Origin of the sequence: Mesorhizobium kowhaii (assembly GCF_003253745.1) — a bacterium.
GTDB lineage: Bacteria > Pseudomonadota > Alphaproteobacteria > Rhizobiales > Rhizobiaceae > Mesorhizobium > Mesorhizobium kowhaii.
In genome coordinates, this window is the sequence record NZ_MZXV01000037.1 from 1 (window position 1) to 57,671 (window position 57,671).

Here is a 57,671-nt window from a genome sequence, read left to right on the forward strand (position 1 = left end):
TCGGTGCGCTTTGCATGTACGCGGTGTTGCCGTTCTTCCTCTCGATGATACTGCTTCGCCGGCGCCTGCTGCGCTGAGATGACTTCCGAGAGCGATGGCGATCCATGATGCAGTACCACGAAAGTTCGCTGCGGAGGCGCATGATCATCCGTCCATGGCTGACCATTCGCCGCAAGCATCTGAAAGACGCGAGCTCCGTGTTGCAGCTGACGAATGGCATCGCCAGCAGGAAAGTCAGCCTGTCACAGGTGGTGATATCCGACTGGCATTCGCAGGGGCGAGTGACATTACAGCCCAATCAGGTCGAACGGTCTTGAGACAGGCCAATTTGACTTTCATGTCACGATAAATGGAGAACGAGATGCTAGGACCACGATCACTGATGATTGGATCGGGCGAGGATCGGTTCGTTGTTTCGCGACGGCGTACCGGTTTCGGTGATTGCTTGTGGTCTCTGGCAGCAGCTTGGTCCTATGCTAAGCGGACGGGGCGGACGCTGGCCATAGATTGGCGTGGCTCCTGTTATCTCGATCAACCCTTCACCAATGCCTTTCCTGTGTTCTTCGAGCCAATTCAAGACATCGCTGGCGTACCGGTTATTTGCGATGACCAGATCAACCAGCTCTCATTCCCTGGACCTTTCTTCCCGGCGTGGTGGAATAAGCCATCGATCGACTGCGTTTGCCGCCCAGATGAACAGATTTTCCGAGAACGCGACGAGCTGAGAGAACTTTTCGAGGCTCAAGATGATACAGAAGCGAACACGGTAGTGTGTGATGCTTGCTTGATGTGGCGTTGCGATGCGGACGCCGAACGACAGATTTTTCGGAGTATCAAACCGAGGCCTGAAATTGAAGCTCGAATTGAGGCTATCTATCAGGAGCACTTTGAGGGACACGGCATAATCGGGGTGCATGTCCGGCACGGCAACGGCGAAGATATTATGGAGCACGGTCCATACTGGGCTGATCCGGAACTCGCCTTTCAGCAGGTATGCACGGCTATTCGCGAGGCTAAAGCCCTACCACATCCAAGACCTGTGAAGGTGTTCTTGTGTACTGACAGCGAGCAGGTGCGTCACGACCTGTCGGGCGTGTTTCCTGATCTTTTCACTATCCCAAAACACTTCCAGGCGGATCGGGCCGGGCCGTTACACAGCGCGGCACTGGGCGTTGACGGCGGTTTTTCCGCTCTCGTCGAGATGTACCTCCTTGCGCGATGCGATACCGTGGTGCGTTTCCCCCCGACCAGCGCCTTCTCGCGCTATGCCCGCCTCTTCGTGCCGCGTATTATTGAGTTTGATTTGAATGAACCGGGTCGTTTGATCTTGATTGACAATCCCTGCGAACATCTCCCGACTTTGTGAGTCCTGGCGTTTGTCTGGAGCAGCCTGACACGTGATGATCAAACCCGTTGGCGAAGCCCGACCCAACAGCTTCGAATTCGAAACCTCGGCACTGATCAAACCGTCCGGCTTTCGCGAATATGATGCGCGGTGGTGGTTTGGCCATCCCGCCTCGGAGGTGCCGCCCGAGCTCAATCTGATCGGCGTTCAGGCGCTCGGCATGGGGCTCGGCACGCTGATCCGCCGCCTCGGCGCCGGATCCGATATCGTCACCGGGCACGACTTCCGTTCCTATTCGCTGTCCATCAAACTGGCGCTGGTCACCGGCCTGATGGCCGCCGGTGCAAAGGTGAGGGATATTGGGCTGGCGCTGTCGCCGATGGCCTATTTCGCCCAGTTCGCGCTGGACACGCCGTCCGTCGCCATGGTCACCGCCTCGCACAACGAGAATGGCTGGACCGGTGTCAAGATGGGTGCGGCGCGGCCGCTGACCTTCGGCCCGGAGGAGATGAGCGCCCTGAAGGCGATCGTGCTGGCTGGCGACTTCGATCTTGTCGGCGGCGGCTCCTACGATTTCGCCCGCGATTTCCGCGCGACCTATCTCGACGATCTGACCCGCGACAAGCGCATCACGCGAAAGCTGAAAGTGGTCGCCGCCTGCGGCAACGGCACCGCCGGCGCCTTTGCCCCGGAAGCCTTGCTGCGCATCGGCTGCGAGGTGATCCCGCTCGATGTCGAGCTCGACCACACCTTCCCGCGCTACAATCCCAATCCCGAGGACATGCGGATGCTGCACGCCATCAGAGACAAGGTGCTGGAGACCGGTGCCGATGTAGGGCTGGGCTTCGACGGCGACGGCGACCGTTGCGGTGTCGTCGACAATGAAGGCAACGAGATCTTCGCCGACAAGGTCGGTGTCATGCTCGCGCGCGATATTTCGCTGCTCCGCCCCGGCTCGAGCTTCGTCGTTGACGTCAAATCGACTGGCCTGTTCAACACCGACGCAGTGCTGCGCGCCAACGGCGCCGTCACCGACTACTGGAAGACCGGCCACTCCTACATCAAACGCCGCGTCGCCGAACTCGGTGCCGTCGCCGGCTTCGAAAAGTCCGGGCATTTCTTCTTCAACCCGCCGATCGGACGCGGTTACGACGACGGACTGGTCACGGCAATCGCCATCTGCCAGATGCTGGATCGCAGCCCCGGCAGTTCGATGGCCGACCTCTACCGGGCGCTGCCGCTGACCTTCGGCACGCCGACCATGTCGCCGCATTGCGCCGACGATGTGAAGTATGGCGTGGTCGAGCGGGTGGTTGCCGATTTTCAGGCGATGAAGCAGGGTGGCGCCAGCTTCGCCGGCCAGAAGATCGCTGATCTGATCACCGTCAATGGCGTGCGCGTCGTCGCTGAGGACGGCACCTGGGGACTGGTGCGGGCGTCGTCGAACAAGCCGGAGCTTGTCGTGGTCGTCGAAAGCCCGGTGTCGTCGGAGCGTCGCCGGCAGATGTTCGAGGCTGTCGACGCCGTGCTGCGCCGCAGTCCGGAGGTGGGCGCCTACAATCAGACGTTCTGAGCTGAGAAGAGACAAGAAACATGACCGAGCGGATCGTCAGTTTTGTCATGAGCGGCGGCGTCGGCTCACGGCTGTGGCCGCTGTCGCGCGAGGACAATCCCAAGCAGTTCCATGATCTGTCGGGCGACGGCTCGATGCTGGCCAAGACCTTGCGTCGGCTGACGGCGCGGCCGGAAGGCGAAACGCCGATTTTTCTGATTGCCTCGGAACGCCATGCCGAACGCGTCCGTGCCGATCTCGCCGGCCTCGATCTTGCCGGCGGCGGCCCGCTGTTCGAGCCGACCGGCCGCAACACCGCCGCCGCCGTCGCGCTGGCGACACTGCGCACGCTGTCCGAGTTCGGCGACAGCCTGGTGCTGGTGGTGCCGTCGGATCACGAGATATCGACCGCAAAACAATTTTGGCAGAGTGTCGAGGCAGGTTGCGCGGCGGCAAACGCCGGCCGGCTGGTGGTGTTCGGCATCAAGCCAACACAGCCCGAAACCGGCTATGGCTACATCGAAGTCGCAGCTGAAAGCGGCGGCACCTTCGACGTGTCGCGCTTCGTCGAAAAGCCGGACCTTGCGACTGCGCAGAACTATCTCCAGGCCGGAACTTTCTATTGGAACACCGGCATCTTCCTGTTTCGCGCCGGCGCCATGCGCGACGCCTTCGCGGCGTTCCAGCCCGATATCTGGCAGGCCACCGAAGCGGCCTACAAGGCGGCGACATCGGATCTGTCCGGTCTCTACATGCCGCTGGAGCTCTACGCCGCCATCCCGTCGAATTCGATCGACTACGCCATCATGGAGCGGGCAAAAGACATCGCCATGGTGCCGGCCGGCTTCCGCTGGAACGATCTCGGCTCCTGGCAGTCGCTGCTCGATGTCGGCCCTGCCGACGACCAGGGCAATGTCGTCATCGGCGATGTCGTCGCCATCGACTGCGAGAACTCCTACATCCGTGGCGAGGGCCGCCTGCTGTCGGCGATCGGCATGAAGGATGTCGCCATCGTCTCGACATCGGACGCCACCTTCGTCGCCCCGGTCAGCCACAGCCAGCACGTCAAGAAGATCGTCGAGCAGCTAGAGAAATCGGGCCGGCTGGAAACCCGGTTCACGCCGGCGCATGACCGTGTCATCGAAAGCGGCGCCTGGCGGCGACGCGTGCATCACTGGCTGTTTCAGGAGACTTTGCCGCTGTGGTCGACATCCGGCGTCGACGAGCGCCATGGCGGTTTTCACGAAGCGCTCGGCCTTGACGCTTCGCCGCTGATGAAACCCAAGCGCATGCGCACGATGGCAAGGCAGGTCTATGCCTTCGCCGTCGCCAAAGCGCGCGGCTGGGACGGTCCGGCCGACCGGCTGATCAGCCACGGTATCGACTTCATGGCCGGGAAGGGCCGTACCGACAAAGGCGGCTGGGTGCGCACGCTGAATGTCGATGGCAGCGTCGCCGATGCCACCGAGGATGCCTACGATCATTCCTGCGTGCTGCTGGCACTGGCGCATGCGCATATGTCGGGCAATCCCGACGCCTTGCGGCTCGGCGAAGAGACCTTCGCCTTTCTCGATGCGCATCTCGAGGACAGCCGTATGACCGGTTTCCTCGAAACGTCGAACGGAGAGGGCGAGCGGCGCTCCAACCCGCATATGCATCTGCTCGAAGCTTTCATGGCCTGGCATCAAGCGACCGGCGAGCGTGCCCATCTGCGCCGCGCGGCGCGCATCATCGACCTGTTCCGCAGCCATTTCTTCGACCCGGACAGCTGGACGCTGGGCGAGTATTTCGATGCCGAATGGAAACCGTCGAGTGGCGAGAAAGGCTCCTGGACCGAACCCGGCCATCACTTCGAATGGGCCTCGCTGCTGGTCGATTTCGCTGGGCGCAGCGGCCAGGCCGAACTGAGCGGATTCGCCCGGAAACTCTATGCCTCCGCCATCGCCAATGGCCTCAACCGCGCCACTGGCCTTGCTTATGGCGCCGTCTCGCGGCAGGGCCTGCCGCTCGACCTTGTCTCACGCAGCTGGCCGCAGGCCGAAGCGGTCAAGGCGGCGATTGCGCTCGATGGTTCGGGCGGGCCGAATCTCAAGCCGGAGATCGAGGCACGCGTTGGTCGCCTGTTCCGTTGGCACATCGACCCGGCGCCGCTCGGCCTGTGGATCGACCGCATCGATGAACGCGGTCGCCCCCTCGCGTCAGACGTGCCTGCCAGCATCTTCTACCATTTGGTCTGCGCGCTGACTCAGTATCTGGACGGGACGGTAGAGAGGGAGAGCTGAGGGGCCGAAGTTGCCAATCTCCCCCCGCAGGCATTCCCCTCCCCCGCAGGCATTCCCACGCTGACGGCCGCCTGGCTGAGGTAGGCTGAAGGCTGCGAGTCCTGGTACAAGCACTAAGAGTAGCCTTCTGACGAAGCAGACGCGCTATACCTCCAGCTCTGCGACGCTCGACGCGAAAAGGCCTCGGCGCTCGGCGCCTCGATCTCCTTTTCCACAGGGTCGACAACCGCATCGAGGCGATCCGCTTCGGCACAGCGAAGCCTCTGCACGAGCCGAAGTGCCTGGCCCCCTCCTCTCCGACAAGAGTTCCAACGTCGACCCCGGCTTCGGCATCGAACGCCTTGGAGCGACGATCGCCGAGCCTCTCGTATCCCGAGACGCTCTTCATTGCTCGCTGCGGAGCAGAAGGCGGATGTTTCCGCTCTCATCGATTCGATCGCCAATTGCATCGGCGCGGATGTCTTTACGGCAGGGCGCGGTCGTGTCCCATCAGGTAGATGCTATGGGGCGAGCGGCGAGGGTGTGGCATCCTTCGCTGTTTCAACCATCATCAGAAGGAGGCGTCCCATGTCGCAATCTTTTGACGCGAGCCGGTCCCTTGCCGCTCTCCAACAGGATAACACGATCACCGCCGTCATCGAAAGTGGCTCGTCGCCGCGCTTGTTCCGGGCCTCAAGCGCCAGCCCCTCAAGAAGATCGATGCCGACGCGCCAGCACTGTTGAAGCTCTTGCAGCGCTGGCGCGACGAAGCCGGCCGGGCCGGGCACACGGTCCAGCGGATCGCCGTCGCCTATGAGGCGGCCGGCGACGGCTTCTGGCTGGCGCGCTGGTTGCGGGCGCACGGCATCGAGGCCTATGCCATCCATCCCTCGAGCGTTCCGGTGTCGCGCGAGCACCGCCGCGCCAAGACCGATCGTCTCGACACCGAGCTTTTGATGCGCGCTTTTCTCGGCTGGCTGCGCGGCGAGAAACGTCATTGCTCCATGGCTGCGATCCCGACGCTTGAAGAGGAGGACGCGCGGCGGCCGAACCGCGAGCGGGGGACTCTGGTCGGCGAGCAGACGCGGCTTATCAACCGCGTCAAGGCGATCCTCGCCCGCTTCGGCGTCCGCAGCTTCCGGCTGAGCCTGCGCCAGGCCGCGGACAGGCTGGAGAGCATCCGAACGGCGGAGGGAACGCCGCTGCCGGACAACACCCGCGCCGAGCTCTACCGCTTCCTTGAGCGGCTCAACCTCGTGCGCGCGCAGATCCGCGCCATCGAACAGGAGCGCCTGCGCCGGCTGGCGGCGGCTCCGGCTGCGGCGAACGGCCCGCACGCGATGGTTCGCCTGCTCGCGCGGATCATCGGCATCGGCGTCGAGACGGCCGACATGCCGGTCCACGAGATGCTGTCGCGCAAGCTGCGCGACCGCCGCGCCGTGGCGCGCTATGCCGGCCTCACGGGGTCGCCGGACGAGAGTGGCAAGCGCCGCCGCGAGAAAGGGCTGGCGCGCGCCGGCAATGCCCGCGTGCGGCGTGGCACGATCCAACTGGCCTGGCGGTTCCTGCGCTTCCAGAAGGACAGCGACCTCGCCCGATGGTTCCAGGCACGCACGACCGACGGCCGCAGAACCACGCGCAAGACGATGATCGTGGCGCTGGCGCGCAAGCTGCTGATTGCGCTGTGGCGTTTCGTCACCGCGGGCGAGGTGCCGCAGGGCGCCATCGTGCGTGCGGCGTGATGGAGGCACGTGGGAAAAGGAAGAACAAGGCACACCCCAATTGGCAGGGCCCGCAGCAGGGTCTGCCGATGACGATCCGAGGTGGCGGCAACCCAAAGCTACACATGGCCCTTTGGACCGCCGACGTAGAATAGCCCCGCCGCCCCGGAGCTTCGCCACCGATGCGCACGCTGCATTATGGTCAGATCCACTGCGATCTACCGAATACAAGTCTGCCGCGCGACCTTCGCGCCTGGCTCGGCGAGCTCGCCTCGGAAATCTGTCGTCGGCATTTGGCCCCACCGGAAACGGCTCACCCGACCCGGCAAAGCCGGCCGCCCGTGCTCGTGACCGTCAAGGACCAGTCGCTTCGCGATGGCCTGCAGCCACCCTTGACCGTCACTGCGCGCGGCGGCCAGTTCGAAGCCAGGTCGGCACGAGGAGATGATCGCCAATCGGCCGAACGAGGAGATGAGGAAACGAACCAGGAGCAAGCTTGACAATCATCGCCCCATACAGGTGTAGCTCGGCGGTTACGAAGCTGCTCGCGAGCGCGCCGTTAGTAGCGCTGTAGATGCTATGGGCGGCGGCGAGTGTGTGGCACCCTCGGCGCTTTGAGCAGCTACCCAAGGACGCTTCTACCACTCGCTCGAAATGTGCTCTGGGCAGTTGGCCCACTTCACGCCCCGGCGCACACCGCGCCAGGTAAACGTGACGGGACGGTGATCGGCAGAAGCGGTCATCGTCTCGCTTCGCGATGGCTGCAGCCACCCTTGACCGTCACTGCGCGCGGCGTCGTGACGCCGAGTGCGCCGCGGTCTGCGATTATTTCCGCGTCCAGGACGGGGCAGGCGAGCGATTCTGGCCTATCGCGCGGGCTGAGATTTAGATCAAGCCGTTGAAGCATGTCCTTGGTTATCTATATCGTGGATGGGTTTCATCGAAACAAACGATTTCACCAATCTTGCGGAACCTTGCATAGGAACAATTCAACGATAGGCCCTAAGATAGTTATCGATATTCGCGTTCGCTCCGAGGAGTATTTTCTCGTGTACGCCAAGCATCCCTGACGCGCATGTCCATCCGGCCAGGTTCTTCCGCGCTCTGCGCAGGCTACATCGCATTGGCTCGACGCGACGAGCTTCCCCAAAGTGCATAGGCGCTAACCCGATTTCTCTGGCAGCCGGCGGCATGCAGGCTGACCAGCTCCGTCCATATACAAATTCTAGGCGTAAGCAGATGAGAATGAAGACATGAAAAAAGTCTATGTAGCGGGCCATCGCGGCCTTGTTGGATCCGCCACAGTGAGGGCCCTCGCTGCCTTAGAATCGTATGAAATAATAATGCGGACACACGATGAACTGGATCTCTCCGATCGGACCGCGACCCGCGAGTTCTTTATGTCGCAAAGACCGGATTACGTCATTATGTGCGCCGCAAAGGTTGGTGGCATTCTTGCCAACGCAAGCTTTCCGGTTGATTTCCTTCACAACAATCTCGCGATCCAAGTCAGCGTTTTTGATGCCGCCCACGCATCCGGCGTCGAGCGGATGATCTTTCTTGGCAGCTCGTGTATCTACCCACGGGATTGCCCGCAACCGATACGAGAGGACTACCTTCTGTCCGGCCCGCTTGAAGCGACAAATCGTCCCTACGCTTTGGCAAAGATTGCAGGCGTTGAATCATGCTGGTCTTTCAACCGACAGTACCGGACGCGCTATCTCGCGTTGATGCCGACCAACTTGTATGGTCCCGGAGATAATTATCACCCCGACAACTCTCACGTTCTGCCTGCTCTGATGCGACGTTTTCATCAGGCCAGAATGAACGGTGACTCCTCGGTCGTGGTCTGGGGATCCGGAAGGCCCCGGCGAGAGTTCATGTACTCTTTGGATATAGGGGATGCCATTGCATTCCTGCTCGGCCTGCCGGATTCAGATTTTGGCGACTTGACGGCTCCCGAGACCGCGCCTCTGATCAATGTTGGCGTTGGAGAGGACGTCACAATTCGCGACCTGGCGGAACTGATTAAGGCGACGGTCAGCTACGAGGGCGATTTGGTGTTCGACACCACAAAGCCAGACGGCACACCGCGCAAGCTGCTGGACGTATCGCGGTTGCATACTCTTGGCTGGAAAGCCAAAACGCCTCTTGGTGCCGGGCTGCAAGCGACGTACGAGGATTTTCTCCGGCATCATAAAGCTTGACGCTGATGCTCACAGCCTGGCTGCTGCATGTTCGATCTGTTCCAACTTTCTTGCGCCATTCAAATCTGGCATCGCCGCTGCGAGAGGTGCGTGAAGCACTCATATACCGGCTAACGGCCTGGTTCGCCCCAAATTAGGCCGCTAGCACACGCCAGGGACATCATCGTCGGCATATTGCGGACGGCGACCGCGCGCGACCTGCCACGACGTTGGAGCCGGCAGGACTCCGGGTTCACAGCGCCGACCGGCGCGGCCGGGAGCGCCCCATGTTCGCATGGCTCGCCTTATCCAAATTCAGTACGGAGGCGCCACCCGCCAAGTCCACCGCATGACGCAGATGATCTGAAACGCGCTCTGTTGTTTGCCTGTCGCAGCCCCGCGAAATCCCCGGGATGGGGTTCCGGTACACCGTGGTCAGGCCTGTCGCCGACCCGAGTCGAGCGCGCCTATGAGATCGACACATCGATATTGCGCCGAACGAACATCACGGTTGGCAGCTTGTGCAGGAGCCCCGGGCCACCTCACAGGAAGGCTGCGGCGTAAAAATGCGCAGCGCGACTCGGATTTTCCACGCCCCGCTGACGCGTCGAATCCTCAGATCCGAATTGCCCCGGGCGACCAGCGTCGCCCGCCGCCAGGGAGGCCCGCAACTGCTAAGCAGAGGGGCGAAGTGCACGTGGACGCATCCATTCCGTAAATGTGATCCATCAAAGCAAACGATTACTCTGATGACCCGATAACGAATATGAAGGCGCGCCAGCTGGCGTGGTGGGCTGCATCATAAGGAGTTTTTGCGATGGTAAAGATTATCGAGGGTGGCCCGCGTTCCGAAACGCTCCTCGGCACCGAGCTTGAGGATTGGATCGGGGGTTACCAGGGCAATGACTGGCTTGACGGTCGTAGCGGCAACGACGAACTCTCGGCTGGCGAGGGCAGTGACCAAGCAATCGGCGGCGAGGGCAACGACCGCATTTTCGGGGACGGTGGCATGGACCATCTCTCCGGCGACAACGGCCGCTACAAACCGCGCATCGTCGGTGAGGATAATGACAAGCTCAACGGCGGTCCCGGCGAGGATGTCCTCTACGTGGGGGACGGCGAGGACTCGCTGATCGGGGGCGCCGACAATGACACGTTCCTGTTCCAGTTCCACAATCCGATGCCTGGGGTCGACCCGAGTGTCGGGTCGAAGCCGGACATTACCACTATCATCGATTTCGACCGGACGGAGGATAAGTTCGCCTTCGATGCGGTGGGCCTCGACAACGACGGTTTTGGGGCGAACTTCATCAATAACGCCAGCGTACAGTCTGGCTCCCCGGTGAGCAGCTTCTACAGCGGTGCGGCCTCGGGTGCGAACGGCGAGCACGTCGTGGTGATCACTGACGAACCTTTCACCTCTGCCTCTGCCGCCGCGAGTGCGATCTCCGGCGAGGCCCCCGGCGACATCATCGTCTACCACTACAACGACGGCATGAACAGAATGGCGAATTTGGCCTATGTCACCTCCGAGAACCACGCGCAGGAGTTCGTTCACCTGAGCGGTATACACAGCTTGGCCGACCTGGCCGGCATGGGCCTGACCGCGTCGGACTTCAGCTTCGTTTGATCCGGAAAACCCGTACGGAACCCGCGCCCCGCCACCCCCGGCGGGCGCTTTCCTTTTCAGCTACTTGCGGCTGGCCATGGCGCCCGGGAGCAGGCGCAGCGTGTTCAGCTTTATGAAGCTCTGTGCGTCGCGTGGTCGTAGACCGAATCCTTCTCGAAGGTGACATGGTCGATGCGGCAAGGCTGCTCGCGATGATGACGTTGCGCCTAGAAAGCTTCAGCCGGACGGTGTTGTTGATCCGCTCCATCAAATGCCGGGACTGAACATATTCAAGTGCGAAGCGCTGATCCTGGATCAGCGAGCGGTGCGGTCGGTGTCGTAGGCCCTCCGCAAGCACTATGCGGTGCTGGATCGCCAGATCCTCCCGAACGCTTTTTTAACGGAGGCCTCCCTGAGTAACTATCGCTTGAAGGTTTCAGCTTCCAAAAAGCAATTCCCTTTGAAACCTTTCCCTCTGACTTCCACTATTTGGGGAATTTTATTGATCAGTGGCGTGGTCAACGTGCTTGGGCTGATCTCGCCGCTGTTCATGCTGCAGGTCTACGACCGCGTTCTGGCAAGTGGCAGCGTACCGACGCTGGTGGGGCTCGTCGTGCTTGCCGGGGGACTTTATGCGTTCCAATGCCTGCTCGACATTCTGCGTGCCCGCGTGCTGCTGCGGATCGGCGAGCGTTTCGATGGACAGTTTTCCGGACGCGTTCACGATGCTATCGTTCGCCTTCCGCTTTCAACGCGCATGCCGGGCGACGGCTTGCAGCCGCTTCGCGATCTCGACAACGTTCGCGGGTTCCTTGGTGGAAACGGTCCGACGGCGTTCTTCGATCTGCCATGGATGCTGTTTTATCTTAGCATTTGCTTCCTCTTTCATTTCTGGATCGGCATGACGGCCCTTGTCGGGGCGATCGTCCTCATATCTCTGACACTTCTTACCAACGGTCTCTCGCAACGGCCGATACGCGACACCGTTGCCCACAACATGGTCCGCAATGGTCTACTGGAAGCAGCACGCCGCAATGCCGAAGTCGTGCAAGCTCTCGGTCTCGGAAAGCGGATCGCTGCCCGGTGGCACAAGGCCAATGCCAAGTACTTGGCCGCCAATCGGAAAGCCGGGGACGTGGCAGGTGGGCTCGGTGGCATTTCAAAGTCGCTGCGCGTGATGCTGCAATCGGCCATTCTTGCCATCGGCGCTTACCTTGTCATTAGGCAGGAGGCTACGGCCGGGGTCATGATTGCCAGCTCGATCATGATGGGGCGTGCGCTGGCTCCGGTCGATCTGGCCATTTCAAGCTGGAAACCCTTCCTCATGGCGCGCCAGAGTTGGGCGCGGCTGGAGGACCTCCTGGCAAAGATTTCTGAAACCGCTCCTGTTATGCCAATGCCTGCACCTGAACGCGAACTGCGCGTCGAAGGCGTGACAATCGTACCGCCCGGCGAAAGGAAGCCGACCGTGACCGGCCTTGCGTTTGCCGTTCAGGCGGGAACCGCACTCGGGGTCATCGGTGCATCGGGTTCCGGCAAGTCGACACTCTCGCGCGCCATCGTCGGCGCATGGGCGCCGGCCGCCGGAAAGGTTCGCATCGACAGCGCAAGCCTAGATCAATGGGACCGGGAAGCACTAGGCCGTCATGTCGGCTATCTGCCGCAAGGCGTTGAACTGTTCGACGGCACCATTGCCGAAAACATCGCTCGTTTTGAAGATAATCCTGACCCTGAGGCTATTGTCGCCGCGGCGAAGGCAGCGGGCACGCACGAACTGATCCTCCGATTTGAGCACGGTTACGAAACTCCGATCGGTGAGGCCGGATCGGCACTTTCCGCCGGGCAGCGTCAGCGTATCGGTCTTGCCCGTGCTCTCTATCGCGACCCGTTCCTTGTTGTGCTTGATGAACCCAATGCCAATCTTGATGCGGAAGGCGAGGCCGCCGTCGTTGAGGCGATCGCCTCCGTCCGCGAGCGTAGGGGCGTTGCGGTTGTCGTCGCCCATCGGCCGAGCGCCATCCGCGCCGTGGATTACGTGTTGATGATGGAAGGTGGGCGGCAGAGAGCCTTCGGTCCGCGTGATGAAGTGCTTCCCAAGGTCCTGAAAGCTGCAGCGATGGCACCAGGCGCTGGCGTCAAGGCCACCGGGTCTACGCAGGATAACGTGCGAGAGTGCGCTGACATGGAGGATCCCGATGTCCGGCATCGATCAGAACAATGACGTTTCCAGTTCCATTCGCAGCCACCTGTTGGTGGGCCTTCTGGCGAGCGTGATCTTTGTGGGAGGAGCCGGAGCCTGGGCAGCCGTCACGAATCTCTCCGGTGCGGTTGTCGCGTCCGGACACTTTGTCGTCGATTCCTATGTGAAAAAGGTGCAGCACCCAACCGGCGGGGTTGTGGGAGAAATCCTGGCGGGCGAAGGCGATAAGGTAAAAGCCGGCGACATCGTCATGCGGCTCGATGCCACCCAGACGCGCGCCAATCTCGCCATCGTCACCAAGCGGCTCGATGAGCTGGCCGCCCGGCTGGCACGGCTCGAAGCTGAGCGTGACGATCTGGCGGAGATCGCCTTCCCGGACTGGCTGCTTGCCCGCAGAAATGTTCCGGACGTAGCTTCGGCAATACATAGTGAGACGCGGCTGTTCGAATTCCGCAGACAATCCCGCGAAGGAAGGCGGGCCCAGCTAGCGGAGCGCATTACCCAATATGAGCACGAGATGGAGGGACTCAAGGCGCAGGAGATTGCCTATGAGAAAGGCATCGAGATTCTCCAAAAGGAAATTGCTGCCCTGAGTGGGTTGCGCGAACAAGGAATTGTCTCGGACCAACGCTTGAACAGCCTGAAGACGCAGGTTGTCACTTTCGGCGGCGAACGCGGTGAGAAGATCGCCAACCAGGCACAGTCGGCAGGCCGCATCACCGAAACGCGCCTGCAGATCCTGCAGATCAATCAGGATCTCAAGACGGAAGTCGGCCAGGAGCTCAGGGAGGTTCAGGCGCAAGTAGGAGAATATGTCGAGCGCAAGGTGGCGGCTAAAGACGAACTGCGACGTATCGATATTGTCGCGCCGCAATCCGGCATCGTTCAACAACTCGCCGTTCATACGGTCGGCGGAGTGATCACGCCCGCCGATCCGATTATGCTAATTGTGCCAGAAGCTGACGATCTCGCGCTGGAATTGCGCATCACCCCGAAGGACATCGATCAAATCCAGCTTGGTCACAAGGCCGTGCTGCGGATGTCAGCCTTCAATCTGAGAACCACGCCCGAATTGAACGGATATGTCAGCCGGGTCGCAGCCGATCTGGCGACGGACGAAAAAACCGGCATGTCCTATTTCCTGGTGCGCATATCGGTCCCGCATGCGGAACTGACGAAGCTCAAGGACCTGACGCTTGTGCCTGGCATGCCGGCCGAAGCAATGGTCCAGACGGGTGAGCGTACGGCGCTTTCCTATCTTGTGAAGCCGCTATCCGACCAAATCAGTCGGGCATTCCGCGAGGAATAGAATATTAGACCTTTTTGCTGCTGACGTCTTATTTTGCGATAAGTGGAATGTAAGGCTAAGGCAGGGAATTCCGTAATGCTGTCCCTGCACTTCAGCGGCAAAGGGAGGTTCTCTCAATCCGTTTCTTCTCGTATAGTCTATAAACCTCCTCGTTCGCTCGCTCTGCGACTTCGGCGACAGGTATAGAGAGCGCTCTCGCAACGTTGAAATACCAGTGATGTTGTCCGTTGAATGATGACGCTTCAAATCAGACGGATCTCGACGCCCGTACGTAGAAACGCCCAGCAACTTTGCCGCAAGCGAATAGTCGCTGATCCCGAAGGCATCGCGCCGCGCGCCTGCAATTCCTGGAGCAATGCAGGAAGCGCCAACCGCATCAATGACACTGCAAGAGCCGGAAAGACGTGAGCACCCGTCGATCGCTTGAACGCCTCGGCGATTGATTTGTCGTTCTGCGTGTTGGCGGTTTACTGCGGATGCGCGATTTCCGGTTGGACATGGCCCAACGGCGAACTGAGAGATTGGCCGCGAGGTCTCGCGGTCGAGCATTGGCACTTGCTTCAGCGACGACGAAATTCCTTGTTGTGCCGAACCATATAGTGGCCGGAGGCCCATGAAGCCGGTTGTCGATGGTGCCCTTCCTATCAATCGCCCTTGGGCGCATTTGGCGAAGAACTCCCCGCGGAGCCCTCGGAATGTCACCTCCGCGGAACGGGTCGAAGTCAGCCTTGCGCTTGCTCACTACACTGGGCCCGGAAGAAATCGTGGGCCTTTGGTTCATCCTCGGAACCGCGATCGGGTCGGCGTAGGCGCAACCCGCCGAATCGTAGTCCTCTCTCGGTCAATACCAGATGCATCGCAGGCATATATCCAGCCGGTCTATGCGTTCCATCAACACAATCGATTTTACCGATTTTAGAGAATAGCGGATAAGGAAAACGTCTGTCGGGAGAACAGGTCAACTGAGAACGTGAGCCGCCACTCGCCGACCACGTCAAATCGTCCGACTTCTTTCGAAAGGCTTATGGGCCGGCGCGGTCGCCGCAGAACCATTCAACAGCAATCGAAGTTGGGGCGGTGGTGCCAACCCCGGAGTTCGCTTAATATACATCCCCAGGGGTGTCGCGCGTGCAACTAAGGCATTGAGGACGAAGTTCAATGGAAATACTGCGGTCTTTTAGACAAAACCTGCCAATCTCTATACAGCGGTCTGTGCAAGAACTGCTGGAGCGCACGCGGGAACCTATGTCTTCGTTAAAAGTGCATCAGCAGATCGTTGAACTCCTCCAAAAACCCAATCCTGTCATCTTGGACATCGGCTGCAATGACGGAACGGATACGCGACGTTTTCTTAGGCTTTGCCCAAAGGCTCAGCTTTACTGCTTTGAGCCAGACCCTCGAGCGGCTGCTCGCTTTAAGAAATATATGAATCTGTACCTAGACAAAGTGAGGCTATTTGAGATCGCGATCAGTAGCCGAAATGGCACGATTGATTTCCATCCAAGCAATGCAGATGGAAGTGCGAAGGAATGGGACCAATCTGGTTCGATACGCCGACCCAAGAATCATCTTATCGAACATGATTGGGTTCGGTTCGATCGCCCTATCTCAGTTGAAACTCGAAGGCTTGACGACTGGTGCAGCGAAGCGAATCTGAACAAGATCGATTTCATCTGGATGGATGTGCAGGGAGCCGAGTCAGATGTCATCTCTGGCGGCGGACAGACCTTGAGCAACACACGCTTTATCTACACGGAATACAGCGACCATGAGCTCTATGAAGGCCAGCTGTCCCTGCAAGCTATTCTTGATCTTTTGCCTTCGTTCGAATTGGTGACCTGCTATGCCCGCGGGGCGGAAGGTGATGTATTGCTTAGGAATACGAGCCTCTAGAACAGGCCCGTTCTGCTTCTGTCCTGCTGCAGCCTTCATCCTCTATTAGAGATCCACTAGCCGCTGGATTAGGCTGTGAGGATCGTACCGTGAGCGGTCGCAGCATGCTTGATTGGACGGAGGCCTGGCTGCCCTTGCATAGGGGAAATGTACGCCCCAGAATAATGCGATGCGCCGATGGATCCGAAGGCTTGTTCGGTCACGATGATTTCGGAGAAGGCTCCGGAGCCTTCGCCGCAGCGGAGGCGGACATCATTCCTAGGATGCCACCGCCGATGATCAGTACCAACGGGGGCGTCCACACATGTCCATGACGACTACGTCGCCCTGCGACAATGTCGGGACCAGCACCTGCTCGACATAGGCCAGGAACACGTTGCCGTTCATGGCGCCGTCGTAGACGAAGGGCGCAGTCAGCCGCAGCGCTCCGGTGAAGGTCGTGGTCTTCCAGTGGCCATGCGGCACGCCGGCCCGGCAGCGCTCGCCGCGCGGCGCTCTTCCACGCCGGCGGGTCATCTTTGTGGAGAGGCCGGGGTGAGTAGGCCGGAGGAATTTCACCTGCCGGCCTCTCGCAGAACGGTGCGTGAACCTCTCGATTCACACCGCTCCCATCAGGCGAACGTATTCGTTCCGAACACCTTCCAATGCACGAACAGTCCGGGATCCTGAGCTTCCGGTTGACGTAGTCAGCCAGAGTGGACAGGGCAGAACGGCTGAACCGGCCGTAATAGGCTATCCATCCCCGAAGGAGCGGATTGAGCTGTTGGGCGATTTCAGCCAGCGTCCCCGGCGTCTGCCGCGGTATGTTCAAGCTTTTGATCGTCGCTCGCATCGATTTCAGTGCCGTGGGGCTGGCCGCAGGCGTCTAGCCACAGAAGAACTCGTCTCGCTGTGTCTTCGCCACCCGTCGCGGCCGGAATTGATACCCGAGGAAGTCGAACACGACATTCGGGTATTTGCCCCTGCGCCTTTGGTCCTTGCAATAGACGATCCTGGTCTTTGTCGGATGTATTTGAAGCCCGCATGCTGCCAGTCGAGCACCAAGCTCCGCCTTGAAGGCTTCGGCTTGCTGATGCGCATCTGTTGCTTCACAGAATGCGCGACATGCAGGCCGGCTTGCCCGTAATGCGCCAATTCGTTTGCGACGCGATCGACAGAGAGTCCGAGCACTGGATATATTATGGGCTATTCCTACTCTTCGCGCCGTGCTTTGATTATTCCGGCTTTCCGTCTGCTGAGCGCTTTGCGATGGGCGAAGAGCTGTCCAAACACATCGTGGCACTCCCGCAAGGGGACGGCTCTAAGTTCATGTCTTATCCGAGGGTCGCTCAGTACTATCATGAGAGCGGCAACAAAGATCGCGCGATCGAGTTGGTCGAGCAGGCACTGAAAGCGCTGGAGGGTCCTGAGCCTATCTCGAACGACCTGAAACAGCACCTTCTACCAGAGTTGCTGCAGGCTCTGGCCAACTACAAGGGGTGAGAAGGTTTGTCACGACGCTATCTGTGTGGCTCCAAACAAGGGCTGATTCGACAGCTGGTATACCGTTTGGGCGGACAGCTTTTGATGCGAATGGCGCAAACCCGCGCCCGGCTTGCTAATTCGCCTCGGCCGCTCTTTTGGACCTCGGTCCGAAGGACGACGGTGCTACGATGCCCGCCTTTGGCTAGGCAGGCTATGAGCTGAGCTACGGGTTTGCCCGCGAACCGTTCGCCAGTCTGGCGCAGGTGCCTCTCAACACCTCCACCACACTGAGGTTTCATGCCGCTAGCGAATTCGATCTTGGCGGCATGGCCATCAAGCACGTGGGATGGCTTGGCTGGCGGCATGCCTGCGATCTGGTGCTGCAGCCCACGCTTGCCTTCGCCGGCGGTTCGATGGGGCAGCCCCTGTGGCACACTCGATATCAGGACTTCAATGCCCGAACACCGACGCCACCCTCAATAAACCCATAAATGAGGTGTCGCGCGCTCACGGTTTGGCGGCTTGACCCAGGCAATTCGAACGCCACCCGCGGAGTGTTCGAGGCGCATCCTATTCCCCGGCGCGACAGCATGCTCAATCCTTTTCCGCACCCGCTAGATATTGCAACACGCCGCGAGCGCTTTGGGTTCGCGTTGTCCAATGTCCGACAATGTCGGGAAGGCAGCGTAGCAGTGTCATATCGATCTCCTTGGGTTTGAACGGTTTGTCATTTGGCACGGTTCATGCGCCGTGATCCGCAAACACGTTAGGGACCAAGGAGAAGACGTTGAATGATCACCTCACCGAAAGCTACCGCCGCCGCGGGTCTCCCGGACGAATCCAAGGGTGACGCTCTAGCGAGGCCCGGCAACATGAATACGGCTGCTCATCCGGCTCGGCGCTGCCCCTGATCCACCTTCTCCCACGATCGGGGAGACAGGACGCAGCGGGTTCAAACTGAGGAGTAACTCACTTGCCCCGAACCTTGCCTCTCGTCCCGCCACCACAACCGGAGCCATCGATGAACGTTCTGTCTGACGAACTGCGCAGGATGCCTGCTGCGACCACCCTGGTAATCACCGCTCCGGCTCTGGCCGCCAGCGGCGACGGCAAGGCGACGAATTTCCTGCTCGACAACGGCATGGAAATGGTCGTCATCCCCGATCACCGTGCGCCGATCGTCACCCATATGGTATGCTACAAGGTCGGCAGCGCCGACGACCCGCTGGGCAAATCTGGCGTTGCCCATTTCGTCGAGCATCTGATGTTCAAGGCGGCCACGACCAACCATGCCGCCGGCGAGTTGGGCCGCGCCGTCTCGGCCACCGGCGGCTCGATCAACGCCTTCACCTTTTGCGACTACACCGCCTATGTCGAGACGGTCGCGCCGTCGGCGCTGGAGCAGATGATGCGCTTCGAGGCCGATCGCATGCTCAACCTCATCCTCAACGACGAGGATATCAAGACCGAGCGCGATGTGATCCTGGAGGAGCGAAGATCGGACATAGACACCGATCCGCAGGCCGTGCTGGAAGAGCAGGTCGCCGCGATGCTCTGGCAGAACCAGCCCTACCGTATTCCGATCATCGGCTGGATGCAGGAGATGGAGAAGCTGAACCTCACGGACGCCAAGGCCTTCTACGACAAACATTACACGCCAAACAACGCCGTGCTGGTGGTGGCCGGCGATGTCGAGCCGGAGGCGGTGAAGGCGCAGGCCGAGAAGACCTATGGAAAGCTCGCGCGCGGTCCCGCCCTACCGCGCATCCGCCCGCTCGAGCCGGAGCACAACACCACGCGCACGGTGACGCTGAGGGATCCCTGCGTTCCGGTGTCGGACTTTTCCACACATTAGGTGGTGCCGTCCTATCACACGGCCGAACCCGGCGAGGCCGAGGCGCTCAGTGTTCTGGCGAGGATCCTCGGCGGCGGCAACCGCAGCCGGCTTTACCAGCAACTGGTGGTGAAACAGGGCATTGCCGCCGGGGCCGGCGCTCATTTCTGGGGCACCATGCTGGATGCCACCAGGTTCACCATCTACGGCTCGCCGCGCGGCGATGCCAAGCTCGCCGATCTGGAGGCGGCGGCCGATGCTGAGATCGCCCGCGTCGTCAAGGACGGTGTGACCGACGACGAGCTGGACAAGGCCAAGAACCGCTGTGTCCGCTCGCTGATCTTCGCCCCCGACGAGCAGGACCAGGTGGCCGAGATGTATGGCTCCACGCTTGCCACTGGCGGTAGTGTGAGAGACGTCGAGGAATGGCCGGACCGCATCCGCAAGGTCACCGCCGACCAAGTAAAGGCGGTCGCCGCCCGCTATCTCGTGCCCGAGCATTCAACCACGGGCTATCTCTTGCCCAAGACGGAGACGTGATGTGATTACGAACCAACGCTGTGGCCTCTTTGCACAGGCGCGCTCCCCCCGCGGAGTGGTTTTCAGCGCGTTAGCCGGTTCAGGCGTGCCATCCCCCGGCCAAAAAAGCGCTGTTCACGAAATTTTTTAACCCGCCAATGCCTATTCGCGGGTTGAAGGTAAGGTGATCGATGGCTGATTCAAACATAAGCGTGTTTCCGCTGCATCGTCGGCGGAAATTGGTCGAATCTATCGCCCGAGACCTGGAATCCAAGAACGAGGAGGACGCGAATGCCTTCTGGCGAAGCACCGTCAAGACAATTCTCATCCAACTGTCCGAATCAGGAATTGCACCGGGGCTCGCCGAACAGGAAATTAGAACGCTTCTCCGTGCTGTCTTAGGCGATATAGCCGCCCGGTCTGCGAAACTCGGACGATAGCATCGGCGCACGAGGAAGAGTTGCCGCGTGGAGCCCCCGAGGCTTCGCTAAGGCCAGCAACACTGCATCCGCCAATGCCGATCTCGGGCCGCTGACTGCCACGGAGACTCCTTGTGGCCAAGGCCAACACTCGCGCCGTCGATCGGGCGGCAATCGCTCTGCAGATACGCACTACTAGTCGCAACTACCGATCCCAAAAAGGACCATTCACATGAAGAACCCCAATCCAGGAGATCGCCGTGAAATCGCCCGCAGCCACGCCGGCGCCCTGATCGACGAAGGTCTGCGCCAGCACATGCTGCGCGTTTACAACTACATGGGCCTGGGCCTCGTCGTCACCGGCCTTGTCGCCTACACCGTCGGGACGACACCAGCGCCTTTCATGCCGATCTTCTTGACGCCGCTCAAATGGGTGGTGACGCTGGCGCCATTGGCCTTTGGTTTCTTTTTCTCCTTCCGAATGCAATCAATATCGGCAAGTGGCGCACAGACCATGTTCTGGGCTTTTTGTGCTGTCATGGGCCTGTCGCTGGCGTCGGTTTTTCTCGTGTTCACCGGCACGAGCATCGCGCGCACCTTCTTCATCGCCGCCACTATGTTCGGCGCAACGAGCCTCTACGGTTATGAGACGAAGCGTGATCTTTCCCAGTTCGGTTCGTTCCTGATCATGGGCCTGATCGGCATGGTGATCGCTGGCGTCGTCAATCTCTTCCTGGGCTCGACCGCCGTCCAATTCGCCGTCTCGGTGATTGGCATTCTCGTCTTTGTCGGGCTGACCGCCTGGGAAACGCAGACGATCAAGCAACAGTATACGGAGAATTTCGACCAGGAATCGCTGCAGAAGCTCGCCGTCTTCGGGGCCTTATCGCTCTACCTGAATTTCATCGACATGTTCCAGCTGCTGCTGACCTTCACTGGCCAGCGGAAAGAATGACCGACCCGGAATGCGAGGAGTGTTTATCACATGGACAACAACGACCAGCAGCCGGTTTGATCAACGTACTGACGCACGCCCAGGGGCGGTTTCCGCATATCCCGGCTCATGGCGTGTTTGGCGGCTTCCATCTCTCCGGGATTTCCGAGTCTAGTCTCCCTGAGACGGTCGAGGCGCTGGCGAAGTTCGACAGAAACTGGCGCGCCCTAGCGTATTCGTTCGCCGCACCCGTAAACTGGTCTGCGGCAAGAGATCGTGGGCAGTGGCCGCAAGCCTGACGCCAATGAAATCGGCGTCGAGTTTGAAAACTCGCCATCCGACATGCGCCGGGGGCAATCGTAGAGTTTGAAGTCTGGTTGACCTTCTGGCGTAACGTGTCAGTTTCCGCCGCATCCATGTAGCTGGAAGCGATTTCAAACGTGTCGAACACAAGCGCCTTCGCCAGTCAGCACGAGGAGACGCAGCGCCTCGTGATATTGGGTGTCGTACGGATAAGCCGTCTCCGGAAGGCGCTGCCAGCGACGGACTTCCATCGTTGCTCATGTGCACCCAGCGCGTTGGCACCGGCTCACGGTTGACTGAAGCGAGCGGACGTTATGCCAGATGAACAAGCCTGTACAGCTTAGCTGACGGCGTGCGCCCACCGGGCAGAACGTCCAGCCGCCGCGCGTGACAACCGCCCGGTGGAGATCATTGTCGAGCTTCTGCTCGGGGATAGGTATTCTTGGTGTTGAAGGTGCGAATTCGCGTGTGCGCCATCTTGGTCTCCATCAGGTCGGGCTCGCAGCGGTCGTCAGCTTTGGTGGTCAGGCGTCAACGGGTTCGCGCCTCGCGGCAGCATGGTAGGCTAGTTGTTTTCGCTGCGTCGAAATGCGATCGGCCACGTGCTTGGCATCATGCCAGACGCCCCAGATGAAGCTGGACCCTCTTCGCGACTGCCAGGGCAGACCCAGGAAACAGATCCCCGGCTCGCTCGAGACGCCGCGCTGGTGCCTTGGCCGGCCTTTCTCGTCGAAAGCATCGACCTTCAGCCAGCTGTAGTCGACTGCAAAGCCTGTCGCCCAGATGATTGCCGATAGCCCGGCCTCGGCCAGTCGAGCTCAAGAATCGGATTCCTCATGCATTCCGGATACGGGTCGATCCTGCGGGCCGCGGGCTCTTCCGGAAGATCGAGCCCGTTGCAAGCGACATAGGCATCGGCTTATCCAGCAGCGACATCAGGCTGGCGTCGGAGGATCCCGCGCCGACCACCAGCACCGCGCCTTTCGGCAGTTGCTCAGGGTTGCGGTACGCGCTGGAATGGATTTGCAGCATGCCCGCATCCCGAGGGACGACGGGCGGAACCATCGACCAGAAGAGCTCAAAAATTTGCCTTTCAAGCTGGGTGTGGTGGTCTACCAGCCGTCAGGCCGAGGCCCTATAAGGAGCCCGCAGATGCGGAATACAGCTCACCCTTGCCGAATACAAATTCGCTGCCTTGAGGAGGAAGCCGGTATTGCCCCTGTGCCTGCCGATGATCCGGCACCTGAAATCCCCTGACCTGTTTGGAGCCATCGACCGTGTGCCAGCCCTTGGCACGCCGGTTGGTGACCGGACATTCGAAGTCCTCAACCCGTCGAGCGGCGAAGTGTTGGCAGAACTTCCCGACATGGGCGTGGAGGAGACACGCGCGGCGATCGACAAGGCCTATGTCGCGCAGCCTGGGTGGGCGGCGTTGACTGCCCGCGAGCGCAGCGACGTTCTGTGGCGATGGCATCAGTTGATCGTCGATCACGAAGGCGACCTCGCTGCGATTCTCACAGCGGAGATGGGCAAGCCGCTTGCCGAAGCCAAGTCAGTCGGAGGTATCGCATGCTGCGGCGTATCTGCAATGGTACGCCGAAGAGGCCAATCGCATCTATGGCGAGACGATCTCCCCACCATCGACGGACCGCCGCATGCTGGTGATCAAGCAACCGATCGGCGTCGTCGGAACGATAACACCTTGGAATTTCCCGGCCTCGATGGTGGCCCGCAAGATCTCGCCGGCTCTGGCGGCCGGCTGCGTTATCGTGCTCAAACCCGCTGAACAGACGCCGCTCGTGGCAGGTGCAATGTTTGCCCTCGCGCACCAGGCCGGCTTTCCCGACGGCATCGTCAACCTGATCTATGCGTCGGAAGGCGATGCAGTTGGCCGCGAACTCTGCGCCAATCCCAAGGTCCGAAAGATCAGCTTCACCGGCTCGACCGAAGTTGGCCGGCTGCTGATGCGCCAGTGCTCGGACCAAATCAAGAAGGTCAGCCTTGAGCTCGGCGGCAATGCACCTTTCATCGTCTTCGACGACGCCGATATCGACGCTGCGGTTGACGGTGCGATCCAGGCGAAGTTCCGCAAATGCCGGCCAGACTTGCGTTTCCGCAAATCGCCTTTACGTCCAATCGAGCGTTCACGATGGGTTCGTTGAGAAATTCGTGGAGAAAGTCCGCCACCTATCGGTTGGTGACGGCTTCGCTCCCGGAGTGGACATCGGACCGCTGATCGACGGCCGTGCTCTGGCCAAGATCGAGTCCCAAATCGCAGATGCCGTCGCAAAGGGCGGCATCATTCGATGCGGCGGCGGTCGCATCGGCAAGAAGGGAACCTTTTTCCAGCCAACGGTCCTCACCGATATCTCCAGCGAGATGCAAGTCGCGCAAGAGGAGACATTCGGGCCGCTGGCGCCGGTCATTCGCTTTGAAGGTGCGGATCAGGTCGTGCATGAGGCCAACGACACGATCTACGGTCTCGCCGCCTACTTTTATGCCTCGAACCTCAAGCGTGTCTGGCGTGTGGCCGAGGCGTTGGAATATGGCATGGTCGGCATCAACACGGGACGCATGTCCTCGGAAGCCGCGCCTTTCGGCGGGATGAAACAGTCCGGTATCGGGCGGGAGGGTTCCCGCCACGGGCTCGAGGATTACCTTGAAATGAAATATCTCTGCATGGGCGGCATCTGAAGCATCTGCTTGCGCGGTTTGCAGAGATCGGGTATGTGGCGCGCCACATAAACTCGGAATGACGACCGGGATGAGCATCAACGCCCAGCAGGCGCCGCACCGGCGAACACTGCCACAACGGCACGATCGTTCCGACGATTGCGAAAACGACAATCGGCTCGGGCTGTATTGATCGGATTACGAGGATTGTCGTGACGATCGGAACTTCGCAAGCAATCCAGAAGCGAAATAGCCAAATGCGAACACTGCAAATGCGCGAAGCCGCCGCTGAGACAAGCTCTCGCAGTGACATTGGCAAACGCGCCCGTCGTCATAGGCAACATCATCGCCGTCATCATCAGGGTCCCCTCAAGAAGGACATGGAGGAGGTCAAGCAGGCGGCTTAGCTAGCTGCCTTCTCGTTTCTTTTTGTCGTGACGGCACTTTGGACTTTAATTTCGCGACGCCGGCGGCAGCTTTTTTCCTGAGCTTGGGCATCACGAATCGTATTCGGTCCCCGGCAGGCGGGCTTGGAAGTCGAAGCGGCCACCTTGAGGGTTCAGACCCTCTGCGCGGCTAAGCGGCCCTAGGCGCACAAAGGGAGGCGAAGTGGTACGCCGCTTCCTAGAAGAGGAATTGCACGCGATCGAGGAGGCCGTGCGCCCCAGGAGAGCGAGGCGACGGCGCAGCAGATTGCCGCGTCGCTGGAAGAGCTCGCCGCCGCGCCGCACGCTGTAGTACGTCGAATATCTCGTCGATCATGGAAGCCTGGTCATGGAAGATGTCGGAGACGCCGGCCCGGGTGATCGGCTGATGATAGGCGATCGACACCGGCACCATGAGCTCGGTCTGGGTGAAATCGATATGGCGCTCCGGTAAGGTAAGGCCATCGAGGCTTAATGCCCGAATGCCGTTAGGTTCGCGCCTACGCAGCGCGGCCACCACGTTGGCGCGATAGATCATACGATCCCGTTCCAGCTGCGCCAGCCCTTCCGCGATCAACAATGGCGGCGAAGCCCCTGAGCCACGCGGCCGAAGCCGGTATCGCGAAACAGGGCCGGATCGTCTGCGAGGAGTTCGCGGTCGAGCCATGTCGATCCGTCGGCTGCAGGCAGATCCTTCAAAGAAATCTCTTAACAACCCAAATCGCTGCCAATTCTAAGCAACAACATAGATAATCAAACGCCTTCTTGTTGGCCTCGCCAGCCCCACTGATGTCACCGAGGCGGAACGGCCTCAGAAAGACGGGCAGAGGCTGCGTGCCGCACGCGTCCTTATGGCCTTGGCGGTTCTGGACCGTGCGGATGGGCCACGCTTTTCGGGCGGCACGAAGCGTCTCCAAAGCCCTGACAGCGGCAGAATATGGCAGGTTCAGAACGAACATTGGCAAAAATGTCAGGTTCATGACAACCGGCCACCTTGGGCACTGCGAGGTTTTTCCGAGCATATTCATGCACTTACTGCGCTGAGCCAGCTGGCACGGCCGCTGCGACCCTTGGACCATGACGGCACGCAAATGGACCCGTGTGCCGTCTCCAAGAGGAAACCAGCTCGTGCAGAAAACCTCACAACCTTTGGAAATAGCTTTGGACAGCACCGTGGTCTTGCAGATGGAGTCCCCGGCTCCTTCGATTCAAGTGGAAAACTGGCTGCGTGGCGAGCCCCTCACCAGCTTCGAGCCCGGAAAAGTGTACGTCATCGAATTTTGGGCAAAGTGGTGCAGCCCATGTGTGGACGCGATGCCGCATCTGGTGCAGCTGCAGGAGAAATACAAGGACAGCGGACTTGAGATCGTCGGAGTCGCCGCTGGTCCATACCCCCAACCGTTGAGGCCCACACCAGGTTGGACGCGTGGTTGCCCGAAAAGTGCTCGAATCTGAACTTTCGGATCGCGTTTGATTCCACAGGCGAAATGAACAAGCGTTGGATGGAGCCCAGCTTTTATGTCACGATTCCGACCAGTTTCGTGGTCGGCCGAGACGGCCACATCGGCTTTATCGGTGAGCCGACGAAACTCGATGGGGTTTTGCCGAGAGTGCTTGACGGCAGCTGGCGCACCTGCGATCAAGCAAAAGCCGCCGATAGGGAGTGGGTCGCCGAAGGCGAAGCCATACCGCGCGAAACAGCGCTGACCAAGCCCATATACAACAAACTTCGGCCGGCAATGCAGGCCGAGGATTGGAAGACGGCGCTCTCGGCTGTCGAAGAAGGCATCGCCGTGTCACCCGACAACCTCATTTTCCGCCAGCTTCAGGTGAAGCTGTTGCTTCACAGAATGCACGACATGCAGGCCGGCTTGCCCGTCATGCGCCAATTCGTTCGCGACGCCATCAACAGAAACTTCGAGAATTGGATGATTGCGGCGCTAGATCAACTCTTCTCTCCGAACTATGACCATTCGGACTTTCCGTCTGCTGAGCGCTTGGCGATCGGCAAACAGCTGTCCGAACACATCATGGCCCTCAATCTCCCGCAAGGCGAAGGCCGTAGGTTCTGGTCTTATCCGGCGATCGCTCGTTACTATCATGAGAGCGGCAACAAAGATCGCGCGATCGAGTTGATCGAGCTGGCACTGAAGTCGCTGGACGGTCCGGAGGCGATCGCGGACGGACTGAAACAGTACCCGGACTTGCTGCACGCTCTGGCCAACTTCAAGGGTGAGAACATTTGCTACGGCGCTCTCTGTGCGGCTCCGCGAAAGGAAGGTCCAAGCGGCGGCCAAGGAGGAAACTAAAGAGGGGCGTAGTCGGAATGGCTTACTGGCCAATTCGTCCATTTCCATGGCGTGGTTGTGCAAATGGGCCAGCCCAGCCTCGCCGCCATCTGCAAACACGTGAACGACCAAGGAGAAGACGTCCCTGATCACCTCACCAAAACATATTGCGGTCTCCCGGACCCCGTCAAAGATGGCGCTGGAGTAAGGCTTGGTAACATGAAGAAGGTTACTCAGCCAGCTCGGCGCCGCCCACCGATCCACCTGCTCCCACAGGCGGGAAGATGGGGACGCAGCCGACCGCCTGTCTCAGCGCGAGGTTAGCACTCGCACGCTCCGGCAACGGAGAACCGTTCAACATTCGCATCAGGGACATCCAAAAATGGCAAAGACGAAATTCCGGCCGCTGCATGACCGCGTGGTCGTTCGCCGCGTCGAGTCCGAAGCGAAGACCGTCGGCGGGATCATCATTCCCGACACCGCAAACTACGGGTGTGAAGGTTAAATTACGTGGGCAAGGTAACAGGATTTCTCGAGATCGACCGGCAGGTGCACAAGTACCAGCCGGCTTCCGACCGCATCCGGCATTTCCGCGAGTTCACGCTGCCGATGTCGGACAAGGAGGTCGAGAAACAGGCCGCGCGGTGCATGGATTGCGGCATTCCGTATTGCCATGGACCGACCGGCTGCCCGATCCACAACCAGATCCCGGACTGGAACGATCTCGTCTACAATGGCGACTGGGACAACGCGATCCGCAACCTGCATTCGACCAACAATTTTCCGGAATTCACCGGCCGCATCTGTCCGGCACCTTGCGAGGAAGCCTGCACGCTGAATCTCGAGGACATTCCGGTGGCCATCAAGACGATCGAGCAGGCGATTGCCGACAAAGCCTATGAAACCGGCCATATCCGGCCCTACCCGCCGGAACGGAAGACCGGCAAGCGCGTCGCGATCATCGGCTCGGGGCCGGCGGGAATGGCCGCTGCCCAGCAACTCGGTCGCGCCGGCCATGACGTTCACATCTATGAGCGCGAGAGCCGGCCAGGCGGGCTGATGCGCTACGGCATCCCCGATTTCAAGATCGAGAAACATTATATCGACCGGCGCATCGAGCAGATGCAGGGCGAGGGTGTCAGCTTCCATTGCGGCGTCAATATTGGCGTCGACAAGCCGGTCGCAGAACTGCTCGCCGAATATGACGCGGTGCTATATTGCGGCGGCTCCGAAACGCCGCGGGCGGCCGGCATTCCCGGCGACGATCTCGACGGCGTGCACTACGCGATGCCCTATCTCGTCCAGCAAAACAAGCGCGTCGGCGGCGAGAACATCCAGTCGGTGGCATGGCCGGAAAAGCCGATCGTGGCGGCGGGCCAGCATGTCGTCGTGGTCGGTGGCGGCGATACTGCGTCGGATTGCATCGGGACGGCGCTTCGTCAAGGCGCGGTGCGCGTCAGGCAGCTCGATATCAGGCCGCAACCGCCGGAAAAGGAAAACAAGCTAGCCGTCTGGCCCTATTGGGCCACGAAGATGCGGACCTCATCGTCGCAGGCCGAGGGCGCCGAACGCGTGTTCCAGGTCGCCACGCTCGAATTCATCGGCGAAGAAGGCCAGCTTACGGGCGTGAAATGCTGCGAAGTCGACGAAAAGCGCAAGCCGATCGCTGGTACGGAATTCGTCATCCGCGCTGATCTCGCCTTCATCGCTATCGGCTTCGCCGGTCCGCTCCGCAACGGCGTCGTCAAGGAGCTGGAAGGAAAGCTTGCCATCGGCACCGGCGCGCGGCGCTCGACCAATGTCCAAGCCAATGATCGTGATTACAGGACCAGTGTCGACAAGCTCTACGCCGCCGGCGACGTCCGCCGCGGCCAGTCTCTCGTTGCGTGCGCGATCCGCGAGGGCCGCCAGGCTGCCCGCTCGATCGACGAAGCCCTGATGGGCTCCAGCGTCCTACCCAGATAGGCGCTATCTCGCGCGGCCCGCTCAGCGGCCGATAGCAGTCGTCGTATCGGCGCTGTCCGGCGTGGCGGCCGGAACGGGCGGCTTGCGCGGCCGCGAAAAGTCGTCGGCCCTGCCTGGCGCCGCATCGGGCGCCACGCCCTCGATTACCAGCCTTTCGCTTGGCGAGCGGGCCTCACGCTTCTGAGGCGCCTGAGCGCCGAGTAGTTCGGTCCGCCGTCGAGTTGCGGGTCGGCGAGCGAAATCGGAACCGTGCGGTCGACCGGCGCTGCGTTCCGCCGCCCTCGACGGCCCCGTCGATCGGGAGCGCATTTTCGAAGACGTGGCGGGGTCGTCATATGTCAAGCTGCATCGCTTTCAGAACCTGGATGCCGATTGCAAGCCGAGTACGGAAGACAACACGAGCGCAATATCGCATGCCCGAAACACGGCGCGGGATCATTCTTCTGTAGGAGATCCTCTGGAGCGATATCCCATGGACCGGGCGCGCGAAGCTGGTTGGCATATGCGCGGCAAGACAGCAGTATCTCCCTTCGTCTCCTTGGTTGAAGACCCCTCAAAACTGGTCGTTTCGCGTGACCCTGGGCGCGAGCGATCGCCAACAATGCGAACACGCTGCACAGTTAGCGCTGCAGGCCGCCCTCGGATAGCAGGTTCGAGAAAAACGGCGGCACGACCCGCTGGGTCGGGCGAATGTTGGTAATGAGACCACCCAAATTGTCCTTGAACGACAAGCTGAGGGTCGGCCGGTCGGGGTTTTCGACATAGTCTTCGTTGAAGGCAAAGATCGTCCGATCGCCCTGCAAGTGAGTCAGCGTGCCGATGGGCTGGTCGTAGAGCCGCACGTCGAGAACCGCGACGTCAGGCATCGCCATCTCCATCGTCGAGTGAGTAGGCCGGCTTCGGTTCGATGCTCACGCCATGGGCGATGGAATTGCGCAGACGCTGCAGGTTTTGCGCGATGTCGCGGACAATGGGTGCCGCCTCTGAGCTCGCCTGATAGGGCTCCAGCCTTGCGATCAGTTCGCGCACGAGCTGCATCTCCTGATCGCTGGGATTCACCCGCCGCAGGAAACGCAGTATATCCTCTATGCGATCGAGCTCGGCCGAGCTCCCGTAGAGCTGCTTCATTTTCTTGACCAGCCGTTCGGCGCGGGCGAAGCGCTTGTCGTTTGGCTGACCGGCATGAATGTGCATGTCGGGCGTTGCCTGGGCCTTGACCAGGCCAAGCACCGCGGGCACGAGTTTCTTCGGCACGAGCATGAGCTCGAGATCGAGCGCCCGGGTCATGTCGATGAAGCTCGACAGCCCTGGCTCCATCTTGCCGCTCTCGATTTGGGAGATGTGGCTTTGCGTTAGTCCGGCCCGCTCGCTGAAAGCGCGCTGGCTAACGCCGGAGGCCTCGCGGATCTCGCGAGTTTGAATCAGGAAACTGCATCAGCCAGCAGATCGCTTTCGTCCGAAACATGCGACAAACTTCCGACGTCGGCCGTGCCCACTAGATTATGCCCCACGCTTGCGCCCTCTCCCTGTCATCTCGCGCACGCCGAGTTCGCCGATGAGATTGAGTGCGCTCCGCTGCGTCACCTTGGCGGTCTTCGCGATCATCGGCGCCGACGCGATCGGTCGGGACAGGACGAGCTCGATGGTCGCCGGCAGGCTGCTCGACGAGCGGCGGCCGTTCAGGCGACGGGTCATTTGCTGGCGAGCCTGTGCCAGCCGGGCAATCTCCTTCATGCCGCTCTCGGCCGACGCTGACATCGCATCGACAGAGGCGAGCAGACGGGTCAAACGGTTGGGGGACCGTGGCCGGCTCCCTTGGCACGGCTTTCAGCCCGACATTGGAGCCGAACAGATGCGAGGCGACCTTCCCTCGTGCGCGGAGATAGGCGCTGACCAGCTGGCTTCCGAGCTGTGAGGTCCGACGACATCGTTTCAATTTTCTGATCGTCAGGTCGGCCTCCGGGATGCAATGCTGATCCTGTTGCTGCGGTGGGCCTGTGGGTAGCGTAGGAGCACTGTCCATCAGGTCCACAGCTTAATAAGGGGGCCATGGACCTGACGAAGGCGCGGCTTGCGTGGGTCGAACTCTACGCCAAGACCGGCGATGCTGGGCTGGTTTGCCGTCGTTGCGGCATCTCTCGGCCTACCCTGCGTAAGTGGTGGCGCCGCTACCAGGCTGATGGCGAGGCTGGCCGCCCAGAAGGTCTTTGCCGATCAGGAGGCGTTGATCTTGTTGCTTCGGCGGGAGCGAAAGCTCGGGGTCAAGCAACTGCGCAATGAGCTGATCCGGCAGCATGATCTGACGCTGTCGCTCGACACCGTCCATCGGACCCTCGTCCGCCATGGCGAGCAGGTTCTGAAGCGACCACGCCGGTGGCGCAAAGGAGAACGACGCTACAGCCGTCCGATCCCAGGCGACCGCGTCCAGATGGACGTCTGCAAGATCAGGCCTGGCGTCTACCAGTACACCGCGATCGACGATTGCAGCCGCTACAAGGTGCTCGGCGTCTACAGCCGTGCCACGGGCGCCAACACCCTCGATTTTCTGGAGCGCCTCATTGAGGAGATGCCGTTCCCGATCCAGCGCATCCAAACCGATCGCGGGGGCGAGTTCTTCGCCGAGGCCGTCCAGCAGCGCCTGATGGACTGGGCGATCAAGTTTCGGCCGATCCCGCCCAGATCGCCCCATCTGAACGGCAAGGTCGAACGGACGCACCGCGGATCGGGAGGAGTTCTGGGACACGGTTGATGCCAAGGATCTGGAGATCGAGGCGAAATTGTCAGAGTGGCAGCATCACTGGAATTAGCATCGGCCGCACACCGCGCTGGGCGGTGAGTCGCCAATCGATCGTGTGTGCGTACTCCTCGGCAAGACTCCTCTCGGCGAAGCTGTTGAGGCGGCCTACGACGGCATCAGGATTGCCGATCACCGGCTCGATCGCGCGCTGGCTCAGCTGAAATGATGTGCCCAGACCCTACATCCGAGCCAATGCTGCCGTTACATCGGCTCGAGCGATTCCCAGGTATCCCAGATCAGCGCCGCACCGAGCGTCGGGGGAAGATCGTCGCACTGCCGCAAACCCGCTTCCATTGAGTCAAGCGATCCTCCTCGTCCCAGTCGGGATCTCGAACGACGAGATCACGGTCTCGGCGTTGCGGATCCATGCGCCCGTGGCCAGGGTGTCGATCCGCGAGCGCTCGATCGCCGGCTGGAAGGCGAAGTCGAAATTCTCCAGGGTCTGGCCTGTCGGGAGTCCCGACATCTTCAACGAGACCTTCACCCGCCGCTCCTCACGTCCAGAGCATTCGCTCTCCAGCAGGCGATCCAGAAAGGCGTGGGGGGCGATCTCCTTGGCCACGGCTTCGGCCAGCAGGTAGTCGAGATGATCGGCGGCGTAGGTCAAGCCGAGCGTGTTCAGTTTGGTGCGCGTGCGATCAATATCGAGCTTGGGTGTATTCATCGGGCGACCTCCGCAAGGGCGGCGTAGAGATCGATCGAGCGCTGGGCGACCGGGGTGGAAGCCAGCTCTTGGATTCTGGCGCCCATGCGCCCGAGGGGCGGCGGCGCCTTGACCCGGTCGGTGCTGGGGCCATCGTAATGCGCCTGGTCGATCACCAGTCGGCAGTTGAACGGGACAGTTCCATCGAAACGAAAATTGCCGCAAGATTGATCTGGATGGCGGCAGCGGGTCTTTCGGTCGTGAGCATTCTCAGAATGAGTGGTTAAGCCAAGAGGGCTCGGCTCACTTCTCGGCGCAGGAGTTCAGTATCGGCGTCATCGCCTTCACATGCTCGTCGATCCGCTCGAGCACTTTCTTCGCGACAACGTCGCGCTCAGGCAGATGCCACCAGTGCTCGTTGACGAGTTCGACGGTCTCGACCACTGCCTTCAGGACTGCCGGCTCCGGAAGCATTGCACGGTTCGCAAATGCTTTCCATCGCGGTGCTGCTAGCGCCTTGAACGAGCGCTCTCCTCCAAGCGAAAGCGCCATGGCGTCCGCGGGAAGATATGGCACGGTCGAGAGTAGGTCGTAGATTGGTGAAAGGGCCGGCTTAAGGCCGTTTCCGCGATAGATCAACGACCAGTTCTTCAGGTGCATGTCGCCATTGCCGGTGATGGCAGTCAGCGCCAAGCGGCGGACGAATTCGAGAGCCGCCGTAGTCGAGACGGCCACGCCAAGAGCCGAGGCTATGTCATGGTAAGCAGCGCCCTCGTATTTGCGCGAGGGATAGACACCGAAGATCTGAGCAAAATCCTCGATGTGAATCCTATCGCCATCGGCGCCGCGATCGAAACGTTTGACGAGAAGGACCTTGCCCTCTGACAGCGTGTTGAATTCTTCGGGAATGCCCTCAAAATCGGACTTCTCGACCAGTTCGCATTCAGGCACCTCCATGCCGATTGCTGCGGCCAGCGCCAAGTTGGCGAATTCGTTCTCGGAAACGCCCGGAAACACCGTCGAAGGAAACTTGGCGATGTACCGGCCTTGCTCGTCGTCCATCGGCAAGGTCAGGCCGCCGCCTTTTCCAGTGTTCTTCATGACTGACAGCTTCATCTGCACACCGGCAAGTGAGAACCGAGCCTTGGGCTTATCCTTTGAAGGATCCTGCGTAACCGCTATCGCGCCGTCACTGGGCAATGCCCGCACGGCTCCCGGGAGATCGGCGCCCAGCGCCGCTAAAAGGTCGAAATCATTGCCTGGGCGCACATTACCTTCGTGGTGCTTTTCCATCGCCTCGCGCAATTTCTCTTCCGGCAGGAGGTTTGCGAAGAAAGCGGGCAAAGCGCCCGCCAGGGGCTTCGGATCTTTCCGCAATCCTCCCGCCGCTGCCCGGAACGACAGGCTGAAAACGGGAAAGCCGCCCGTCGCGCGGTAAGCCTCATCGAAGTTGAATGCGTTGAAATCGCCCGGCGTCCTAACGATTGTGCCGACCTTCAGTGCGTTCAGGAGCACGTCCAGCGACGGGATCGTCTTAGGTGCGCGGAAGACTGGAGCCATGATCGTCATCGTCAGGTTGAGAAACAAAAGCAGGTCGATCGTCGCCGTCGTGCGGACGCAATAAAGCCTGGACAGCCGGCACCACGACTTGCGGAACCAGCATCATCTCTAGACCGAGCGCACGCGCGACATTCATGAGCGTCGTCGCACGGGCTGCTGCGGTTCCCTTTTCAATGTCGCGGTAGCGGGGACGGGATATGCCCGCCAAATCAGCGACCTGCTCCTGCGTCATGGCAGCCGCCAGCCTCGCCTGCCTAAAAAGGGCGCCGATTTGGCGCAGAACTTCTGATTCTGAGTCCATCATGACACCTATCCGGACCATTCCAATGCACGATGACACGCAAACGTATCTCGGCGAGCGCCTGAAGTCAACGCTTATGATCTCCTCGCATATCATCATTGGAAACAATGATATGCAAAGAGATCAATGCTTCATTCAAGGCCCTCCCTGGCTTTAGCTCTGGTCGCGCCGCCCGGCGCATGTGCCCAACGCGCGGGTCGGGCTCTTCTTGACCACGCGCTTGCGCGCCGGCTGACGCTTGCGCTTCTTCGAAATAGGGGGAGGCGAGCTCGACAGGCATGAACTTCGCCGTCTGGATCGGCCCGCCGGTTAAGGGATCGCACTCGCTGGCGATCCCGACCGCTTCCTGCAAACTTCAGGCCGGAGCCGATCGCGAAGAAGCGCGCCTCGAGCGGCCCGGTGAAGCAGCGCGAATAGTTCCAGTAGTGGGAGGTGCCGTCAGTCCACACCAGCAGCGCCTGGACGCGAATGATGCTGTCATGGGCGCGCTCGGGCAAGGGATGGCCTTCGTTGACCGCCTGGATGCACCATCAATCTCCTTCCAGCAGCCGATCAATCACGCAATTCACGCTGCCGATCGGCAGGTTCTCGCGCATGGTCTTGAACGACAGATCCTGCTGCGTCGGTTCCTCCAACAGATAGCCGTCCTTGCTCTGCTGGCGGCGCTGATGCAGTGCGTCAGACAGCCGGCGCTGGAAGCGGGCATCGTCGAGATAGCTGTTGATCTCCGCCTCGTCGTCGCTCGCATAGCAGCAGCGCAGCAGCGATATCTTGGCATCCGTGACCTTTTTACCCTCGGCCGCCGCCGCCGTCTCGATCGATTGGCGCAGGGCGCTCAAGCTCTCCAAGCCGTTGTGGAGTGCTGTGACAAAACAGTTGTGCCCCTCACGATAGGCCCCGCCCATGCGCGCGGACCCACCGGCGATCCAGATTGGCGGGGACGGCCTCTGGATGGTGGGTACCGAAATCGCCGTCGGGGGTATCTTCTCATACTGGCTGTCGTGTTCGAAGATGTCTTGGTTGAGGCCCTTCAGAAGGATGTCCAGGTGTTCCGAAAAGACCGCCGGCGCCTCATCGATATCGACGCCAAAGCGCTCGAACTCGAACTGCTGGTATCCCGTGCCGACGCCGAGCTCCAGGCGGCCGTTCGCAAGGATATCGGCCAAGCCGATCTCGGAGAGCAGTCGCTGTGGTTTGTAGAGCGGCAGCACGCAGACGGCAGTGCCGAGGCGAATGGTGCTCGTCACGCCGGCGCAGTGCGCCACCATCATCAAGGGCGACGGAATCAGGCTGTAATTGTTGAAGTGGTGCTCTGCGAACCAGGCTGTGCCGAAGCCAGCCTGCTCCGAAACGAGAACCTGTTCGATGGAATTGCGGATGACGCTGTCGGACGATTGATGATAGCCGCGCTGGGCGGCCAGGATGAAGGTCGCGAATTCCATGGTGTTTCCTTGTTGCAGAGGGAGTGGCCGATCACGGGATGTGCTCGGCACGCACAGATTGGGTTGGCCGCGGTGTCGATCCCCCTTGGCGGCGGCATGGTCTTGCGGCAAACCGCTCGCCAAGCCGCGCCAGAAGGCTTGGAACTGCTTCGACCCCGAGGAACGTCTCCGTCATAGCCAAAGACGACATTCTCGATCGCGGGCCGCGTTGCGGGGCCTCGCGCAGCCGGAGCCTGAAGCTTTCGAAATCCTCGGCTTCGATGAGCCGCAGCCCGTCGCCTGACGAATGTCATAACCAACCCGCGACCTCCGCTAAATATTCGTCATCGAGTTCGTGGCATTCCGCATCACTGAACAAGGTCCAGCCGCCGTCCACGCAGAGGATCGAGCCGTTGACGTATGAAGCGTCAGACGAAGCAAGGAAGAACACTGCATCAGCAACATCCTCCGGCTGTCCCAGCCTGCCCATCGGGATGCGCCGTCTGATCGGTGTCCAGTCAATGTGGCCGGCCTTCGCCAACTGAGCAAGGGCAGGGCGTGCGGATATAGTCGGCAGCGACGGCTGCGGTCCGAATGCCGACCGGCCCGAGTTCGGCCGCCATGCTCCGGGTCAGGATGTCCATCCCCACCTTTGCGGCACGTTAGGCCTGGCGCGGCGCGAAGGGCAGAAAGCTGTTGATCGGCCCGAGATTGACGATCACGCCGCCGGGGCACATCGCCTCGATCGCCTCGCGCGCGCAGGTGAGATTGACATCTTGGACCTGTTCGATCTGGTCCGGCAGTTGTCCCGCGGCACAAAAGTGTCGGCGACAGCAGCACTGTTGACGAGGACATCGATGCGACCGTGGCGCGCCTGCAGCTCCTCGAACAGCGCCACCACCTCAGTTTCGACGGCCACGTCCACTGATTTCGCCAGGTGCTTGCCGTCGGGAAACCCAGCAAGCTCTGCCGCTGCAGCGCCATCTCTATCAGCAATCACGACGGTATCGCCGTTCGCGCCGAAGAGGCGAACGACGGCCGCGCCTATGCCGTTCGCGCCACCCGTGACGAGCACGATTCGCGCATCGGTACGTTTGGCCGGACGGGCGAGTTCGACTCTAGGCGTTCCGTCCACCGGCGGGTGCTCGTCCCCCGGCTGGTCGAATGACATCCAGCCGCCCGTCGACCGCCAGCACCGATCCGGTGATGTAACGCGCCTGCGTGCTGGCCAGAAAACGCACGGCCCGGGCGATCTCGTCGGGGCGCGCCATGCGCCCCATCGGCACGCGGCGGCGCACCGCCGCGAGGTCCATTTTGCCCGCGCGTTCCAGTCGTTGCCAGCGTATCGTTCGGTCGAGACGAAGCAACCCGCGTGCCGGCGTGCTACGACGGCTCCTATGTGCCTGGCCAACCCGAACAGCTGCACGGCCCGCTTAGGGGGCTTAGGATGTGGCCACCCCTGCCATTTCAAGCCCACCTGTTCTTGGACGGTCTGCTCGATGTCCCTGGTTGGTCCAAAGTGCGTGACTCGGAGTTCTGATGAATCTGGGTTCCGATTTTGTCACTGAGCATGAGCAGCGATGTACCGCCCCACGTGAATGCGCTGAAGCACATCTGAACATTCATTCCTCCCTCATCATGATTTGGTTGGCTGCTATCCAACTTCCGTGCCCTACGGAAATGCTCAGCCCTTTCATCTGCTCTATGCGTCGTTGGACCGCAGCTCAGAACGAGCACGCTGCCGAAATAGACCACCTGGAGCAACAACGAGCAGGCCAGCAACCTCTCAAGCCTGACCTGATCCTCTCCTCGACAATCGGCTCATCTCGCCGTGCTACGTCGGGGGCGGTTCCGATGGAGGCATCGCAGACCGTACAGTTTCTCGATAGCAGGTCGAGCGTCGAGTTTGCAGGCGCGCTGCGCGAATTGGTATGGGTCTGGTTCGGTTCGTAATCGCATTTGATGGCCTGCATTCATACCGTAGATGCATTCCATCGAAACAATCGATTTTACGAAGAGTAACGAGCGTGAAAAACAGCTGCTCGGAAGGCGACGACGCGGAGACCTTCTAGTTTTGAGCCACGGTACACCACTCTCAATAGCTCGCTTTCCTGACGTCTCAAAGGCACCGATGCCCGGCCAGGGTGTCGGATGCAGGAATGATTGCACTGCGCGTTGACGCCATGCAAGTCATTCGCCCCTGCCGCTGGACAATTCCCGTCAAAGTACTTCATTCACCAAATATCAGGGCTTACCCACGAAATGAGTTCACCCCGGCCTACAGCATTCATTACAGGTATCACCGGCCAGGACGGCGCGCTGCTTGCCGAACTGCTGCTTTCGAAGGGCTACATGGTGCATGGCCTGAAACGGCGGGCCTCGCTGATCGGGAATACCCAGCGCGTCGACCACCTCTATCAAGACCCGCATGACGACCATCCCGACCTGGTGCTGCATTACGGGGACATGACGGATGCCACAAACCTGATCCGTCTCCTGCAGGATACGCAGCCCGACGAAATCTACAATCTCGCTGCGCAAAGCCACGTGCAAGTCTCTTTCGAGACACCCGAATATACGGCCAATGCCGATGCGCTTGGGACGCTGCGGCTGCTGGAAGCCATCCGCATTCTTCGCCTCGAGGACAAGACCCGGTTTTATCAGGCGTCCACATCCGAGCTCTACGGTTTAGTCCAGGACACCCCGCAGAAGGAGACTACCCCGTTTTATCCACGCTCGCCATACGCGGTGGCGAAGCTCTACGCTTACTGGATCACGGTGAACTACCGTGAGGCATACGGACTCTATGCGAGCAACGGGATTCTGTTCAATCACGAAGGACCGACGCGCGGCGAGACATTCATCACGCGCAAGGTGACGCGTGCAGTAGCTGCGATTATGGCCGGTAAGCAGGACTGCCTTTATCTCGGAAACCTGGAGGCAAAGCGCGACTGGGGCTCGGCGCGCGACTATGTCGAGGGCATGTGGCGCATCCTGCAGCACCACGAGCCCGACGATTTTGTGCTCGCGACCGGCGAGACGCATTCGGTCCGCAGCTTTGTCGAGGCTGCCTTCAGGCGTGTCGGGAAGGAGATCGTCTGGGAAGGCGAAGGCATTGACGAGGTAGGCCGCGAACGCCGGAGTAACCAGGCGCTGATCCGGATAGACAAGCGTTATTTCCGTCCGACCGAGGTTGACCTGCTGATTGGCGACGCCTCTAAGGCGGCCACCAAGCTCGGTTGGGAGCCAAAGACCACCTTCGATGAGCTCGTCTCGGAAATGGTCGAGGCCGATTGCCGCGCCTACGGAACCACGCTCGATTAACGTGAAAGACAACGACTTCTCTGGAAGGCAACCGAGGTCTGGTCGCCGGGCACCGGCGCATGATTGGGATCCGCAGTGGTGCGCCGGCTGTCCGGCTTGCCCCAGGGTAAAGATCCTCACGGCGGACACTCGTGATCGGACCTATTCCCGGTAGCGTTGAATCTCCAGCGCACGTTGGCGAGTGAGTCATGTAATCAGACGCTATTGCCCCCATAGCGCCGAATGAGGAGGAAGGTATGGGGGATCGATGGTCTCGAAAAAGCTAATCGCCAATGCCGAATCAGCGGCTGCGTTTCTGACGCTGATGGGCAACGAGAAACGACTGTTGATCATGATCTACCTGGCCGACGGTGAAATGTCGGTGGGCGCTATCGCCGAGAAGGTTCTGCTCAGCCAATCCGCCCTGTCACAGCATCTAGCCAAACTGCGGGCGCTCGATCTCGTCGAGACCCGGCGCGACCGGCAGATGATCTACTATTCCTGTAAATCCGATGCCGTGCGCGAACTTCTCAACACGCTGGACGGGATTTTCGGCGAGGGGGAGCTATCGCAGACGGCATACCGCCCGCGTCGCTCCGGGACTTGACCCAATGCATGTCGCCCAAAAGGCTGCCCTTTGGGCTTGATCCGAGGGTGCAAAGCGGTTTTGGGATAACGACATGCATGCAAGACTGGCCGGGCCTTCTCTCGCTGACGATTCTTAGTTTAACCAATCGCGCAGCGACGACCGTCTGGTCCGGGCACAACGTCCTGACCTGGTTTTCTGGCTGCCGCCAACGTCGGAGGCATCCCATAACAATGTCGCCATCGAGCTGCTTTTCGCGATAAAATGTCGACCATACCGGACCAATCGCCGCGGTGGCTGATCTCTCGCTTCGGAAACTCCGCAACCGCTTCTGTTAATGTCCTGGTGCCCCGAGAAGCACCGTCAATCATGATTCAAGGAAGGCCGCTATGGCGACGGCAGTAAGAGACTCCCACTCCTACATCATCAAAGGAGGTAAAGAGGGCCGGGCGCGCCTTGCCGTCATTTCGCGCGTGCTGGCGCCTTCAACGCAATCGCTGCTCGATCGCTTCGAGCCGCTTTCGGGTTCCACAGTGATCGATGCCGGCTGCGCGGGGGGCGATGTAAGCTTCGAGTTGGCGCAGCGGGTCGGGACTAACGGCCGCGTCGTCGGCATTGACTTCGACGAAAGCAAGCTTGTGCTGGCGCGCGAAGAAGCCGCCGCGCGCGGCATCGGCAATATAGGATTTCACAACGCGAACATCCTCCACCCCTGGCCGGCGGACGGAGCCGCGCTGGTTCACGTCCGCTTCGTGCTCACGCATCTTGCCGACCCTGAACGATTCCTCGAACGGGCATGGGAGGCGCTCCTGCCAGGCGGCGCGATCGTCACTGAGGACATCGACTACGGCAGTCAGTTCTGCGATCCACCCTGCCCGGCTTTCGACCGCTACGCCGAGCTCTATATCGAAGCGGCCCGTCGGCGCGGCGCCGATCCTTTCATCGGTCGCAAGCTTGTCCGGCTGCTTGAAGGCGTCGGGTTCGCGAATGTCGACTCAGCACTGACACAGCCATACGGCCGACAAGGGGATGTCAAGCAGGTTGCGCCGCTTACTTTCTCGGCAATCGCTAACGAACTGACGTCCTCGGGTATTGCCACCGGCGACGAGGTCGGTCGCGTCACAGCCGAGCTCGACGCATTTGCTGCGCGGCCTGATACCACAATGTCTTGCCCACGCATCTTCCAGGCTTGGGGTCGGAAGCCTGTGGGCGCTCAGTTCCAACCGACCAAGAGCGCGGCATAACCTGAGGATCATAGCTGGACAGATTTTCCGCTATGAGCCCAGCCCGAGCGGCGAGATGCTGCGCATGCACGGGACGGCCGCCTGGCCGGCACGGCAGGGCAGCGCAACGCGAGCTGTCGCGCGTCAGCCAATGCGAAAGGTGTAGCCGTAACCGTTGATCGCGGGTGCGCCGCCGAGATGCGCGTAGAGGACCCTCGACCCTTCTGGATCGAGCACCTTGATGTCGAAATTACGCGTCGTGCTCGGGAGGATGAGGATGCTCGGCGCTTGACAACGATCCCCGGTGTGGGGCCCGTGACGGCGACAGCACTGGTCGCGTTGGCGCCTTCCGCCGCAACCTTCAGAAAGGGTCGCGACTTCGCCGCCTGGTTGGGACTGACACCACTACAACGCTCCACCGGCGGAAAGCAGAAGCTCGGTGCAACATCGAAGATGGGCGAGCGAACACTGCAGCGCTTGCTGATTATTGGAGCGAGCGCCGTGGCGTCGTTCCGAGTCACGGCTGCGCGGTGTCGGCCGTTGCCGACGAGGAAACTTACCGGCCGTTTCTTATTTGGCTCTGGCGCGCTGTCTATCAGAGGACGTGGAACGGGATCATGCAGGTCCGCAGCGATCCTAAGTGCTGCTGACCAGTTGCTGAAACCGGGGCTGTGACCGCGGGCGCATGGTCGAAGCCATTCGCGCTCGGCGGCGCAAAGCGCCGGGTGAGCTGCACAGGGGTCTGAACAATTGCCCCGAGAATTCGCATGTACGGCTGCAGAACGGAACAGGCGATGCTCGGCACCGGTCCAAGTATGCGGCAGCAGGGCTCCCGCCTGACGTACCGAGCGGCGGCGGCGCATTGATGTTTCGACCCAGAGGCGACACAGCGAAAAAATGCTGTCGGTATCGAACAAAAATGTCACATATCGGACAGACGAACCGTGTCTCAAACGTCGGTTTCTCGTGGCTCAGCCTGACCCCAAAGCAAAAAACAAGTGAGCGCGACGAAGTTGCGCCGGCCAAGTTAACTGTGCGCGGAGTTGCGTCTTAGGATGGCACGTCGCTTGCTGCTCTGCATTGAAGGCTGACGGCCTATTCACAATAGCGGAGATGACCAATGGCGATTGGTTAGAAGTCCTGAATCCCCCCTGCAACTGAAAAGAGTTTGGCAGAACAGCTGTTTGGAGGCACAGCGGGCCAAGGCGCAGGCATTGCCCCTTTTTGAGCCTGACTCAAGTAGAATCTGACCTTTTTCAGGAAATGTACGATTCCAGCACAGTTGCTTGATCCGCAAAGGATTTGAGAAATCCGTCTTTGTGCTCGAGTAGCATCACAACAATGCTCTATGTATTGATCGATAACACCAGTTTTCATCGAATTTATTATTCATCAGGTTAGAAGGACTAACGCGATGGACACTGTCTTGCTCGCGGGATGGGCCAACGGTTCGCCCTTTGACGCCATGCGCCTCTAATTCTTGAATGGAGATCCAAAATGAACATGAGGGCCCTTCTTCTCGGCTCAGCTGCGGCCCTGATCTCCGTTTCCATCGCTCGCGCAGGTGACGAAGGCCCCGCGCCGGACCCGATGGAAAATGTCAGGATCTGCGACGTCTATGGTTCGGGCTACTTCTATATTCCCGGCACCGAGACCTGCATGCGCATCGGCGGCTACATCCATTACGACATCGGGCTCGGCGATGTCCGATCGTATGATGGGGCAAGAACCTCTGATGTGAGGACTGGAGAGGCTCAGGCACCTGGCGAAACAACACGCGTTTCACGTGCGAAACTTGGACCGGCCAGGAGACCGAACTCGGCGGGTTGAAGACCTATACCGAAACGCACATGAACTTCGGCAACCGCAACGCTTATTCGGGTTCGGACACTCCTCAGAACTATGCCTTCAACAGCGGCGTCGACTTCCGCCTGGATCCAGCTTGGTGGCCTCCGAGTTGGTAAGGACGGGTCGGCCTTCGACACGTTTACAGGCTACGCTGGCAAGGTCCTCGGCAACATACTCGTTCCGTACGGCGACTTCGATGCCAACGTGGCTCAGTACTACTTCGACGCCGGTACTAGCTTTTCGGCTGTGGTTTCACTCGAACAAGGGGCGGGTGTAGTCGGTACTCTCGACAGCCATGTTCCACACGTGGTCGTCGGCGTGAAACAGACGCAGGGCTGGGGCGCGATCACCGGCGTGATCGCTCATGATAGCAACTACGAAGCTTTGGCCGGCAAGGTCCGCGTCGACGTCAATGTCACCGACGATCTGTCGCTCTTCGGAATGTTCGGTACGGCTCCATCGGCAACCTCAACGATGACCCGCCCAATGCAGTCGCCGCTCATGGTCGCGGCTTCTACAAAATTTTGGGCGGCAACTGGGCTTTCTGGGCCGGCGCCACTTACGTGTTCGACGAGAAAACCTCGTTCAACCTTCAGGTCTCGGGTGATCAGCTCAGGAACTCTGGTGTGGCTGCAAACGTCGCCTATATGGTCGTTCCGGGTTTGACGATCACAGCCGAAGTCGACTATGACCACTACGGCAGCATCGGCACGGCCGACCGTTCCGGCGTGAACTGGACTCACGTCGGCAAAAAGAACAGCCTCGGCGGCATAATCCGTTTTCAAAGCTCATTTTAACGGAAAGAAACCTGCATCTCGTGGCTTGATTGAGCTGATCAGTACGCAACACTCGGAGACCATTACGGGGAGGCGCCGATTGGACGACTCCCTGTCGGGCCCGGCGGTGTCCGAGATCTGGCCGGCCGATTTGTGCCCGGACATTTTCTTCGATGCAACCCCGCACGCCGAATTCCTCTATGCCCGCGTTCGGTGGACGATCGAACGAGACCTTCCGAGGAAAAGGCCATTCTGCAGCGCTACGATCAATTTCGGCACCAGGTGGATGCCTTTAGCGACATGCCCGAGCGGGTGACTGAACCGGCATACATCGCCAATCTCAACCATGAATCTCACCGCGAAGATCGGCCCGAGGCCACGCAGTGGCTGCAGGCGTTCGACCACCGGTGTGAGCAACCAGTGGGCCAAGCTGTCGCGATGGCCCTCTTAAGACGAGCAACCCGCTCCTGGCGCCTGGTGTTCGCTTGGGTCAAACGCTTCAATATCAAGCACATCGAAGTGAGCGGGCGGGCGCCGCAGCCTGCAGATGCACTCTACTGATCCGAGCACTGGGGGTCGGCAGCACCGCGCATTCGCGTGAATGCATCTATATCGCGGATGGTCTTTATCGAAGCAATCGATTTCTCTAGTGGCCCGATGATGAATATGAAGGCCTCCCTTGGCGTGGTGGACAGCACCGGAGTAGTTGCATGGAATGTTTCTCAAGGGTGGCCCGGGGGCCATCTTCGGCAGCGAGTTCGACTGTGTGATCTGGGACGGCGAGGGCAGTCGGTCATAAAGGCAACGACGTATTCGGTGCAGACAGCCGGGGCGATCAACGTCTCGACACTGGCCGTTACAGACCGCGATGCGCTGGTCCTATACCGAGCTGTTTGGCATAGTTGCGATGATGTTGCCACATCATAGTTGCGACCCCCAATTGAAAAGCCCAGTCCATATCCAGGAGCGAAAGCAATATGCATCGTCGTAATTTGATCAAAGGGTTCGTCGCACTCGGCGCATGTCCCATTTGCGCTGAAGCCGCGCGGGCCGCAAGCACCCATTGGGGATATGCCGGCCCGGTCGGACCCGAACACTGGGGCGATCTGGATAAGAGGAATTTCGTCTGCTCGGCGGGCACGCAGCAATCGCCGATCGATATCAAGGGCGCTGTCAAGGCGGATATCCCGCACATCGCAATAGGTTGGCACAAGGGCGGCGGCAGGATGGTGAACAACGGCCACACCATTCAAGTCAACCTGCCGCAAGGCAGCACGCTCACCCGCGGGGATCGTGTCTACGAACTGATACAGTTCCATTTCCATGCGCCGAGTGAACACTACGTCGGAGGCAGGAGTTTTCCGATGGAGGCGCATTTCGTCCATAAAGACACTGATAGCAATATGTTGGGTGTGCTAGGCGTGTTTCTGACGCCGGGCGCAACAAATGCCAGCTTTGCCAGCCTTGCCGCAGCATTTCCCGCAAGCTCAGACGAGGAGACAGCGGTTGACGAGATCGACCCCAACGGGCTTCTACCGGCTTCGCTTGGCTACTGGACATACGAGGGATCATTGACGACGCCGCCATGCACTGAAAACGTCGAGTGGATGGTTGCGACGGAACCGGTTGAGGTCGACCCAGCAGACATGGAGCGATTTACCTCACTCTATCCGTCGAACGCGCGGCCTATCCGTTCACTCAATCGGCGCTTCATCCTTGGCCTCGGCTGAGGTCCCCGCCACCGTCACCGGGCGAGGCCAGGCTGGCGCACTATATCGACGTCTGCTTCCAATATCGTGAGGATGCGCTCCGGGTCGAAGAGGCCCTTCGGGAGCTCAGCCTCACCTTGTTTGTCGCCGCGCAGCGGACCTCGTCAGCCTCTCGAAAGCTTGCCCGAGTAGGTCGATCATCTGATCTGTGGAAGTGAGGATAGCGTGCGCCCACACAAACTTATTGTTCATTGTAGCAGCTTGGCGGCAGGTGCAGCACGCCGTAGCGCAAGAGCAATCCGACAGGCCGGCCAAGAGGGGTTTGAGCAGCACTTGGACGAGGCGCACCGAGCCTCAGCCCAAGTTCCCGCGGCCAGCCTCTCGGGTCTGCCAGACCCGTTCCATCCTCATCTGTCTCAGGCAGACCTGAGCCTCATCCACGCCGCGGTTCGGGCAGACGCTGAACCGTCTGTGTCTCAAGAAGTCGACCGGCGGAGGAGCCCCGATTGTGGCTCGTGCTGTCCTGACTCCCCATCCTGACGACGCCGCGCTCACCAGAAATTACAGATTCGTCAGCGGCTACGTCATATAGGGGCCACAGACGCGAGACGTATGGGTGACAGTTCTCTCCGCGCTCAGGTTGGGCGGCGGCCAGGCCAGTGTCCAGTCCGCCGCGCTCGAGGCTCTGATGACCGAACGCAAACTCCAGCCGCGGTAAGAAGCATCAGCCTCACAGCGCGACCTGCGGTTCATCCAAGATATGGATGGTTACGATCCGAACAATCGATTTGTTGAAGTCACTTGTCGAAAGCTAACCCCGTGCGAGCCATGGAATCGTGGCACTGGAGGGCAAACGCTGGCCTGGCGAAGGCAGGGGGCCGCACGTAGGCAGGATCGATGATGCAAACAAATTGCAGACAGGGTTCGTGGCATGTTGGGCTGGCCAAACGATGTTTCTGCCCATCGACACTCTTCACACGTTCTATCCCCGCCAACTGCACGCCCGCAGTTCGCATGCTGCTGCGATTAGCCGTCCCAAAGAGGATTACGAATACTGCGACGAGTTGCGCGACTTGTGCTGTCGGCCTCTCAACAGTCCCGGTGACCTGTCCTACCATTGATAGGAGATGAAATGCGAACGCTATTCGTTGACCACCATGCGGATCTTACGCGAGCCGTGGGAGTTGCACTCGGGGATAGCGGTTTCGCCGTTGATGTCGTTCGCACACTGGAACATGCGTCCAGTGCATTTTCTTGCGCCACCTATGAAATTCTCCTGCTGGAGATGGCTCTGCCGGATGGCGATGGCTTGGATTGGCTGAAGCAGCTAAGGAGTGAGGGACATTCAGTTCCTGCTCTCGTTCTGAGTGACGTCGATGATCTTGAGAACCGAATTGCGGTTTTCAACGGTGGGGCGGACGATTTTCTGCTCAAGCCCGTGTGTACCAATGAGCTCATTGCCAGAATGAGAGCCGTTCTGCGGCGGTCAACGCAGATGACCGCCCCCATCATTGCCTTTGGCAATCTCCATTTCGATCCGATCGGCCGACAGGTTTCCGTTGCTGGTCATCCGCTGACGGTCGCACGCCGTGAACTGTGCATTCTAGAGCATCTGCTCAACCGTGCTGGCCGCATCGTGCCGCGTTCGCAGTTGGAAGATCATCTCTATTCGTTCAACGATGAAGTATCTGCCAACGCGCTTGAAGTTGGAATCTATCGCTTACGTGGATATCTGAGCAGATCAGGAGCAACGCCACGGATAAAAACTGTGCGCGGCGTCGGTTATATTCTTGAATGCGACTAGAGAGACATCCTTAGTTGACAGACTTTGAAAGAACTGCTTTGAAAATAATTCCAGCTGATTATTCTGACACCGATCGGCGACGCCCACCCACTGTCGGCTCGAGATCTACTACTGTTTCTCCTTACTTGGGCCGCCTCCTCTGCGCGCTCATTCTGTCATGTCCAGTTTCTGCCCTGGCCCAAGACATCGAGGATAACGGGGCGCCGCGTGCTGCTTCCAACATCATCGATGGCACGCTGAACCTTTCCTCTTCGCTCGGCAAGACTGTTCATTTGCCCGCGCCAGCCACGACCATCTTTGTTGCTGACCCGACGATCGCGGACTACCAGGCAGTCTCGAGCACAACCATCTTCGTCTTTGGGAAGAAATCCGGGCGGACAAGCCTGTTTGCCCTGGATGACAAGGGCGAGGCTCTCGCCGCGTTGCGTATTGTCGTCACGCAACCGATCGAGGAACTGCGCGCCATATTGAGGGACCAGGTTGGCGACTCTTCAATCCACGTGAGCTATACGCCGCGCGGCGCTATCCTTAGCGGTACAGCGCCCAATGCTGCGGTCGCCGACACCGCGAAAAGGGTCACTGAGCAATATCTCGGCGACGGTGCGCAAGTCGTCAATAACATCAAGGTCGCTGGGTCGTTATAAGTCAATCTCAGTGTGCGCGTAGCGGAGGTCTCCCGTAGCGCCATGAAGGCACTGGGCGTTAACCTCTCCGCCTTTGGACAAATCGACAATTTCAGAGTGGGCGTGTTAAGCGGCAGCGGCGGTGGCTCCGGTGCGGCGCAGGGTGGCGGTACAGCAGAAATCGGATTCAACAATGGTGCCGTCAACATCGGCGCGGTTCTCGACGCGCTCGCCAAGGAGCACATAGCTTCCGTTCTGGCTGAGCGAATCTCACGGCGATGTCCGGTGAAACTGCCAGCTTTCTCGCCGGCGGCGAATTTCCCATCCCTGTCCTGCAGGAGAACGGGCAAGTTTCGGTCGACTTCCGTCACTTCGGCGTCAGCCTGAAATTCGTGCCGACGGTTCTCAGCAACAATCAAATCAACATTCACGTAAAGCCGGAAGTCAGTGAACTAACGTCCCAAGGTGCGGTTCAAATCAAGGGTATCGTCGTACCGGCAGTTTCCACGCGCCGGGCCGACACAGTCGTCGAACTCGCCAGTGGGAGAGCTTTGCAAAAATTTCTCATCAGGCGCAACGTCAATAATAACGTCAATGCCTTTCCCTTTCTCGGCGAAATTCCGGTCCTCGGCGCCTTGTTTCGTTCCTCCTCGTTTCAAAAGGAAGAATCAGAACTGATAATTCTGGTTACGCCTTACATCGTGAGACCAGGCTCCAGTCCCAAGCAGATGAGCGCACCCACGGACCGGATGGCGCCGGCTTTGGACGGCGCTCCGACGAATTCGCCGGCAAATGCGCCGCGAGACCGCGCTGCTGCCCACACCGGCGCGCCAGGGGCCAAGCGCGGTCGCGGATTCATAATCGAATAGGTGATCGAATGGCTTTGCGGATCAAAGTTCTCCTGATCACAAGCACTGCGCCGATCTATGTCGAGCTGTCGGCGCCTTCGTCGCCGATCAGCGCAATGTCGTCCTGGTCGGCGGGACAGGCACCGGCAAGTCGCATCTGGCGATCGCCATTGCCCGTTCTCTCATCCGCAACGGCGCACGCGGGCGCTTCTTCAACGTTGTCGACCTCCTCAACAGGCTCGAGACCGAGACCCGTGCCGGCCGGCAGGGCCGCATTGCCGATCACCTTACCCGGCTCGACTTTGTCGTCTTCGATGAACTCGGCTATCTTCCCTTCGCCCAGGCCGGCGGGCAGTTGCTCTTCCATCTGGTCTCAAAGCTTTACGAACGCACCAGTGTCATCATCACCACCAATCTCGCCTTCGGGGAATGGCCGAGCGTCTTCGGCGACGCCAAGATGACAACCGCGCTGCTCGACCGCCTCACCCATCACTGCGAGATCGCCGAGACTGGCAACGAATCCTGGCGCTTCAAGAGCCGCTCTCAAAGCTGAAGTCCGAAAGCCAATCAGTCGCGCCCGATCAGGCTGTGCAACCCCAACCAGCTTCGCCTGATCGGGCGCTTACCGGCGTGCCTCTCAACACCGAAAGCCGGGGTCCCTTTTGCGCGAAAAAACAGGGTCCCGATTCCGTGGTCATTGACAGCCGAGAGCTTGCCGCAGATCCAGGCGCGCTTCCCCACGCTGGCATTGGCCGAGCAGCCGACCCGGGAGCCCTCCGCGTTCCTTAGGACGTTCCGCGCGCTGCCGGTGCGGCTGCATGCGCAGGCGGGGGGCTGAGATGCGCGTCGTGGTCGACCAGGCGGAACTACCGGGCAGTGCGTGCTGACGCTGCCGGGCACCTTTCGCCAGCGCGTACCGGACGGCGTGGCCGAAGTGTGCGTGGCGACGGTGCCGCAGGCGTTGCACGCCGCCGTGCGGCTCGCGGCCAGCCAGTGCCCGGTCGCCGCCATTCGGGTCATCGAAAGCGCTGGCGATGACGAGCGCGCCAGCGCCGACCCTGCGCCTTCTCCGGGGGAGCCGGGCGGCATGCAGCGCCAACCGCCTCAACAACACGCTCACGAAGATCATTCGAAAGGGCTCGCGTCATCAGATGCTGGCCTCCGTCCAGCCAGCATCTTGATGATGTGGACGCCCCCGTACCGCCGAGCCGCGGCTATGATGCGGGCCGGTCACTCGAAGCGATAAAAGGAGCATTCACGATGAAGATCACGACCGTTGGATTGGATCTGGCCAAAAGCGTGTTCCAGGCTCATGGCATTGACGAGACAGGTGCCACGGCGTTGTTGAAGCGGCTTCACCGCAAGCAGATGATGCCCTTCTTCTCGAGACTCCCACCCTGCCTGATCGGAGTGGAGGCATGCGGAACGGCGCATTACTGGGCTCGCATCCTCGCCGCCATGGGACACGAGGTTCGCCTCATTCCACCGTCTTACGTGAAGGCCTATGTCAAGCGCGGCAAGAGTGATGCACTCGATGCCGAAGCGATCTGCGAAGCTGTGCAGCGCCCGACGATGCGTTTCGTGCCGGTGAAGACGATCGAGCAGCAGAGCATTCTCATGACCCATCGCGCCCGATCGTTGCTCGTGCGCCAACGCACCATGATCGCCAATGCCTTGCGCGCGCATTTGGCCGAACTCGGTCTTGTCGCAAATCCCGGCATCGCTAATCTGGCGAAGCTAGCCGAACTGGCGCTGTCCGACGAAAATGCTTTACCAGCTCATGCCCGTACTTCTCTGGGGATTCTTGTTCGCCAGATCATGGCGCTCAACGATGAGATCGCGGAACTGGATCGGCAGCTCATGGCTTGGCATGCCGAGAGCGAGGCCAGTCGCCGGCTCGCCGGAATCCCTGGCCTCGGCGTGATCACGGCCACGGCTCTTGCCGCCACCGTCACCGATCCCGATCAGTTCCGCTCGGGCAGGCAGTTCGCCGCCTGGCTCGGGCTGACACCGCAACAACATTCCACCGGCGGCAAGACACGGCTCGGCGGCATCTCCAAGCAGGGAGACAGATACTTGCGTCGCTTGCTCGTCGTCGGCGCCACCGCCGTGATCCGCCACACAAAGGACAAGCCAACGCCCATGGCGAACTGGATCAGAAAGCTCATGGAGAAAAAGCCGTTCAAGCTTGTCTCCGTTGCACTCGCCAACAAGCTCGCCTGGATCGCGTGGGTCGTACTGACGCGCAAGGAAGCCTATCGACCTTACGAACTCAGAGCCTGACGAAACGCAGATCACCCGAATTGGTAACGGCAGTCGATGATGAGTAACGATCGAGCCAATGGTGAGACCAACCCGTCTGGCCTGCTGCCGGTTTTTCGGACACGAGGTTAAGCTAGCATAGCTTGTTCCTCGAACTCGACGGGGCTCAGATAGCCTAGCGTCGAGTGCCTTCGCCGAGGGTTATAGAAGCGCTCGATGTAATCGAACACATCCGCCCTGGCGTCATCCCTCGTCCTGTAGACCTTGCGGGCTGTCCGCTCGGTCTTGAGCGACGAGAAGAAGCTCTCCATCGCAGCGTTGTCCCAGACGTTGCCCGACCGGCTCATTGAACAGGTGATGCCGTGGTCGGCCATCAGTCGCTGGAACTGCTCGCTCGTATATTGGGCGGATTCAAACGGTCGTCGCAACACCGATTGTGTGTCCTCATGGCAGCAACTCGTCAAGCGCTTCTGCCGGCGTCTTCCAGTTCAAGGTCTTTCTCGGTCGAGCATGGAGGGCCGCGGCCACAGCGGCGATTTCGTCAGCGCTGTAGATGCTCAGATCAGTGCCTTTCGGGAAGTACTGACGTAGCAGCCCGTTGGTGTTCTCGTTAGTGCCACGCTGCCACGGGCTTTGCGGATCGCAGAAGTAGACCTGGACGCCCGCATCGATCTTGAGGCGATCATGCTGGGCCATTTCCGCTCCCTGATCCCAGGTCAGCGAACGGCGGAGTTCTTCGGGCAAAGTGATGATGGTGCGTGTAATTGCGTCGCGGACGGCTTCGGCTCCGTGTCCGGCAAGCGCAGGGCCATTCTTCATGCGCGGAGCTTCGCCATGCCCAGCGAGCCGGGGAAGATGAAGCAGCATCGTGAAGCGCGTCGTACGCTCTACCAGCGTGCCGATCGCCGAGCTGCCAAGACCAAGAATGAGGTCTCCCTCCCAGTGACCCGGCACCGCGCGATCGGCCGCTTCGGCGGGGCGTTGGCTGATCATGATCTCCGGCAAGACAAAGCTTTTGCCTCGCCTGCGTTCGCGCGCCCTGGGGACCCGCAGCACGCGCCCCGTTCGCAAGCAGGCCGACAGTTCGCGGCGTAGCGCTCCCCGACCCTGAACAAACAGGGCTTGATAGATGGCTTCGTGGCTGATGCGCATCGTCTTGTCGTCCGGGAAGTCGATCGGCAAGCGTCGGGCAATCTGCTCCGGGCTCCAAGCTCTGGCCCATCGCCGATTCTTTCGCGGGCCATGCCGGCGGCCCTTCCACGAAACGGCGGGACCAGGAACGGGAGCGCCGCTCGGGGTCATGACGACGCCGGCCAGTCTCTGCTCCACATAAGTGCGCAAGGTCGTGTTGAGCGCAAGCTTGGTCGGTTTGGGCCGACGGGCCGATCGCTCGGCATGCCATTGGGCTGTCGATGCACGATACTCCAGGCCACCGCTGCGCGTCGCGGCATTGCGTCGTAGCTCGCGGGAGATGGTCGAGGCGGATCGGCCAAGTTGGCGTCCGATCTCGCGTCTCGAAAGGCCCTGAATGCGAAGTAGTGCGATCTCCTCACGTTCCACAAACGAGAGGTACCGCCCGGACGGCGGCTTGGTCGAAGATCTGAACATCGCTGGTGCCATGCCGCCCGCCTGTCGGAACAATCTGGTACCGACAGGCTGCGACATACCAGCCGCCAATGCAGCATCCTCGCTGGTCATTCCTTGCGCGATCCCCAACCAGAATCGCTGGAGTTCAGATCGTCCCGCTACTGGCGGCCGTCCCGGTGACGGCAGCGGCGCTCGTCCAGAACGGTGTGACCGTCGCTTTCGAATGTCCATCGCAACCTCCTTCGTTCAGGTGTTGCGACGACCGCTTGAATCCGCCTTGCGATCCCTGGTCGGAGTGGTGCAGCAGGCTGTCCGGCTTGCCTCTCCTCCAGATCGCCATGATGAGAGCGTCAGTGACGAGCTGGGCCGTCATCTCGGCCCTCATCGCCCAGCCGACGACACGCCTGGAGAACAGATCAACGACGGCGGCAACATAGAGCCATCCTTCGGCGGTCCAGATATAGGTGAAGTCGGCGATCCATTTCTGGTTCGGTGCCGCCGCCTCGAAGGCGCGGTCAAGGAGGTTGTCCGACGCTGCCGAGCGCTCGCCAGTATCTTTCGGCAGCCCACGACGCCGAGGCCGGGCCCGCAGACCGTTCTCCCGCATCAAGCCGTTCGATGCGATGCAGTCCGCAGGAAAGCCCCTCTGCCAGAACGTCGTGCCAGACCCGACGCGCGCCGTAGGTGCGGTCGCTGCTCTTGAAGCTTCGGTCGATCCTGGAAACGAGGATCTCGTCATGCCGGGAGCGAACGCTGGGGCTGCGGCTGAGCCAGGCATGGAAGCCCGAGCGGGACACATCCAGCGCACTGCACAGCCATGCCACCGGCCAGATGCCCCGGTGCCTCGCGATGAAAGCGAACCTCACGTCACTTCCCTCGCGAAGTAGGCTGCGGCCTTTTTTAGGATGTCGCGCTCCGCCTTAAGCTTGGCGACTTCCTTGCGCAGCCGGTCAATCTCCAGCTGCTCCGGCTTCATCTGCCCATGACCGGGAAAGGCATGCTGCGGATCGGCCGATAGATCGCGCACCCATTTGCGCAGCACATTCTCGTGGAGATTGAGGTCGCGGGCCGCCTGCGCCACCGCGACGCCCCGATCCTTCACCAGCCTCACTGCCTCAAGCTTGAACTCGCGGCTGAACTTCCTTCTCTGCATTCCACTCTCCAGTTCCGTTAAACACCTTATCTCGGTGTCCACGAAACCGGCAGCAGGCCACTTCGACGATGTGCCTCAAGAAGCCCTCGACAGGATCCTCAAAGCCGGCTCGCAGACGTGATGACTGGCGAACGCTTCGAGAAGGTGGATAGCCGCGCAAGCTGGGGGAATATGATCGTGACAAGCTGTTGCGGATTGGCCAGTGGTCATGCGGACTTAGATTAGACTGGCTCGGCGCCGGCGCTGTTTGCTCATATGGTAAGGCATATACGTTAATCCCCCACAACCGTTTCGGAATGAGGAGCAGCGCTGCGGCTGCTCCTCCAATCACGTAACGGATTTCACGATGCGCCAACTCGAGCCATGATTTCGGATCGAATGGTCGATGCGGTGTATAGCGACGCATCCAGCGGCAAATCCCCAAATGCCAGTTGACACAGAAGATAATTAGCACCTGCCTCTTCCAGCTGATCAAGGAGAGCTTGTCGGACAGAAGCTGCCGTTCCCACGACGCACAATTCACTTTCAATTGCTGCATCGAAGTCCAGCGGCAAGTTTGGTGGAGTGGGAATGGCATTAAGTTCGTATAGAAATTTGAAGCTCTTGAGCCATCGTTCATAGGCAGGTGCTGCGAGCAAATACGCATCTGTTTCAGAACGCTCTATCACCACCATTCGGAGCAATCCAAGAAATGGTGCTTGGTGGCTAACGTCAGCATCGTGCATTCGAGCGGCGCGGAATGCGTCGGTAACGCTGCGAACAGATGTGCAAGGTCCAACGCAGGCGATGTTTGCCCCATTCTCGGCGGCCCAACTAGCCGGCTCGGGTCGATTGGTGGCGATCCATGTCGGCGGATGGGGATATTGGTGAGGTCTCAACGTCAACGGAACGTCCTTCAACTCAAAGTGGCGGCCCTGATAAGAAAGCGTCCCGCCTTTCATCGCATTGATGAGAATCTCGCTGGCCTCCGCATACTGTTCTGGTGCTGCTTCTACAGCAACCCCGAAGTATCCCAATTCAGTCGGGGCAGAGCCGCGCCCTATGCCGAGTTCGAGCCTACCGCCGCTCAACTGATCAAGCATGCAGATCTCCTCGAACGCACGCAGCGGATGATAGAGCGCAAGTAGCATTACCATGGGACCAACACGAAGACGGCGGGTTCGCTGGGCGACGCTCGCTAAGAACAAATTCGGTGATGGACCTCTGCCATGCGGCGTACAGTGGTGCTCTGCGAGATGATACGCATAAAAGCCATAGCCATCGCACGCCTCTGCTAGGCTCAGCCGATCTGCATATTGCTGGGCGATATCATCGCCGTTTTCGTCCAGATGATCGAAGATGCCGAAGGTCAAGCCCGAAGTAAAACTTTTCTTCAATTAATTCTTCTCCAAATTAGACATAATCTATCCTACTCGTTGGAACACCGGAACTCATAACACGTCGACACATATTACCTCATGCACCGCCCATTCAAAGCGAATTCAGACCTTTATGCTTCCGAGAACCGCGATTTCCTCCTAAAGCTCACACAGATGTGTTTGGCGGCAGCAAGGAATTTATCCATCTGCTCTTTGGTGCCAATGCTGATGCGAATGCAGTTCTTCAAATATCTGTCAGGAAAGCTGGCGACAAGTATCTTCTGCTCTTTCAACGCTGCTTGCCAGCATGAGCCCTCCTGTCCCGCCGGCACACGGGCCAGCAAAAAGTTTGCGTGGGAGGGTGTTACGGAAAAGCCAAGTTGCAACAGCGCCAGGGTCACTCGCTGTCGTTCATGCTTGATGTGCTTGTGGTTCTCTTCGTAGGCGTGGCGATGCGCAAGGATGCTTTTCCCGACCGCCTGCCCGATCACGTTCATGTTGAAGACGTTCTGGATGTTGCGCAGCCTGCCAATGATTTCTGGATGACCGAAACCGAAGCCGACTCGCACGCCAGCGGCAGCATAGCTCTTCGAAAAAGTCCTCAAGATCAAAAGATTCGAATGTCTATTGAGGAGGCGCAGGGCATGGTCGGGTGCAAAGTCGACGTAGGCCTCGTCCAAGACGATCAAGCGATCTGCTAGCTCCACAAGGCGTTCGATTTCGGCGACCGGCACGAATGTTCCGGTCGGATTGTTCGGATTAGCCAACAGAATGAACTTCGCGTCTTTTGCGGGGCCGAACAGCAGTTTTTCTATCGGCAAGGAATGAGCTTCGCTCGATGCGATTTCGAGAAACTCTGCACCCTGCAACATGGCAAGTTTTCGGTTGAACGAAAATCCGGGCGACAGCATCGCCACTCTATCTCCTGGGGCGAGGAAAGCTCTGTAGATGAGTCCGAGCAGTTCCGACGAACCGTTGCCGGCAATCACCTGATCTTTGGAAAGTCCGTAAGCGTCGGAGGCAGCTTCCCTTAAGCTGAGGTTGTCGTCTTCCGGATAAAGATACTGGTGTTCGATCGCAGCAATCGCACTTTGCATTACGCTCTTCGGCAACGGAAACGGGTTCTCGTTCGTATTTAGCTTAACGCAATTTGTATCCGTCGCTGGTCCGTTGGACGAGAGAGCATTTAACTGTCTGGCCACCTGCGAAAGAAGCGAAAGCACGGTTTTCAGTTTTGCATCGCACATATTCTTCTCCGTTTTTCAGTCCCGCAGGGGCATGCAGCATGAGGGCAATCGTCGACCGTGACTTGATCGACGTTCGGCTATGTCAGCGCTGCCTTCCCACCACCTTGGTTGGAAGCGCCGACCACGGCTTGGATTTGACACCGGGAAGCTGTCGAGAACCTGACGACGGCAACGTGTGGCCGACGGCCGATTCGGTGCAACAGACGCTGTGTCAACATCGCCTCGTGGCCAGACTTTGGCGTCTACTGCAGCATTGGCGCCATCACGAGTTCTCCAACCAGCAGCCGTTCTTCTGCCACATCGAAGCGGTCGAGACGGCAATCTGGCTGGCCGAGGTTGCGCGCGGGCGAAAGCAGTATGCGCACATCTTTCGCCACCTGCAGGAGGCCAATCGCGATGCAAACCCGGAACTCTTTCGCCTTGCCCTGAAGCTGGCGACGGGCGCCGGCAAGACGACTGTCGTGGCCATGCTGATCGCTTGGCAGTCGATCAACGCAGCACGGCAGCCGAACTCGTCGCTCTTCTCGCGAGGGTTCCTGCTGGTGGCCCCAGGCATCACGATCAAGGACCGGCTGCGCGTGCTGAATCCTTCAGACACGGACAATTACTACCGCATGCGCGAGCTCGTTCCGGCCGAACTGATGACCGACCTCGGCAAGGCCAAGATCGTTATTATCAACTACCACGCCTTCCAGCGCCGCAAGGCGCACGACCTCAACCCTGTCGGCGAACGGCTGATGCAGGGCGCACCGGCCGGCCGATCGAGAAGCAGGAGGCGAAGGCGAAACGCTCGCCCGCGCTTGCGGCGAGCTCCTTCACCTGAAGAACATCGTCGTCATCAACGACGAGGCGCACCATTGCTATCGCGAGCGGCAGGCACGGACGAGGAGTCGGAGGCGAAGGGCGAGGACAGGAAGGGGCAAAGAAGAACAACGAGGCCCGCGCCTTTGGATTTCCGGGCTGGAGGCGCTGAAGCGCAGGGTCGGTCTGCGCGCCGTCTTCCTGCGCGGCTCGGACTACGAGGAGGGCACATTGGGTGGTGTCGGACTTCAGCCTCGTCGACGCAATCTAATGTGGCATCGTCAAGCTGCCGCGTGTGCCGGTCTCGGACAATGCCGTCAACGCCGAGGCGCCAGTCTACCGCAATTTGTGGGACCACATCGGCAAAGTCATGCCGAAAAAGGGTGCGGGCAAGTCCGGCGAACTCGACCCGCTTTCGATCCCCGCCCAGCTCCAGACCGCGCTGATCTCCCTCTTCAGCCACTACAAGACAGAATATGACGAATGGCAGCGCGTGCCCATTCCAGTGCCGCCGGTCTTCATCGTGGTCTGCAACAACACGGCAAGCTCCAAGCTGGTCTACGAATGGGTCTCCGGATGGCAACGCGGGGGCGAGCGCCAGATGCAGACCATCCATCATGGGCATCTCGAGCTGTTCAGCAATTACGAGGGACTCCGGTTTCCGCGAAATGGCTACGGGCGAGATCGAGCAGTTCCGCCGCGAGAAGCAGGGCGCGAAGGAGCGGCAGCCGAAAACATCTCGGACAGCGAGCTTCTGCGCGAGGTGATGAACACGGTCGGCCAGAAAGGTCGCGTCGCCTTCGGACTGAGGGTCCTACAGACCGACCCGACCGAGGCTGACACCAGCGCGAGCGGCTTCGCCGCCCACTACAATGTAAACGCTGGCGTCGCGACGGGACGGAGCAAGGCGCTAAGCCACTA

At 60.1% G+C, this 57,671-nt stretch carries 38 protein-coding genes and 19 pseudogenes; 36 read left to right on the plus strand and 21 right to left on the minus strand.

Features of this window, described 5'->3' with window-relative positions; all coding sequences use genetic code 11:
• The first annotated feature begins 140 nt into the window (after nt 1-140).
• The 11 genes and pseudogenes from B5V02_RS40630 (at nt 141) to B5V02_RS18085 (ending at nt 16,076) form a co-directional block, all read left to right on the plus strand.
• Entirely contained in the window at nt 141-317 is a 177-nt protein-coding gene (locus tag B5V02_RS40630; RefSeq protein ID WP_167458544.1) for a hypothetical protein, read from the plus strand.
• Between the two features lie 65 nt (nt 318-382).
• Nucleotides 383-1,366 (plus strand): nodulation protein NodZ, encoded by a 984-nt coding sequence (locus tag B5V02_RS18035; RefSeq protein WP_111545581.1) that lies wholly within the window; start codon nt 383-385, stop codon nt 1,364-1,366.
• Between the two features lie 34 nt (nt 1,367-1,400).
• The gene (locus tag B5V02_RS18040; RefSeq protein WP_111545529.1) at nt 1,401-2,918 is read left to right on the plus strand and encodes a phosphomannomutase/phosphoglucomutase; all 1,518 of its coding nucleotides are present in this window, start codon (nt 1,401-1,403) and stop codon (nt 2,916-2,918) included.
• Nucleotides 2,919-2,938: 20 nt separating this feature from the next.
• Nucleotides 2,939-5,179 (plus strand): mannose-1-phosphate guanylyltransferase/mannose-6-phosphate isomerase, encoded by a 2,241-nt coding sequence (locus B5V02_RS18045; RefSeq protein WP_111545530.1) that lies wholly within the window; start codon nt 2,939-2,941, stop codon nt 5,177-5,179.
• 567 nt (nt 5,180-5,746) lie between these two features.
• Nucleotides 5,747-6,900 (plus strand): annotated as a pseudogene (locus tag B5V02_RS18055) (IS110 family RNA-guided transposase).
• A gap of 161 nt (nt 6,901-7,061) precedes the next feature.
• Nucleotides 7,062-7,379 (plus strand): hypothetical protein, encoded by a 318-nt coding sequence (locus B5V02_RS40115; protein WP_146606083.1) that lies wholly within the window; start codon nt 7,062-7,064, stop codon nt 7,377-7,379.
• Nucleotides 7,380-8,132: 753 nt separating this feature from the next.
• Complete coding sequence (locus tag B5V02_RS18065) at nt 8,133-9,086, plus strand: GDP-L-fucose synthase family protein (protein WP_111545532.1); 954 nt, start codon at nt 8,133-8,135, stop codon at nt 9,084-9,086.
• Nucleotides 9,087-9,882: 796 nt separating this feature from the next.
• Entirely contained in the window at nt 9,883-10,695 is an 813-nt protein-coding gene (locus B5V02_RS18070; protein WP_111545533.1) for a calcium-binding protein, read from the plus strand.
• Between the two features lie 439 nt (nt 10,696-11,134).
• Nucleotides 11,135-12,895, plus strand: coding sequence for a type I secretion system permease/ATPase (locus B5V02_RS18075; protein WP_245445987.1), 1,761 nt, complete (start codon nt 11,135-11,137; stop codon nt 12,893-12,895).
• Entirely contained in the window at nt 12,870-14,183 is a 1,314-nt protein-coding gene (locus tag B5V02_RS18080; protein WP_111545534.1) for an HlyD family type I secretion periplasmic adaptor subunit, read from the plus strand. Before B5V02_RS18075 ends, B5V02_RS18080 begins: the two co-directional genes overlap by 26 nt.
• A gap of 1,245 nt (nt 14,184-15,428) precedes the next feature.
• On the plus strand, nt 15,429-16,076 hold the full coding sequence (locus B5V02_RS18085) for an FkbM family methyltransferase (protein WP_111545583.1): 648 nt from the start codon (nt 15,429-15,431) through the stop codon (nt 16,074-16,076).
• A gap of 306 nt (nt 16,077-16,382) precedes the next feature.
• On the opposite strand, the pseudogene B5V02_RS18090 reads toward B5V02_RS18085, so the two are convergent.
• Nucleotides 16,383-16,607 (minus strand): annotated as a pseudogene (locus tag B5V02_RS18090) (transposase); the annotation flags it as partial.
• A 193-nt stretch (nt 16,608-16,800) separates the two neighbouring features.
• Nucleotides 16,801-16,908: pseudogene (locus B5V02_RS41585) on the minus strand (group II intron maturase-specific domain-containing protein); the annotation flags it as partial.
• A 263-nt stretch (nt 16,909-17,171) separates the two neighbouring features.
• Here B5V02_RS41585 and B5V02_RS18100 point away from each other — a divergent pair.
• The 4 genes and pseudogenes from B5V02_RS18100 (at nt 17,172) to B5V02_RS18115 (ending at nt 21,267) form a co-directional block, all read left to right on the plus strand.
• Complete coding sequence (locus B5V02_RS18100) at nt 17,172-17,558, plus strand: hypothetical protein (protein WP_208647104.1); 387 nt, start codon at nt 17,172-17,174, stop codon at nt 17,556-17,558.
• Between the two features lie 1,003 nt (nt 17,559-18,561).
• Nucleotides 18,562-19,914 (plus strand): annotated as a pseudogene (locus B5V02_RS18105) (M16 family metallopeptidase).
• Nucleotides 19,915-20,084: 170 nt separating this feature from the next.
• On the plus strand, nt 20,085-20,333 hold the full coding sequence (locus B5V02_RS41590; protein WP_111545535.1) for a DUF6074 family protein: 249 nt from the start codon (nt 20,085-20,087) through the stop codon (nt 20,331-20,333).
• A 211-nt stretch (nt 20,334-20,544) separates the two neighbouring features.
• Nucleotides 20,545-21,267, plus strand: coding sequence for a Bax inhibitor-1/YccA family protein (locus B5V02_RS18115; protein WP_111545536.1), 723 nt, complete (start codon nt 20,545-20,547; stop codon nt 21,265-21,267).
• 806 nt (nt 21,268-22,073) lie between these two features.
• Here B5V02_RS18115 and B5V02_RS18130 read toward each other — a convergent pair.
• Nucleotides 22,074-22,497 (minus strand): annotated as a pseudogene (locus B5V02_RS18130) (FAD-dependent oxidoreductase); the annotation flags it as partial.
• Nucleotides 22,498-22,780: 283 nt separating this feature from the next.
• On the opposite strand from B5V02_RS18130, the pseudogene B5V02_RS18135 reads away from it, so the two are divergent.
• Nucleotides 22,781-24,243: pseudogene (locus tag B5V02_RS18135) on the plus strand (NAD-dependent succinate-semialdehyde dehydrogenase).
• 603 nt (nt 24,244-24,846) lie between these two features.
• Here the strand turns inward: B5V02_RS18135 and B5V02_RS18140 are convergent.
• Nucleotides 24,847-25,185 carry an SMC-Scp complex subunit ScpB gene (locus tag B5V02_RS18140; RefSeq protein ID WP_146606084.1) on the minus strand — a complete coding sequence of 113 codons (339 nt, stop codon included), beginning with the start codon at nt 25,183-25,185 and terminating at the stop codon, nt 24,847-24,849.
• 590 nt (nt 25,186-25,775) lie between these two features.
• Here B5V02_RS18140 and B5V02_RS42470 point away from each other — a divergent pair.
• From B5V02_RS42470 to B5V02_RS18160, 4 genes and pseudogenes are all read left to right on the plus strand, one after another.
• Complete coding sequence (locus B5V02_RS42470; RefSeq protein ID WP_342633864.1) at nt 25,776-26,102, plus strand: TlpA disulfide reductase family protein; 327 nt, start codon at nt 25,776-25,778, stop codon at nt 26,100-26,102.
• A 32-nt stretch (nt 26,103-26,134) separates the two neighbouring features.
• Nucleotides 26,135-26,956, plus strand: coding sequence for a TlpA family protein disulfide reductase (locus tag B5V02_RS18150; RefSeq protein WP_342633865.1), 822 nt, complete (start codon nt 26,135-26,137; stop codon nt 26,954-26,956).
• A gap of 361 nt (nt 26,957-27,317) precedes the next feature.
• Nucleotides 27,318-27,419: pseudogene (locus B5V02_RS18155) on the plus strand (co-chaperone GroES); the annotation flags it as partial.
• A 26-nt stretch (nt 27,420-27,445) separates the two neighbouring features.
• The gene (locus B5V02_RS18160; RefSeq protein ID WP_111545539.1) at nt 27,446-28,900 is read left to right on the plus strand and encodes a glutamate synthase subunit beta; all 1,455 of its coding nucleotides are present in this window, start codon (nt 27,446-27,448) and stop codon (nt 28,898-28,900) included.
• A 623-nt stretch (nt 28,901-29,523) separates the two neighbouring features.
• Here B5V02_RS18160 and B5V02_RS18175 read toward each other — a convergent pair.
• The 4 genes and pseudogenes from B5V02_RS18175 to B5V02_RS42260 all read right to left on the minus strand — a co-directional run.
• Nucleotides 29,524-29,766 (minus strand): annotated as a pseudogene (locus B5V02_RS18175) (HipA N-terminal domain-containing protein); the annotation flags it as partial.
• Entirely contained in the window at nt 29,759-30,325 is a 567-nt protein-coding gene (locus tag B5V02_RS18180) for a helix-turn-helix domain-containing protein (RefSeq protein ID WP_111545540.1), read from the minus strand. The pseudogene B5V02_RS18175 and the gene B5V02_RS18180, both read right to left, overlap by 8 nt.
• A gap of 75 nt (nt 30,326-30,400) precedes the next feature.
• Entirely contained in the window at nt 30,401-30,634 is a 234-nt protein-coding gene (locus tag B5V02_RS42255; protein WP_281004949.1) for a helix-turn-helix domain-containing protein, read from the minus strand.
• A gap of 121 nt (nt 30,635-30,755) precedes the next feature.
• Nucleotides 30,756-30,923, minus strand: a pseudogene (locus B5V02_RS42260) (hypothetical protein); the annotation flags it as partial.
• Nucleotides 30,924-30,949: 26 nt separating this feature from the next.
• Here B5V02_RS42260 and B5V02_RS18190 point away from each other — a divergent pair.
• A pseudogene (locus B5V02_RS18190) lies at nt 30,950-31,863 on the plus strand (IS481 family transposase).
• Between the two features lie 132 nt (nt 31,864-31,995).
• On the opposite strand, the gene B5V02_RS18195 reads toward B5V02_RS18190, so the two are convergent.
• From B5V02_RS18195 to B5V02_RS42685, 8 genes are all read right to left on the minus strand, one after another.
• Nucleotides 31,996-32,361 carry an ATP-binding protein gene (locus tag B5V02_RS18195; RefSeq protein ID WP_111545541.1) on the minus strand — a complete coding sequence of 122 codons (366 nt, stop codon included), beginning with the start codon at nt 32,359-32,361 and terminating at the stop codon, nt 31,996-31,998.
• A 282-nt stretch (nt 32,362-32,643) separates the two neighbouring features.
• The gene (locus tag B5V02_RS18200) at nt 32,644-33,900 is read right to left on the minus strand and encodes a type II toxin-antitoxin system HipA family toxin (RefSeq protein WP_111545585.1); all 1,257 of its coding nucleotides are present in this window, start codon (nt 33,898-33,900) and stop codon (nt 32,644-32,646) included.
• Nucleotides 33,875-34,201: a helix-turn-helix domain-containing protein gene (locus B5V02_RS18205; RefSeq protein WP_167458553.1), complete on the minus strand. Its 327-nt coding sequence runs from the start codon at nt 34,199-34,201 to the stop codon at nt 33,875-33,877. Before B5V02_RS18205 ends, B5V02_RS18200 begins: the two co-directional genes overlap by 26 nt.
• Before the next feature lie 530 nt (nt 34,202-34,731).
• Entirely contained in the window at nt 34,732-35,643 is a 912-nt protein-coding gene (locus B5V02_RS18215) for an LLM class flavin-dependent oxidoreductase (RefSeq protein ID WP_111545544.1), read from the minus strand.
• 289 nt (nt 35,644-35,932) lie between these two features.
• Nucleotides 35,933-36,112 (minus strand): SDR family oxidoreductase, encoded by a 180-nt coding sequence (locus B5V02_RS42670; protein ID WP_425374404.1) that lies wholly within the window; start codon nt 36,110-36,112, stop codon nt 35,933-35,935.
• A gap of 28 nt (nt 36,113-36,140) precedes the next feature.
• Nucleotides 36,141-36,266, minus strand: coding sequence for a hypothetical protein (locus B5V02_RS42675; RefSeq protein ID WP_425374405.1), 126 nt, complete (start codon nt 36,264-36,266; stop codon nt 36,141-36,143).
• Nucleotides 36,267-36,340: 74 nt separating this feature from the next.
• Nucleotides 36,341-36,793 (minus strand): SDR family NAD(P)-dependent oxidoreductase, encoded by a 453-nt coding sequence (locus tag B5V02_RS42680; protein ID WP_425374406.1) that lies wholly within the window; start codon nt 36,791-36,793, stop codon nt 36,341-36,343.
• Complete coding sequence (locus B5V02_RS42685; RefSeq protein ID WP_425374407.1) at nt 36,741-36,935, minus strand: SDR family oxidoreductase; 195 nt, start codon at nt 36,933-36,935, stop codon at nt 36,741-36,743. Before B5V02_RS42685 ends, B5V02_RS42680 begins: the two co-directional genes overlap by 53 nt.
• A gap of 226 nt (nt 36,936-37,161) precedes the next feature.
• Between B5V02_RS42685 and B5V02_RS41605 the strand changes: the two genes are divergently transcribed.
• The 14 genes and pseudogenes from B5V02_RS41605 to B5V02_RS18300 all read left to right on the plus strand — a co-directional run bounded on the left by B5V02_RS41605 (nt 37,162) and on the right by B5V02_RS18300 (nt 50,625).
• Entirely contained in the window at nt 37,162-37,575 is a 414-nt protein-coding gene (locus B5V02_RS41605) for a hypothetical protein (protein ID WP_245445979.1), read from the plus strand.
• Between the two features lie 309 nt (nt 37,576-37,884).
• Nucleotides 37,885-38,946: a GDP-mannose 4,6-dehydratase gene (gene gmd, locus B5V02_RS18230; RefSeq protein ID WP_111545546.1), complete on the plus strand. Its 1,062-nt coding sequence runs from the start codon at nt 37,885-37,887 to the stop codon at nt 38,944-38,946.
• A 247-nt stretch (nt 38,947-39,193) separates the two neighbouring features.
• Nucleotides 39,194-39,532, plus strand: coding sequence for an ArsR/SmtB family transcription factor (locus B5V02_RS18235; protein ID WP_111545547.1), 339 nt, complete (start codon nt 39,194-39,196; stop codon nt 39,530-39,532).
• A 368-nt stretch (nt 39,533-39,900) separates the two neighbouring features.
• On the plus strand, nt 39,901-40,755 hold the full coding sequence (locus B5V02_RS18240; protein WP_111545548.1) for a class I SAM-dependent methyltransferase: 855 nt from the start codon (nt 39,901-39,903) through the stop codon (nt 40,753-40,755).
• 216 nt (nt 40,756-40,971) lie between these two features.
• Nucleotides 40,972-41,238 (plus strand): annotated as a pseudogene (locus B5V02_RS18245) (transposase); the annotation flags it as partial.
• Between the two features lie 993 nt (nt 41,239-42,231).
• A pseudogene (locus B5V02_RS18250) lies at nt 42,232-43,379 on the plus strand (porin).
• A 192-nt stretch (nt 43,380-43,571) separates the two neighbouring features.
• Nucleotides 43,572-43,919 carry a hypothetical protein gene (locus B5V02_RS18260; protein WP_146606085.1) on the plus strand — a complete coding sequence of 116 codons (348 nt, stop codon included), beginning with the start codon at nt 43,572-43,574 and terminating at the stop codon, nt 43,917-43,919.
• Between the two features lie 416 nt (nt 43,920-44,335).
• A complete protein-coding gene (locus B5V02_RS18265) occupies nt 44,336-45,088 on the plus strand; it encodes a carbonic anhydrase (RefSeq protein WP_111545551.1) in 753 nt (250 codons plus the stop codon).
• Nucleotides 45,089-46,199: 1,111 nt separating this feature from the next.
• A complete protein-coding gene (locus B5V02_RS18275; protein ID WP_111545553.1) occupies nt 46,200-46,871 on the plus strand; it encodes a winged helix-turn-helix domain-containing protein in 672 nt (223 codons plus the stop codon).
• 125 nt (nt 46,872-46,996) lie between these two features.
• Nucleotides 46,997-48,363, plus strand: a pseudogene (locus B5V02_RS18280) (type II and III secretion system protein family protein).
• Nucleotides 48,364-48,427: 64 nt separating this feature from the next.
• Nucleotides 48,428-48,895: pseudogene (locus B5V02_RS18285) on the plus strand (ATP-binding protein); the annotation flags it as partial.
• A gap of 150 nt (nt 48,896-49,045) precedes the next feature.
• A pseudogene (locus B5V02_RS41610) lies at nt 49,046-49,180 on the plus strand (cytochrome P450); the annotation flags it as partial.
• Nucleotide 49,181: 1 nt separating this feature from the next.
• Nucleotides 49,182-49,468: pseudogene (locus B5V02_RS18295) on the plus strand (ferredoxin); the annotation flags it as partial.
• Nucleotides 49,469-49,602: 134 nt separating this feature from the next.
• Entirely contained in the window at nt 49,603-50,625 is a 1,023-nt protein-coding gene (locus B5V02_RS18300) for an IS110 family RNA-guided transposase (RefSeq protein WP_111545554.1), read from the plus strand.
• 107 nt (nt 50,626-50,732) lie between these two features.
• On the opposite strand, the pseudogene B5V02_RS18305 reads toward B5V02_RS18300, so the two are convergent.
• The 5 genes and pseudogenes from B5V02_RS18305 to hisC form a co-directional block, all read right to left on the minus strand.
• Nucleotides 50,733-51,011, minus strand: a pseudogene (locus B5V02_RS18305) (IS3 family transposase); the annotation flags it as partial.
• A gap of 37 nt (nt 51,012-51,048) precedes the next feature.
• Nucleotides 51,049-52,422: an IS30 family transposase gene (locus B5V02_RS18310; RefSeq protein WP_167458548.1), complete on the minus strand. Its 1,374-nt coding sequence runs from the start codon at nt 52,420-52,422 to the stop codon at nt 51,049-51,051.
• Between the two features lie 4 nt (nt 52,423-52,426).
• A pseudogene (locus B5V02_RS18315) lies at nt 52,427-53,344 on the minus strand (IS3 family transposase); the annotation flags it as partial.
• A 341-nt stretch (nt 53,345-53,685) separates the two neighbouring features.
• Nucleotides 53,686-54,720: an LLM class flavin-dependent oxidoreductase gene (locus tag B5V02_RS18320; RefSeq protein ID WP_111545555.1), complete on the minus strand. Its 1,035-nt coding sequence runs from the start codon at nt 54,718-54,720 to the stop codon at nt 53,686-53,688.
• A 113-nt stretch (nt 54,721-54,833) separates the two neighbouring features.
• Nucleotides 54,834-55,949: a histidinol-phosphate transaminase gene (hisC, locus tag B5V02_RS18325; RefSeq protein ID WP_111545556.1), complete on the minus strand. Its 1,116-nt coding sequence runs from the start codon at nt 55,947-55,949 to the stop codon at nt 54,834-54,836.
• Nucleotides 55,950-56,188: 239 nt separating this feature from the next.
• On the opposite strand from hisC, the pseudogene B5V02_RS42690 reads away from it, so the two are divergent.
• Nucleotides 56,189-57,561 (plus strand): annotated as a pseudogene (locus B5V02_RS42690) (DEAD/DEAH box helicase family protein); the annotation flags it as partial.
• Nucleotides 57,562-57,671: the final 110 nt, after the last annotated feature.

Coding starts and splice junctions, on each gene's coding strand:
- B5V02_RS18080 (WP_111545534.1), top strand. CDS start 12,870: ATGTCCGGCATCGATCAGAACAATGACGTTTCCAGTTCCATTCGCAGC.
- B5V02_RS41605 (WP_245445979.1), top strand. CDS start 37,162: ATGAATCTGGGTTCCGATTTTGTCACTGAGCATGAGCAGCGATGTACC.
- B5V02_RS18275 (WP_111545553.1), top strand. CDS start 46,200: ATGCGAACGCTATTCGTTGACCACCATGCGGATCTTACGCGAGCCGTG.
- hisC (WP_111545556.1), bottom strand. CDS start 55,949: ATGTGCGATGCAAAACTGAAAACCGTGCTTTCGCTTCTTTCGCAGGTG.
- B5V02_RS18200 (WP_111545585.1), bottom strand. CDS start 33,900: ATGGCTCCAGTCTTCCGCGCACCTAAGACGATCCCGTCGCTGGACGTG.
- B5V02_RS18085 (WP_111545583.1), top strand. CDS start 15,429: ATGTCTTCGTTAAAAGTGCATCAGCAGATCGTTGAACTCCTCCAAAAA.
- B5V02_RS18205 (WP_167458553.1), bottom strand. CDS start 34,201: ATGGACTCAGAATCAGAAGTTCTGCGCCAAATCGGCGCCCTTTTTAGG.
- B5V02_RS41590 (WP_111545535.1), top strand. CDS start 20,085: ATGGCTGATTCAAACATAAGCGTGTTTCCGCTGCATCGTCGGCGGAAA.
- B5V02_RS18035 (WP_111545581.1), top strand. CDS start 383: ATGATTGGATCGGGCGAGGATCGGTTCGTTGTTTCGCGACGGCGTACC.
- B5V02_RS18040 (WP_111545529.1), top strand. CDS start 1,401: ATGATCAAACCCGTTGGCGAAGCCCGACCCAACAGCTTCGAATTCGAA.
- B5V02_RS42255 (WP_281004949.1), bottom strand. CDS start 30,634: ATGAAGGAGATTGCCCGGCTGGCACAGGCTCGCCAGCAAATGACCCGT.
- B5V02_RS42680 (WP_425374406.1), bottom strand. CDS start 36,793: ATGTCATTCGACCAGCCGGGGGACGAGCACCCGCCGGTGGACGGAACG.
- B5V02_RS18115 (WP_111545536.1), top strand. CDS start 20,545: ATGAAGAACCCCAATCCAGGAGATCGCCGTGAAATCGCCCGCAGCCAC.
- B5V02_RS18195 (WP_111545541.1), bottom strand. CDS start 32,361: ATGAATACACCCAAGCTCGATATTGATCGCACGCGCACCAAACTGAAC.
- B5V02_RS42675 (WP_425374405.1), bottom strand. CDS start 36,266: ATGGACATCCTGACCCGGAGCATGGCGGCCGAACTCGGGCCGGTCGGC.
- B5V02_RS18215 (WP_111545544.1), bottom strand. CDS start 35,643: ATGGAATTCGCGACCTTCATCCTGGCCGCCCAGCGCGGCTATCATCAA.
- B5V02_RS40115 (WP_146606083.1), top strand. CDS start 7,062: ATGCGCACGCTGCATTATGGTCAGATCCACTGCGATCTACCGAATACA.
- B5V02_RS18070 (WP_111545533.1), top strand. CDS start 9,883: ATGGTAAAGATTATCGAGGGTGGCCCGCGTTCCGAAACGCTCCTCGGC.
- B5V02_RS42685 (WP_425374407.1), bottom strand. CDS start 36,935: ATGGACCTCGCGGCGGTGCGCCGCCGCGTGCCGATGGGGCGCATGGCG.
- B5V02_RS18100 (WP_208647104.1), top strand. CDS start 17,172: ATGCGCGACATGCAGGCCGGCTTGCCCGTAATGCGCCAATTCGTTTGC.
- B5V02_RS18240 (WP_111545548.1), top strand. CDS start 39,901: ATGGCGACGGCAGTAAGAGACTCCCACTCCTACATCATCAAAGGAGGT.
- B5V02_RS18140 (WP_146606084.1), bottom strand. CDS start 25,185: ATGATCTATCGCGCCAACGTGGTGGCCGCGCTGCGTAGGCGCGAACCT.
- B5V02_RS42670 (WP_425374404.1), bottom strand. CDS start 36,112: ATGGGCAGGCTGGGACAGCCGGAGGATGTTGCTGATGCAGTGTTCTTC.
- gmd (WP_111545546.1), top strand. CDS start 37,885: ATGAGTTCACCCCGGCCTACAGCATTCATTACAGGTATCACCGGCCAG.
- B5V02_RS18300 (WP_111545554.1), top strand. CDS start 49,603: ATGAAGATCACGACCGTTGGATTGGATCTGGCCAAAAGCGTGTTCCAG.
- B5V02_RS18065 (WP_111545532.1), top strand. CDS start 8,133: ATGAAAAAAGTCTATGTAGCGGGCCATCGCGGCCTTGTTGGATCCGCC.
- B5V02_RS18045 (WP_111545530.1), top strand. CDS start 2,939: ATGACCGAGCGGATCGTCAGTTTTGTCATGAGCGGCGGCGTCGGCTCA.
- B5V02_RS18235 (WP_111545547.1), top strand. CDS start 39,194: ATGGTCTCGAAAAAGCTAATCGCCAATGCCGAATCAGCGGCTGCGTTT.
- B5V02_RS18265 (WP_111545551.1), top strand. CDS start 44,336: ATGCATCGTCGTAATTTGATCAAAGGGTTCGTCGCACTCGGCGCATGT.
- B5V02_RS18150 (WP_342633865.1), top strand. CDS start 26,135: ATGAACAAGCGTTGGATGGAGCCCAGCTTTTATGTCACGATTCCGACC.
- B5V02_RS40630 (WP_167458544.1), top strand. CDS start 141: ATGATCATCCGTCCATGGCTGACCATTCGCCGCAAGCATCTGAAAGAC.
- B5V02_RS18310 (WP_167458548.1), bottom strand. CDS start 52,422: ATGGACATTCGAAAGCGACGGTCACACCGTTCTGGACGAGCGCCGCTG.